The sequence below is a fragment of the Hydrogenophaga aromaticivorans genome (assembly GCF_013387465.1).
Classification (GTDB): domain Bacteria; phylum Pseudomonadota; class Gammaproteobacteria; order Burkholderiales; family Burkholderiaceae_C; genus Hydrogenophaga; species Hydrogenophaga aromaticivorans.
Genome location: NZ_VYGV01000020.1, coordinates 1 through 40474 on the forward strand (window position 1 = coordinate 1; position 40474 = coordinate 40474).

Genomic DNA, 40474 nt, shown 5'->3' on the forward strand with positions numbered 1-40474 from the left:
CATCAAGAAAGCGCGCGAAGGCAACACCCAGATGGGCAGCACCGAGCCCAAGCGTGGCCAGGGCGGCCTGGCCTGGCTGCTGCCCGCGAGCAACGACAAGGTGGAGATCAAGTTGACGGACCTGCCGAGCGCGCAGGCCAGCACCACCAGCCGCGTGGCGGGCAGGCCCACCAGCTGGGCCGCGCGCGGGTTGCCGCCGACCACGCGCACGGCAAAACCCGAGGGGGTGAGGCGCAGCCACAGGCCTGCGGCCAGGCACACCACCACGCCGATCACCAGGCCCCAGTGCACGTCGGAACCGGCGATGGTGCCGATGAGCAGGCCCTCGTCGAGCGCGGGTGTGGACGGCTTGTTCAGGCTGGCCGGGTCGCGCAGCGGCCCTTCCACCAGGTGCTTGAACAGGCCGATGGCCACATAGGCCAGCAGCAGGCTGCTGATGGTTTCGTTGATGCCACGGTACTGGCGCAGCCAGCCGGCCAGAGCCACCCACAACCCGCCGGCCACCGCCCCGGCCATGCAGATCGCCACCGTGCCGAACAGACTGGGCGGCAGCGGCACGGCGTGCGCCAGCGCCGCGCAGGCCAGGCCGCCCAGCACCAGCGCGCCTTCGCCACCGATCACGGTGAGGCCCGCGCGCGCCGGAATCGCCACACACAAGGCCGTCAGCATCAGCGGCGCGGCGCGCTGCAGCGTGTTCTGCCACGAGTACCAGTCGCCGAAGGCGCCCTTGAATAGCAGCACCCAGACCTCGACCGGACTCACCCCCGAGAACGAGACGATGAGACCGAACAGCAGCAGGGCCACCCCGATGGCGCCGACGGGAAGGAGGACGTTGCGCATGGCCTCGGTGCCTTCAGACGGAGCCGTTCACGCCTTCAACCAGGTAGTTCATCTTCTCGAGCTCCAGGTCGGTCTGCTTGAACGCCTTGCCGGCCGGAATGATGGTGGCGCCCTTGTTGTCCTTGAGCGGGCCTTTGAAGATGTCGAAGCTGCCGGCCATCATCTGCGCCTTCACGCCATCGGCCTGCTTCTTGGCCGTGTCGGTGACCGCGGGGCCGTAGGCCGACATCTTCACGAAGCCGTCCTTCAGCCCGCCGCGCACGAAGTTGGGGTGAGGCTTGCCGCTGCGCGCCGCCTCGATGAAGGTGGTGTAGGCGGTCAGCCAGTTCCACTCGGCGCCTGTGAGGTAGGCCTGGGGCGCGAGCTTGGCCTGGCTGGCGTGGTAGCCGCAGACCATCTTGCCGCGCTTGGCCGCGGTCTCCACGATCACTTTGGGGCCGTCCACGTGCATGGTGAACACGTCCACGCCCTGGTCGGCCAGGCTGTTGGTGGCCTCGGCCTCCTTGACCGGCATCGACCAGTCGCCGGTGAAGATCACGCTGCAGGTGATCTTCGGGTCGACCGAGCGCGCGCCCATGGTGAAGGCGTTGATGTTGCGCAGCACCTGCGGGATCGGCTTGGCGGCGATGAAGCCGATCTTCTTGCTCTTGCTCATGTGCCCGGCGATGACACCGTTGAGGTACTGGCACTCGTCGATGTAGCCGAAGAAGCTGGCCGTGTTCTTCGGGTGCTTGCCTTCGGTCCACATGCCGCCGCAATGGGCGAAGCGCACATCGGGGAACTTGGCGGCCACCGCCAGCATGTGCGGGTCGAAGTAGCCGAAGGACGTGGGGAAGACCAGGCTCGCCCCGTCCTGCGCGATCATGCCGGTCATGGTGCGCTGCACGGTGGCGGTCTCGGGCACGTTCTCTTCTTCCACCACCTTCACGCCCGGCATCTTCTTGAGCATGGCCGCGGCTTCGGCCTGGGCCTGGTTGTAGCCATAGTCGTCGCGCGGTCCGACGTAGATCACGCCCACGGTGATGGGCTTCTGCGCGAAAGCGAAGGGGCTGCTGGCCGCCGCGCCGAGCGCGGCCAGGGTCTTGATCGAATCGCGGCGGTTGGAGAAGAGGTGGCTCATGGGAACGCTCCTGGGGGTTGGTTGGAGGGGACGGGGTGAACGGATTCAGGCCAGCAGGCTGACGTGCGCGGCAACGACGCGCCAGCCCTCGGGCGTGCGAATCCAGGTCTGGCTCTGGCGACCGGTGCGGTCGCTGCCGGCGCGGAAGAACTCGGTGTTGGCGGTGGCGAAGTCGCGGCCGTAGGTGGTGATGACGGTCTTGCCCAGCGTGCGCGCCAGCCCGGCGGAGGGGCGGCCGGCGCGGAATTCGCGGATGGCGTCGTAGCCATACAGGTTTTCGGTGGCGCCATAGCGCAGCGTGTGCGGGCTGTTCCAGAACAGCTCGTCGAGCACGGCCACGTCGTTGCCCACCAGGGCCGCTTCGTAGCGCTCGAACACGGCCGTGACCTCGGCCAGCACTTCGGGGATGTTGATGATCACAGCGAACTCTCCTTCACTTGGGCCACACCCGACTGCGCGAGCGCCCAGCCGGCGCGAAGCGCCAGGTCTTCGCGCCAGGGCGCAGCAATCAGCTGCACGCCAATGGGCAGGCCACCGGTGCCGCCGGGCCACATCGGCGCGGTCACCACCGGGCAGCCGGAGAACGACACCGGTTGCGTGAGCAGCCCGATGGAGGGGCGGCAGGGGAGCTGCTGGCCATTGATGTCGACCCACTCGCTGCCGATGGCCGGCGCGGCCAACGGTGTGGCGGGTGCGATCAGCACATCCCAGTCGCGGAACAAGGCGTTGACCTGGTCGCGGTAGCGGCGACGGAAGCGCTGGGCGCGCACGTACCAGGCGGCCGGTTGCAGCGCGCCCGCGATGAGGCGGTCCACCGACAGCGGCTCGTGGTCGGCGGCCCGCGTGCGCAGGCTGTCCAGGTGCAGCTGACCGCCTTCGCTGGCGGTGACGATGAAGGCCGCAGCACGCGCGGCAGCGGCGTCGGGCCATTCGACGCCACGCTGCACGGTGGTGTGAGCGCCCAGCGCGTCGGCCGCCAGGGCCACGGCTTCGCGCGCCGCCGGTGTGGCCATCGCGTCGAAGTAGCCACCGAGCACGCCCACGCGCAGGCCCTCCACGCCCTGGGCGAGCGAGCCGGTGGTGGGCTCCACCGCGGTCGCGAAGCAGCCCGGGTCCTGCGGGTCGGGGCCCTGCAGCGCGTCGTAGGCCAGGGCCAGGCCGGGCAGGTCGTCGGCGAAGGGGCCGAGGTGGTCGATGCTGTGCACGAAGGGGAAACTGCCGCGCCGCGAGAGCCGCCCGAAGGTGGGCTTGAAGCCCCAGATGCCGCAGAACGACGAGGGCACGCGGATCGAGCCGTTGGTGTCCGACCCCAGCGTCAGCGGCACCTGGCCGGCGGCCACCGCCGCGCCCGAACCGCCCGAGGACCCGCCGGCCGTGCAGTCCAGGTTGTGCGGGTTGCGGGTGGGGCCGTAGTGCGTGTTTTCGGTGGTGAAGCCGTAGGCGAACTCGTCCATGTTGAGCGAGCCCACCAGCACCGCGCCCGCGGCCTGCAGGCGCTGCACCAGCACCGCGTCGGCGGTGGCGGGCGGGTGCGAGCGGTTCACCTTGGAGCCGGCCAGGGTCACCTCGCCCGCGATGTCGAACAGGTTCTTCACCGCGAACGGCACACCGGCCAGCGGTCCCAGGGGTTCGCCGCGCGCGCGTCGGGCGTCCACCTGCGCCGCCTGGGCGCGGGCGGCGTCGAAGCGCGTGCCGGTGAAGGCGTTCACGCGGGCGTCGGTGGTCTCGATGCGGGCGATGCAGGTCTCCAGCACCTCGGCGGCGCTGCGCTCGCCGCTGGCGATGGCCTGCACCGTTTGAGAAAGTGAAAGCGTGGGCATGGCGCGGCTCAACGGGACTGGTCGAAGGGCGCCGGGCAGAACAGCTCGGCCGGCTCGTCGTGCGGTGCCAGGGGAATGACTTCCAGCGTGGCCGCGAGGCCGGCCGTGCGCTGCAGGTGCACCGCCACGCGCGCGATCTGCGCCTCGTCCAGCGGCAGACCCACCACCACCGCGGCGGCCTTCACGTAGGCCAGGGTCTGCTCGTCGGTCATCGCCGCACCTCAGAAGGCGTGGCCATGGTGCGAGGGCCTTCGCAGCGGGGGTGGTGTGGCATGGCGAGACTCCTTCGGGTGGAAAAGAGGCCGGTGGACCGGGTTCAGGGGAAGGCGAGGCGTTCCGGCGCGGTGGCGGCCAGGTAGGCGCGCCAGCCGCCCAGGTGGGTGATGTCGGCCGCGCCCTGCAGCGCCAGGGGTTCGCACAGGAAACCCTGCACGCTGCTGCCGTCGGCCACCTGCAGGCTGCCGATGGACAGGGGCGCGGGCACCAGCGCGACAAAGCTGCCGTATTCGGAGAGCGGCATCTCCCAGACCTCGATCTCGATGCGCTCGCCTTCGCCGGGCGCCACGCGCAGCAGGCCGGGTTTGGGCGGCGTGGTGTTGGGCAGCGCGTAGAGGCGGTAGACGGGCGCGGTGTGGGTGCGGCTGATCAGCGTGGCACCGCGTTCGTTGAGCTGGCCGTTGAGCGGCATGCCGGAGAGGTGGGCCCCGACCACGGCCACGCGCACGCGCGGCGGTGCGGCGAGGGTCAGGCCGGTGATGGGCTGGGGCTCGGGCAGCGGCCGGCCGGTGGCGCCCTGGGTCAGGCCGGTGGCGTGGTGGTAGCGCTGGCCGAGTTCGGCGAGCTGCCAGTCGCTGCCGCAGCGGCCGATCAGCGTGATGCCGAATGGAAGACCGTCCGGACGGAAGCTGCTGGGCACCGACAGCGCGGCGTAGTCCAGCAGGTTGACGAAGTTGGTGTAGGCCCCGAGCTGGCGGTTCAGCACCACCGGGTCGGCGAGCATCGCTTCGATGGTGGGGTGCGTGGGCGCGGTGGGCACCACCATCAGGTCCAGGCCACGCCACAGCGGATCGGCCTGCTGGGCCAGGGCCGCCAGGCGGGTCTGCGCCGCCACCAGATCGGCCGCGCTGTAGGGGCGGCCGGCGCCGACGATGCTGCGCACCGGCTCGATCACCTCGGCCTCGTGCGCATCGAAGAAGCCGCGGATGGCTTCGTAGCGCTGGGCCACCAGCGCGCTGCCGTAGAGCATGTCGGCGCAGGCCGTGAACACGCTGAAGTCGATGGGGACGGCCTCGCCGCCGAGGTCTTTCAGGCGCTGAATCGCTTCGTCAAACGCTGCGCGCGCGGTCTCGTCGCCGAAGAACTCGGGTGTGGCGGGGAGGCCGAAGCGGAAGCGCGCGCCGAAGGGTGTGCTGGCCAGCGGCAGGCTGCGCGAGTACGGGTCCGCCGCGTCGTACCCCAGCGCGGTGGCCAGCACCTGGGCGGCGCGCGCCACCGTGGTGGTGAAGATGGACACGCAGTCCACCGCCTGCGCGGCGGGCACCACGCCCCGGGCACTGAGCAGCCCGCGCGAGGGCTTCAGGCCCACGATGTTGTTCAGGCCGGCCGGCACGCGGCCCGAGCCGGCGGTGTCGGTGCCGAGCGCGAATTCGACCTGGCCGGTGGCCACCACATAGGCCGAGCCCGAGCTGGAACCGCCCGACACATGCAGCGGGTTGATCGCGTTGGGCACGGAGCCATAGGGCGAGCGCGTGCCGTTCAGGCCGCAGGCGAACTGGTCCAGGTTGGTCTTGCCCTGCAGCGATGCACCAGCATCGAGCAGCTTCTGCACCACGGTGGCATGGGCGGTGGCGGTGTAAGCGAACGCGGGGCAGGCGGCGGTGGTGGGCCAGCCGGCCACGTCGATGTTGTCCTTGACCGCAAAACGCAGCCCCGAGAGCACGCCGGATCGGGTGCCTGCCAGCGGCTGGTCCGGCTGGTGCAGCCAAGCCTCCGGCGCCCAGGATGTGTCTGGCGGGATGGCGGCGGCCTGAGCGGGATGGGACTGATGCACCATGATTAAGCATTCCATCTTGTATCCAAGATTTGATGCAAGATCGGTGCCAGTTCGGACGAGCCGCGCCCGGGTGGTTTCGGTTTCGCCGGTTCGCTAGGAGGTGGCGGGGGCTCCCGGGTGTGCACAGACAAGCTGTAACCATGTCGTAACGGGTTTCACGGATAATTGAAACCAAATTACAGAGCCAACCGTTTCAGCAACCCATCAGGAGACTCCTTTCATGCCGCAACGCGCCACCAAGATCGTCGCCACCCTCGGGCCCGCTTCCAGCGATCCCGCCCTGCTGGAGGCGATGATCCGCGCCGGCGTCAACGTGGTGCGGCTGAACTTCTCGCACGGCACCGCGCAGGACCACATCGACCGCGCCACCCTGGTGCGCGAGGCGGCGCAGCGTGCGGGCCGCGAGGTCGGCATCATGGCCGACCTGCAGGGCCCGAAGATTCGCGTCGGCAAGTTCGCCGAGGGCAAGGTGATGCTGGAGCCGGGCCAGCCTTTTGTGCTCGATGCTTCGCGCACCGAGCCGGGTGACCTGGGCGGCGTGGGCCTGGATTACAAGGAACTGCCGCGCGACGTCAAGGCTGGCGACACGCTGCTGCTGAACGACGGCCTGATCGTGCTGACCATCGACAAGGTGGTCGGGCCGGCGGTGCACACCACCGTGAAGCTCGGCGGCGAGCTGTCCAACAACAAGGGCATCAACAAGCAGGGCGGCGGCCTGACCGCCCCCGCGCTGACCGCCAAGGACATGGACGACATCAAGACCGCCATGGGGCTGAAGGCCGACTACGTGGCGGTGAGTTTCCCCAAGAACGCCACCGACATGGAGCTGGCGCGCCAGCTCTGCAACGTGGCCGGTGCGTCCATCGGGCACAAGCCGGCGCTGATCGCCAAGATCGAACGCGCCGAGGCCATCCCCGAACTGGCCAACATCCTCAAGGTGTCCGACGGCATCATGGTGGCGCGCGGCGACCTGGCGGTGGAGGTGGGCAACGCGGCCGTGCCCGGTCTGCAGAAACACATGATCCGGCTCGCGCGCGAGATGGACAAGGTGGTGATCACCGCGACACAGATGATGGAGTCGATGATCGTCAACCCGGTGCCCACGCGCGCCGAGGTGAGCGACGTGGCCAACGCCGTGCTGGACGGCACCGACGCCGTGATGCTCAGCGCCGAAACCGCCGCCGGCAAGTACCCGCTGGAGACGGTCAAGGAGATGGCCAACATCTGCCAGGAAGCCGAAAAAGCCGAGTACAGCGAACTGGGCAACGACTTCCAGGGCAAAAAGTTCACGCGCATCGACCAGTCCATCGCCATGGGCGCGCTGTTCACGGCCCACCACCTCGGGGCCAAGGCCATCGTGGCGCTGACCGACTCGGGCTCCACCGCGTTGTGGATGAGTCGGCACAACGTGCGCATGCCGATCTACGCCGTCACGTCCAACCTGACCTCGCAGCGAAAGATGACCCTCTACCGCAACGTGCGCCCGCTGCTGATGGACACCAGTGCCGACCGCGATACGGCGCTGGCCGACGCCGAGGCGCACCTGAAGGCGCGCGGCATCGTGCAGAGCGGCGACGTCTACGCCATCACCGTGGGGGAGCCCATGGGGCAGCCCGGCGGCACCAACACCTTGAAGATCTGCAGAGCCCGTTGATCCCCCCTGCGCCGCTGCGCGGCCTCCCCCTGGGGACGCCGCTGGCGGCCTGGCAAAGCCAGTTCCGCGGCGGCCTTGGCTGGGGCACGGTCTCCGGAGCGCGGTTTGACTTGTTCCCTTTGCCCTGCGCGGGTTTGTCAACGGTGAGCCGGGCCCGCGGCGCTAAAATTCCCCGAGTTACCAACCGGTTACCAACTTGATTTAGGGGATTTTCATGGCTCTCGTTTCCATGCGCGAACTGCTCGACCACGCTGCGGCGAACGGTTACGGCATTCCGGCTTTCAACGTCAACAACCTCGAACAGGTGCAGGCCGTCATGGCCGCGGCCGACGAGGTCGGCGCTCCGGTCATCCTGCAGGCCTCGGCCGGTGCCCGCAAGTACGCGGGTGAAGCCTTCATCAAGCACCTGATCCAGGCCGCTGCCGAGATGTACCCACACATCCCGATGGTGATGCACCAGGACCATGGCACCAGCGTCAAGGTCTGCGAAGGCGCGATCGGCCTGGGCTTCGGCTCGGTCATGATGGACGGCTCGCTGAACGAAGACGGCAAGACGCCGTCGAGCTTCGAGTACAACGTGGACGTGACCCGCAAGGTCGTCGAGATGGCGCACAAGAGCGGCGTCACGGTGGAAGGTGAACTCGGCTGCCTGGGCAACCTGGAAACCGGTGACGCGGGCGAAGAAGACGGCATCGGCGCCGAGGGCAAGCTGGACCACAGCCAGATGCTGACCGACCCCGAAGAAGCCGCCACCTTCGTCAAGGCCACGCAGCTCGACGCGCTGGCCATCGCCATCGGCACCAGCCACGGCGCCTACAAGTTCAGCCGCCCGCCCACCGGCGACATCCTGGCGATCAGCCGCGTGAAGGAAATCCACGCCCGCATCCCCAACACCCACCTCGTGATGCACGGCTCGTCCAGCGTGCCGCAGGACCTGTTGGCGATCATCAACCAGTACGGCGGCCAGATGAAGCAGACCTGGGGCGTGCCGGTGAAAGAGATCCAGGAAGCCATCAAGCACGGCGTGCGCAAGATCAACATCGACACCGACATCCGCATGGCCATGACCGGCGCGGTGCGCAAGTTCATGGCCGAAAACCCCGAGAAGTTCGACGCCCGCGAATGGCTCAAGCCCGCCCGCGAAGCCGCCAAGGCGATCTGCAAGCAGCGCTATATCGAGTTCGGCTGCGAAGGCCAGGGCGCGAAGATCAAGGGCGACACGCTCAGCGTGATGGCCACGAAGTACGCCAAGGGCGAACTGGCGCAGAAGGTGGTCTGACGCCAGGTCGCCTCCGCTTCCCTGAAAGGCCACCCTTGCGGTGGCCTTTTTGCTTATTGCGGAATGTCGTTTTGTGGAAAACGACAGCGCCTCCCCTGTGATTGAGCCGTCGCTTGTGGCTGTCATGCCGGACGGTTACGACTTGAAACCATTGACCCTGAGCAAGCTTTCAAGAAACCGCCGGGCCAGCCGATGAACAACTTGTGACAAGGAGTTCCTGCTGCCTGTGGTGGCAGGGAAGGTCAATCAACCAGGGAAATCCCATGAAACACCTCCAGCATTCCAAATCGGTTCTGATCGCACTGGCTTTGACGGGGCTTGCGGCTTGTTCGACAACGGCGCCCCAGCTGTCCCAGCAGGTGCTCAATGCCCCGCAGGCGGTGCAGATCAAGCCCTTCAACCAGCCCGAAGTGGATGAGGCCGCGAGCGCCTATGTGGGCGCGTACGCCAGGACCGTGACCAGCAGCCTGCAGGCGGGCAAGTACATCGAGTCGCTGGCGTTTCGCCACCTGAACGCGGAATCCTGCCTGAGCAGCCGCGCCAGCCGCCTGCTGGGCAAGGAGCTCACGCCAGAAGACAAGGGCGGCCTGCTGTTGTCCGTGGTCTCCAGGGAGCAGATGCAGGCCTACCAGCAACTGTCCAACGGCCACCAGACACGGGGCAACAGTCTGGAAATGTTCTCCTGCGACCACGCCGGCTTGACGGTGGCGTCGAGCGCGAAGTACTGAACCCGGTCACCTGGGGCGCTGACCAGGCGTCCTTTCAGACACGTCGAATGTCCAGCGCGGGAACGATCAGGCGTGCCCGGCGCAAGGACCGACCAGCCCATGGTGCCTGAGGTGGAGCCCACGCCCGGCCGGTCACCCGACCTGCGATAATTCCCCGGAATGGTTCGGAGCCCGCTGACTGTTCGGTCACCGGGCTTTTTTCTTGGCTGTCACTTGTCCCTGCGCCCGATCATGACTTCCGCCCTCCACACCTCCGCCCTGAATTCCCTGCCCCTGCTCGCGCGCGGCAAGGTGCGCGACAACTACGCCGTGGGCAACGACCGCATCCTAATGGTGGCCTCCGACCGCATCAGCGCCTTCGACGTGATCATGGGAGAGCCGATTCCCGGCAAAGGCGCACTGCTGACCCAGCTTTCGCTGTTCTGGTTTGACCAGCTCGGCCCCAAGGGCCTGAACATCTGCCCGATCCACCTGACCGGCGAAGCGCCCGAGAGCGTGGTGAGCGAGGCTGAACGCGCCCAGGTCACGGGCCGCTCCATGCTGGTCCAGCGCCTGAAGCCGATTCCGGTTGAGGCCGTGGTGCGTGGTTACCTCGCCGGCAGCGGCTGGAAGGAATACCAGGAGAGCCGTTCGGTCTGTGGCGTGCCGCTGCCCGAGGGCCTGATGAACGCGAGCAAGCTGCCCGAGCCCATCTACACGCCCGCCGCCAAGGCCGAGATGGGCGAGCACGACGAGAACATCACGTTTGAGCAGACGGTGGCGATGGTCGGTGCCGACGTCGCCGCGCAGATCCGCGACAAGGCGATCGCGCTGTACAAGGCGGCGGCCGAGATCGCCCTCAAGAAGGGCATCATCATCGCGGACACCAAGTTCGAGTTCGGCCTGGACAAGGCCGGCACCGTGGTGCTGATGGACGAGGTGCTGACACCCGATTCTTCGCGCTACTGGCCGCTGGAAAGCTACGTGGTGGGCCAGAACCCGCCGAGCTACGACAAGCAGTTCCTGCGCGACTGGCTGGAGACCGCGCAGGTGAGCGGCAAGGCCTGGGACAAGACGGCGCCCGCGCCGCGCCTGCCCAAGGAAGTGATCGAAAAAACGGCGGCCAAGTACCAGGAAGCGCTCACGCGGCTGATGGGCTGAGGCCCTCGCGTCAAGTCGCCAGGCCTTCGGCAAACCCGGGCGCCAGGGCCCGACGCAGGAAATCCACAAACGCCGTCACCGCGCGCGGCACATGGGCCGAATACGGCCGGATGGCGTAAATCTGCTCGGCGAACGCGCCCACCGGCTGCCACTGCGGCAACACCATCACCAGCTTGCCCGCGAGCAGGCTGGCCTGGGCGCTGAAGTCGGGCAGCAGCGCGATGCCCAGCCCGCCGAGCGCGGCGTCGCGCAGGGCCTCGCTGTTGTTGGCGGCCAGCGAGCCCGACACCTGTACCGTCACCCGCTCTCTGCCCGCCGCGGGTTCCAAGGGCTCCAGCGTCCAGGCCGGCGTGTCCTGCGAGCGCGGGTAGTGCAGGCAGTTGTGGCGCGCCAGATCGGCGGGGGCTTCGGGCGTGCCGTGCCGGCGCAGGTAAGCGCGGCTGGCCACCAGCACCGAGCGTGTGGCACACAGCGTCCAGGCCACGTGGGTGTCGGGCGGGTGGGCGGTGTGCCGGATGGCGAGGTCGAAGCCCTCGGTGGCGAGCGACGACAGGCGGTCCGACATGTCCAGCTCCAGCCGCACTTCGGGGTACTGGCGCAGGAAATCGGGCAGGCGCGGCACCAGCTGCTGGCGCGCAAACGCCACCGGCGCCGTCACCCGCAGCAGGCCGCGCGGCGCGCCCGCCGCGTCGCGCACCTGCGCAAAACACTGGGCGATGTGTTCGAACGATGCCCGGGTGTCGTCCACCAGGCGCTGGCCGGCTTCGGTCAGGCGCACACTGCGCGTGGTGCGCTGCACCAGCGCCACGCCGGCCACACGCTCCAGTTCGGCCATGCGCTGGCTCACCGCGGCCTTGCTCACGCCCAGGCGTGCGGCGGCGGCTGTGTAGCTGCCTTGCTGGGCCAGCACGTTGAGCCAGTGGAAGTGGCCCCAGAGTTCGTGGACTTTCTGCTCATTCATGGATCCTATTGTTCACCATTTTGAACAATCATTTCAGGTTTATGGCCTTGTATCAGGCGGCCGTGCTTCCTACACTGCACCCACCATTGATCCCAAGAGACACACCATGACCACCGCCATCACACACTTCATCGCTGGCGCCCGCGCAGCCGGTTCCTCCACCCGCGCGCAGGACGTGTTCAACCCCGCCACCGGCGCCGTCACCGGCCGCGTGGCGCTGGCCAATGCAGCCGACGTGGAAACGGCCGTGGCCGCCGCGCAGGCGGCGTTCCCGGCCTGGTCCGACACGCCCCCGATCCGCCGCGCGCGCGTGATGTTCAAGTTCCTGGAGCTGGTGAACCTGCACAAGGACGAGCTGGCGCAGCTGATCACCGCCGAACACGGCAAGGTGTTCACCGACGCGCAAGGCGAGGTGGCGCGTGGCATCGACATCATCGAATTCGCCTGCGGCATCCCGCAGCTGCTCAAAGGCGATTTCACCGACCAGGTTTCCACCGGCATGGACAACTGGACCATCCGCCAGGCGCTGGGCGTGGTGGCCGGCATCACGCCGTTCAACTTCCCGGTCATGGTGCCCATGTGGATGTTCCCGGTGGCGATCGCCGCGGGCAACACCTTCGTCCTGAAGCCCAGCCCCATCGACCCCAGCGCCAGCCTGTTCATGGCCGAGCTGCTGAAGCAGGCCGGCCTGCCCGACGGCGTGTTCAACGTCGTCCAGGGCGACAAAGAAGCGGTGGGCGCACTGCTGGTGCACCCGGACGTGAAGGCGATTTCCTTCGTCGGCTCCACCCCGATTGCCAACTACATCTACGAGACCGGCGCCCACCACGGCAAGCGTGTGCAGGCCCTGGGTGGGGCGAAAAACCACATGGTGGTGATGCCCGACGCCGACCTCGACCAGGCGGTGGACGCGCTGATCGGCGCGGCCTACGGCTCGGCCGGCGAGCGCTGCATGGCGATCAGCGTGGCGGTGCTGGTGGGCGATGTGGCCGAGAAGATCATGCCCAAGCTGATCGAGCGCACCAAGGCGCTGAAGGTGCTCAACGGCACCAACCTCGCCGCCGAAATGGGCCCGATCGTGACCGCCGCCGCGCACCAGCGCATCACGGGTTACATCGAAGCGGGTGCGGCCGAAGGCGCCGAGCTGCTGGTGGATGGCCGGCGCTTCGACGCCAAGCAGACCGGCGAAGGCTGCGAGGGCGGTTTCTGGATGGGCGGCACGCTGTTCGACAACGTGACCACCGACATGAAAATCTACAAGGAAGAGATCTTCGGCCCGGTGCTGAGCTGCGTGCGCGTGCACGACTTCGCCGAAGCGGTGCAGATCATCAACGACCACGAGTTCGGCAACGGCACGAGCTGCTTCACGCGCGACGGCAACGTGGCGCGCGAGTTCGCACGGCGCATCCAGGTGGGCATGGTCGGCATCAACGTGCCGATCCCCGTGCCGATGGCCTGGCAGGGTTTCGGTGGCTGGAAGAAGAGCCTGTTCGGTGACATGCACGCCTATGGCGAAGAGGGCGTGCGCTTCTACACGAAGCAGAAGTCGATCATGCAGCGTTGGCCGGAGAGCATCGGCAAAGGCGCTGAATTTGTGATGCCCACGGCCAAATAAGCGCCCCCCTGCGCGCCCTCGGCGCTTCCCCCCAGGGGGACGCACGCTGGGGCCGGCGGAGCCGGGCCCTCGCGTGCCCTGGGTTGGCGCCCGCGCTCTGGCCACGGCGCCCACCACGATTCTTGATACCGTCTTGTGGGTTTTTTGCTGCTTTGGACGGCGCTGCGATTGGGGTGTACAACCCCATCGAAGGTTGGCTTTTTTGGGTGACAGGGAACAGCGAGAACGGAGTTGGTTCGAGTCACCGGACACATCGCCGATCAGGAAGGTTTGAGAGCTTGCATTGATTGCCACACCGCTGAGCGGAAGGAGGTCACCATGCGCAAGCGTATCTACTGGCTGCTGCCCAATGTGGCCAGCGCTCGCAGGACGATGGATGACATGTTGTTGGCTCGCATTGACGAGCGGCACATGCATTTTGTCGGCCGCGAAGACATCAAACTTTCCGGCCTGCGAGCGGCCAACATCCTGCAGACGTCTGATGTGGTGCGAGCCGCCCAGGTGGGTGCGCTCATCGGGGCGGTCCTGGGCTCTGCGGCGGGCATCGTGGTGTCCTGGTATCTGCCGGTCGCTGGCGAACCACCGCAAGGGGTCTGGGTCGTCGTGCTCGCGATGGTGGGGCTGGCCTTCGGCACCTGGGTCTCCAGCATGATCGGTGTGTCCACCCCCAGCCAGCGGCTCCGACGTTTCGAGCGGGCGATCCAACAAGGACAGATCCTGCTGATGGTGGACGTGCCGCAAGGGCGCGTTGAGGAAATCGAGTCGCGGTTGCAGACTTTGCATCCCGAGGCCCATCTGGAAGGCGTCGAACCCAACATTCCGGCCTTCCCCTGAGATCCCTGGTCGCGGCAACAAGTCGCTGGGGCGCTACCACCGGAGGGAACCATGGACATCGGGTCACATCGATCACGGGGGGTGTTGCGGCGCGAGCCATTCGCTTGCGCTGGCGCGCCCTGGACACCATGGCCATCGCCATCGCACTGCTGCTGATCGTCACCGGCACGGTGATCTTCCATTTGGTGACGCCCTGGTGGCTCACACCGCTGGCCTCGAACTGGAAGTCGATGGACGACACGCTGACGATCACCGTCGTCGTCACCGGGTTGTTTTTTGTCGTCATCAACCTGTTCGTCATCTACACCCTGTGGCGATTCCGTCACCGCCCGGGGGCAGGTGCGCGCGCGGCCTACGAGCCGAACAACCACCGCCTTGAGCGCTGGCTGGGCGGCATCACCACCGTCGGCATCGTGGCGCTACTGGCCCCGGGGCTGTGGGTGTACGCACGCTACGTCGACCCGCCGGCGGATGCGATGCAGCTCGAAATACTCGGCCAACAATGGCAATGGCGTTTTCGCATGCCGGGCGCGGACGGCCAGCTGGGCGTCACCGACCTGCGTTTCGTGGCGCCCGAAAACCCCTTCGGTCTGGACCCCGCCGATCCCGACGCGCAGGACGACGTGCTGATCGATGCCAACGAGGTTCACCTGCCGACGGACCGGTCGGTGAAAGTGATGACGCGCTCGCACGATGTGCTGCACGACTTCTTCGTGCCGCAATTCCGCGCACGCATGAACATCGTGCCGGGCCAGGTGAGCTGGTTCTGGTTCACCCCCACCCGGGCGGGGCGTTTCGAGTCCCTGTGTGCGCAGCTGTGCGGTGTCGGACACCCGGCCATGCGCGGCGTGGTCGTGGTGGAGGATGCTGCCGCCTGGTCGGCCTGGCTGCAACAGCAACCCACTTTCGCGGCGATGCGGGCCAAGGCCGACAGCGTGGCCGGCGCCGGTCTGCCCGACATGGCGGCGCAGGGCCGCGCCCTTGCGCAGGCCAAGGGCTGCGTGGCCTGCCACACGGTGGATGGCCAACCCGGCGTGGGTCCGACCTGGAAGGGCCTGTTCGGCAAGACCGAGTCCTTCACCGACGGTTCCACCGCGCGGGTCGACGAGGACTACCTGCGCGGCTTCATCCGCAACCCGAAGGCGCGCAACGTGAAGGGCTTTGCGCCGGTGATGCCGCAGATCGAACTGACCAACGACGAGCTCGACGCGCTGGTGGCCTACATCAAGACGCAGGGCGCCGAGCCCGCCCGGCCCTGACCTCCACAGGGAGTCCGCCATGGCCCTCATCGACACCAGCCACCACGATGACGCTCCGCGCAGCTTCATCACGCGCTACGTCTGGAGCCAGGACCACAAGGTGATCGCGGTGCAGTACGCCTGCACCGCCATCGCGGTCGGGCTGGTCGGCCTGCTGTTGTCCAACCTGATGCGGCTGCAGATCGGTTTCCCTGGCGTGTTCGAGTTCATCAACGCCGAACGCTACTACCAGTACGTGACCATGCACGGGATGATCATGGTGATCTACCTGCTCACGGCGCTGTTCCTCGGCGGCTTCGGCAACTACCTGATCCCGTTGATGGTGGGCGCGCGCGACATGGTGTTCCCGTACATGAACATGCTGAGCTTCTGGACCTACCTGCTCAGCGTGATCGTGCTGATGGCCAGTTTCTTCGTGCCGGGTGGTCCCACCGGCGCAGGCTGGACGCTGTACCCGCCGGCGGCCATCCTGCCAGGCACGCCAGGGTACGACTGGGGCATCATCCTCATGCTGGTGTCGCTGCTGATCTTCATTGTGGCCACCACGATGGGCGGCCTGAACTACGTCACCACGGTGCTGCAGGCGCGCTGCGAAGGTATGACGCTGCTGCGCATGCCGCTGTCGGTGTGGGGCATCTTCGTGGCCACCATCCTGGCACTGCTGGCGTTTCCGGCGCTGTTCGTGAGCGGCGTGATGATGCTGCTGGACAAGACCCTGGGCACCAGCTTCTTCATGCCCGCGCTGATCTCGATGGGGCAGGCCACCAGCACCAAGGGCGGCAGCCCCCTGCTGTTCCAGCACCTGTTCTGGTTCTTCGGCCACCCCGAGGTCTACATCGTCGCGCTGCCGGCCTTCGGCATCGTGTCCGACCTCATCAGCGTGCATGCGCGCAAGGCGATCTTCGGCTACCGGACCATGGTCTGGGCCATCGTGGTCATCGGGGGCCTGAGCTTCGTGGTCTGGGCGCACCACATGTTCGTGAGTGGCATGAACCCCTGGTTCGGTTTCTTCTTCGCCACCAGCACGCTGATCATCGCGGTGCCCACCGCGATCAAGGTCTACAACTGGGTGCTCACGCTGTGGCGCGGCGACATACACCTCACGCTGCCGATGCTGTTCACGCTGGCCTTCATCCTCACCTTCCTGGCCGGCGGGCTGACGGGGCTGTTCCTGGGCAACGTCAGCGTGGACATCCCGCTCTCGGGCACCTATTTCGTGGTCGCCCATTTCCACATGGTGATGGGCGTGGCGCCGCTGCTGGTGGTGTTCGGCGCCATCGTGCACTGGTACCCCATGGTCACCGGCCGCATGCTCGACGAACGCCTGGGGCGCATCCACTTCTGGATCACCTTCCTCGGCACTTACGCGATCTACTTCCCGATGCACTACCTGGGTGTGATGGGCATGCCGCGGCGCTACTACGAGTATGCGAACTACGCGTTCATTCCCGCCTCGGCCCACACGCTCAACGCCTTCATCACCGTGGTGGCCTTGATCGTGGGCGCGGCACAACTGCTGTTCGTCTACAACCTGCTGTGGAGCGCCTGGCGCGGGCGCCGTGCCGAGCCCAACCCCTGGCGCGCGGCCTCGCTGGAATGGGCCACGCCGCACACGCCGCCGCGCCACGGCAACTGGGGCCCGCAGCTGCCGGTGGTGCACCGCTGGGCCTACGCCTACAGCGTTCCGGGTGCGGCACAGGATTTCATTGCACAAAACGCGCCGGCGCAGGCCGGTGGCCAGGAACCCGAGGCGTCTGCGTTGCCGACCACGCCCCGTCACGGAGCCCGATCATGAACACCACCACATTGCGTGTCGGAGACCCGGCCGCCACCCGGGCGCGTGCCGCAGCGACCGGCCTGTGGCTGTTCATGGGCGTGGTCAGCGCGCTGTTCGGTTTGTTCATCGTCGCCTACGCGATGCGCATGGAGGCGGCCGACTGGTCGCCGATCGGCATGCCGCCCCAGCTGTGGCTGAGCAGCGGGTTGCTGCTGACCGGCGGCCTGCTGCTGCAGCGCGCGGCCACGGCGGCGCATGCACTGCGCCACGCCCAGGCGCGGCGTCTGCTGCTGGCCGGCGGCGTGGCTGCGATGGCTTTTCTGGGCTCGCAGCTGTGGGCCTGGCAAAGCCTGCTGGACGCCCGCGTGGTGCTCGCGGGCAACCCGGCGGCCAGCTTCTTCTATGTGCTTACCGCCTTGCATGGATTGCACGTGATCGGCGGCCTCGTGGCCTGGAGCGCCACCGTGCAGGCGGCCGGGCCGCCACCGGCCGAACCGCGGCGCCTGGCGCTGCACATCACGCTGTGTGCGCGCTACTGGCACTTCCTGTTCGCCGTGTGGGTGGTGCTGTTTGCCGCGCTCGGCTGGCTGACACCCGAAGTGGTGCGCTTCATCTGCGGCCGCGCCTGAAAGACCGCCATGAGCAGCCTCACCACCCGAGCCACCGCCCCGCTGAGCGCCGAAACCTCTGCACCGGTGCCGGGGCTGCGTGGGCTGGTGGCCGACTGGTCGTCCGACCGCCAGGCCTTCCACGTCGCCTGGGGCAAGGCGATGATGTGGTTCTTCCTGCTCAGCGACACCTTCGTCTTCGGCAGCTTCCTCACCGGCTACATGGCGGTGCGCATTTCCACCACCGTGCCGTGGCCGAACCCGAGCGAGGTCTTCGCGCTGCACGTCGGCGGTGCCGACGTGCCGCTGCTGCTGATCGCGGTGATGACCTTCGTGCTCATCACCAGCAGCGGCACCATGGCGATGGCCGTCAACTGCGCCTACCGCCGTGACCGTGTCAACGCGGCGCGGCTGATGTTCGTGACCGCGGCCTTCGGTGCCCTGTTCGTGGGCATGCAGGCCTTCGAGTGGACCAAGCTGATCGTGGACGAGGGCGTTCGCCCCTGGGGCAACCCGATGGGCGCGGCGCAGTTCGGCTCCAGCTTCTTCATGATCACCGGTTTTCACGGCCTGCACGTCTCGGCCGGGGTGATCTACCTGCTGGTGGTTGCGGTGCGCCTGCTGCGCGGACGCTACGAGAGTCGCGGGCACTACCAGATCGTCGAGATCACCGGCCTCTACTGGCATTTCGTCGACCTGGTGTGGGTCTTCATCTTTGCCTTGTTCTACCTGTGGTGAACGCCATGCAAACGACCCACGACGCCCTCCCCGGGCAGCAACAGCACCCGATCGGCCTGTACCTGAAAGTCTGGGCGCTGCTCTTTGTGCTGAGCATGATGTCTTACGCCGTGGACTATTACCACCTGCAGGGTTTGTGGCGCTGGAGCCTGATCCTGCTCTTCATGCTGCTGAAGGCAGGCCTGATCGTGGCCGTGTTCATGCACCTGGCCTGGGAGCGGCTGGCGTTGATCTGCGCCATCTTGCTGCCGCCGCTCGCCCTGATCACGCTGGTGTGGCTGATGGCTTCGGAGGCCGGCTACGTGCACCTGACGCGGCTGCTCTTCTTCCGCTAGCGAGCACACGAGGGCGAACGCCATGCCGAAACCTCCCACTGCACTGGTCGCGTCACTGCCGCGTGGCGGGATGACGTCCTGGCGCAGTTATGTCGAACTGGTGAAGCCACGCGTCATCGCGCTGATGATGTTCACGGTGGTCGTCGGCATGCTGCTGTCACAAGCGGGATGGCCCCACTGGACGGTGCTGGCCTTCGGCACGCTGGGCATCGGCCTGGTGGCCGCCGGCGCGGCCGCCGCCAACCACGTGATCGACCAGCGTATCGACGCGCTGATGGCGCGCACGCGCGGCCGGCCGCTGCCGCGCGGTGTGCTGGGCACAGCGCAGGCCATCGTCTTTGCCGCCACCCTGGTGACGTCCGGTCTGGCGTTGCTGCTGTGGGCGAGCAACCTGCTGTGCACCGCGCTCACGCTGGCATCGCTGCTGGGTTATGCCGTGGTCTACAGCCTGGTGCTCAAAAAACGCACGCCACAGAACATCGTCATCGGAGGCGCCGCCGGTGCAGCGCCTCCGCTGCTGGGGTGGGTGGCGGTGACGGGGCAGGTGGACGCGGGCGCACTGGTGCTGTTCCTCATCATCCTGATCTGGACGCCGCCGCATTTCTGGGCTCTGGCGATCCACCGCCGCGACGACTACGCCCGCGCCGGCATCCCGATGCTGCCGGTGGTGCGTGGCGTGTCGTACACCACGGCGCGCATCCTGTACTACAGCATCGCCCTGGGCGGGGTGTCGCTGCTGCCGGTGGCCATCGGCTTGAGCGGTCCGGTCTACCTGGTCGGCGCACTCGCGCTCGGCGCGCGCTTTATTGCCTTTGCCTGGCGCCTGCGCCGGGACAGCGCGCTGGCGATGCCCACCTTCCGCTATTCCATCGTCTACCTGTTCGCGCTGTTTGCGCTGCTGCTGGCCGACCACTGGCTGGCGGCCTCAGGCTGGCCCAGCTGATGGATCCAACCGAGTGCACCACCCAAGGACTGCATGACGGCACGGCGGCAGGCATGAGGCAGCACATTGAATCGGAGGTCGCCATGTCCGTTCCTGACCGCTTGTCATCTTTCCTGCTGGTGCACGACGCCGACTACGACTTCCAGCCCCATCGGCACTCCCGCGGCAGCTCGGACAGCGCCCATGCCGCCCATGTGCCACCGCACCAGCTGGCCAAAGCGGTGGTGCTGGAAGATGAAGCCGGCTGCGTGATGGCCGTGGTGCCGGCCGATCGCTACGTGCGGCTGGGCCGGGTTTCTCAGCTGTTGGCGCGCCAGCACCTGCGCCTGGCCGACGAGAATCGCATTGCCGCGCTGTTCCCGGATTGCGAACGCGGCGCCGTACCCGCGCTGGGCATGGCCTGGGGCCTGGAGACGGTGGTCGATGACGAACTCGAGAACCTGAGCGTGGTCTACATCGAATGCGGCGATCACGAGCGGCTGCTCAGGCTGGAGCACAGGCAATTCCATGCGCTGATGCGCCAGGCAAGACATGGGCAGTTCAGCGGACTGCGCATCCACTGAACCTGAACCACCGCCGCCAAGCCGCGGCGAAGTCGCCGGCCCTCATTCCACGAGGTCGCGGTAGGCGTGCCAGCTGGCATGTGCCAACCAGGGGAATATGACGATCATGCCCAGCATGAGGGTGGCGAAGCCGATCAGCACCAGGCCCGCGATCAGCGCGGCCCACACCGCCATGGCACCTGGGTTCACCAGGCAGCAGCGCATGCTCGTGATGGTGGCTGTCACCGCGTCAACCGGCCGGTCGAGCAGCAGCGGCGCACTCACCACCGACAGCGTGAACACCATGACCGCGAACGCAGCGCCAACACCAAAGAATGCCAGCAACAGTGGCCAGTACTCGCCCGAAAACAGCACGTTCTGGACCACCGCCGACAGGTCGGGCACGGTACCGCCGTAGGAGAGCGCGAAGATGATCGCAGCGACCCGCTCCCACAAGATCAGCGACAGCGTCAGCATGAGGCCGAACAACGCGATCGAACCGGTGTTGGGCCGCCAGGCGAACATGGCCCGCGCCATATCGATGCGTTCGTGGCGCTCGATTTGCGCCGACATGGCGTACAGCCCGATGGCCACGAACGGCGCCACCAGCAAGAAGCCACCGATAAAAGCCGGCACCAGGTAGGTGGCGCCCCAGCTGAGGGCCAACAGCATCACACCGAAAGCGGTGATGTACAGGCCGTAGGCCAGGCTGGATCGGCCCGATTGGGCGAGGTCCGCGTAGCCGTGGCGCAGCCACACGAGCGGCTGCATGGTTTCAACTCGGCGCACATGGGGGGTGTCCACGGCCGCGTGTCTTTCAAGGGCATGGTCCATGACGGTCTCCTGCTTGAAGGGGCCAACGCAGATCGGCCCGCCGCAGGCTGCGGTCATCGGTGGTGCGGCCAGCCAGCCACCCGCCCCTCGTCGGCGGCGCAGGGTGCCGACCACGCCAAGGGTCGACATGCACAGGCAATGCTAGACCTGTGCGGCGCGCTGCGGCTGATGTCTGCGACCCCAGCAGGGTTTTCTAGGTGAAAACCATTATCACCGGCGCCATGCTGCGGTTTCCTGTTTCAGTTGGGTCGGCAAACTGCCGATACGGGCCTGTGCCTGCGCAAAGCGGCTGGGTCGCGCCACCCTGTGTGCACCAGCCACCCATCCGTGAAAACCACTCAATTCCGGGGAGCCTTTCAACAATGAACTTCTTTTCTCAACGCCGTCTTGGGCAAAGGTTGGCCTGGGGCTTCGGGACCGTCCTGGCACTGCTGCTGGGTATCGCCGCCTTGTCCCTGATCGGCATGCAGAACCTGAACCGCACGCTGCAGGAGGTCGTGATCCAGGGGGGGCATCGCACAGCGGCGGTCGTTGGCATGGAGCGAAGCGCCTATCGATTCATGTCTTCGTTGCGCGACATTCGTGGCTCCGAACTGTCCGACAGCGAGGCGATGATGAAGCGCCTCAGACAGGACTGGGACACCTATCTGAGCAAGGAGAAAGCCGCCAAGGAGAGCCTTCCTGAGAACGATGCGAGCGTGGCAGCCCTGTTTGACCAGGTGGGTCAGCGGGCCCGGGCGGTTCATGAGGTGATCCCTTTGGGCGAGAAGGAGAGTGGCGGGCGAGGGGAGCCGGCCGTCTTCTTTGCCATCTCCCTCGCCCTTGGACAGGACGCGGCGGCATGGAACACCAAGTACCACCAGTGGTCAGAGGGGCTGGTGGCGCTGTCCGCCTGGGACGATCGCGCCAAGGAAGCTTCGGTGGCAGACGCCTCTGCCACGGCTGACGGGGCGCAAAAGGTGGTGGTCGCCGGCAGCCTCATCGCCCTGCTGTTCGGTGCCCTGACCGGATGGCGCATCACGCGCGATGTGACACGGGGGTTTTCCGCGACGGTGCAAGCCACCGAGCGCATGGCCCGGCACGATCTTTCGGTGCCGGTCGAGACGGGCTTCAACGGTGAGTTGGGCGTCCTGGCGCGTTCGCTCGAACTGATGCGCGTGGCACAGCACGAACTGGCGCAGGGCGTGCGCCAGGCCTGTGGGGGCATTGCCACGGCCAGCGCCGAGATCGCCCAGGGCAGCCAGGACCTGAGCGGGCGCGCCGAGATGGCCGCCACCAACATGCAAGGGGCCATCGGTGCCCTGACCCAGCTCAACGCGTCGGTCGATCAGTCGGCGCTGTCGGCGCAGTCGGCCAACGCGCTCGCCGCCGAGGCGCAAACGGCGGCCACGCGTGGTGACCATGTGGTGGGTCAGGCCGTGGCGACCATGAACGAGATCGACGCCGCCTCGCGCCAGATCGCGGACATCACCGCCATCATCGATGGCATCGCGTTCCAGACCAACATCCTGGCGCTCAACGCCGCCGTGGAAGCCGCCCGCGCCGGCGAACAGGGGCGGGGTTTTGCCGTGGTGGCGGCGGAAGTGCGCAGCCTGGCGCAGCGCAGCGCAACGGCCGCGCGCGAGATCAGAGGCCTGATCGAGGCGACGCTGGAAAAGGTGGCCTCGGGCAGCGAGCACGTCAAGCGGGCCGGTGGCGCCACCCATGAAATCATGACCTCGGTGCAACGGGTTTCCTCCACGATTGCCGCGATCACCGGCGAAACGGCGCAGCAGCGCCAAGGCATTGGTCAGGCCAGCGCCTCGGTCAGCGAGCTGGACCAGGGCGCACAGCAAAACGCGGCACTGGCCGAGCAGTCGGCCGCCGCGGCCCTGTCGTTGCAGGACCAGGCCCAGCGCCTGAAGACCCTGGTCGAACGCTTCAGACTGGAGCGTTCTCCGGCCTGACGACAGAGGCCCCTCGGTTGGGGCCGTCCCACCCTGAAGCCGAGAACCGCTCAGGGCTACTCAAGATGCGGGGCGTACAGCGGAAAATGAATGGGTAGAGTGGTGGTTTCATACCCCATGACCGCAGGAGGCCCACCATGTACACAGCAGCCGCCACGCGCTACGACAGCATGCCCTACCGCCTGTGCGGTCGCAGCGGTCTGCGCCTGCCCGCCATTTCGCTCGGTCTGTGGCACAACTTCGGTGACAGCTCGCACCTGGAAACCCAGCGCGCCATGCTGCGCGCCGCGTTTGACCTCGGCATCACCCACTTCGACCTCGCCAACAACTACGGCCCGCCCGCCGGCAGCGCCGAGACCAATTTCGGTGAACACCTGCGGCGCGACTTCCGGCCCTACCGCGACGAACTGCTGATCTCCACCAAGGCCGGCTGGGACATGTGGCGCGGGCCGTACGGGCAGGGCGGCGGCTCGCGCAAGTACGTGCTCGCCAGCCTCGACCAGAGCCTGAAGCGCATGGGTCTGGACTACGTCGACATCTTTTATTCGCACCGTTACGACCCGGACACGCCGCTCGAAGAAACCATGGGCGCGCTGGCCACCGCCGTGCAACAGGGCAAGGCGCTCTACGTCGGCATTTCCAGCTACTCGGCCGGCAAGACCCGCGAGGCCGCGGCCATCCTGCGGCAGATGGGCGTGCCGCTGTTGATCCACCAGCCGTCCTACAGCCTGCTCAACCGCTGGATCGAGGGCGAACTGCTCGATACCCTGCGGGACGAGGGCATCGGCTGCATCGCCTTCAGCCCGCTGGCCCAGGGCCTGCTGACCAACAAATACCTGGGCGGCATCCCGGAGGACTCGCGCATCAACCAGCCCGGCGGCGGCTCCTTCAAGATGGAGCACCTCAGCGAGCAGAACCTGAACCACGTGCGGGCGCTCAACGAGATCGCCTTCAACCGGGGCCAGAGCCTGGCGCAGATGGCGGTGGCCTGGGTGCTGCGCCAGCCCGGCATGACCTCTGCCCTGATCGGCGCCAGCCGCCTGGAGCAGATCGTGGATCTGGCGGGCGCGCTGGACAACCTCGCCTTCAGCGCCGAAGAGCTGGCCGCGATCGACCAGCACGCGGTGGAAGGCGGCATCAACCTCTGGAAGAAGCCGTCGACCGACCAGCGGCCTTGAAGCTTGCTGAACCTTGCTGTCACGGCTCGCCGATCAAGGTGCCCCAAGGTTCGTCGGTTTCGCCAATGAGGCGGGCCACCACCTTGGCCGCTGGCGTGAGGTGGCCTTGCTTGGGCAGGGCCAGGGTCACGTAGCGCCGCAGATCGGGGCTGACGATGCGGGCGGCCTGCAAGCCGCCCGCGCGCATTTCCTCCGCCACCGAAAACGGCCCCAGCACCGAGTACAGCCCTGGTGAATGGGCCACCAGCTCTTTCTGCACGCGCAACGAGTCGGCCTCCACCACCGCCTGCAGTGCAAAGCCCTTGCTGCGCGCGGTTTCGTCCAGCACGGCGCGCCAGTGTGAGGGTCGGCGCGGCAGCACCAGACGCAGGCCTTCCAACTGCATGAAGTCGACCGTGCCATCGCGCGTGAGCCGGTCGCCCGGTATCGACACCAGGTAGGTGCCGGCGGTGGCCAGCAGCTTTTCGTCCGCTCCGGTGGGTTTGCGGAAGCGGAACAGCACGGCCATGTCCACACTGCCGGTGTCCAGCAGCGTGTCGAGCTCGCCGCCCTGGCCTTCGCGAATATTCAGGCGGATCAGCGGGTACTCGGCCTGCAGGCGCAGGTAGAGCCGGGTGATCAGCGGGTGCGCGGCCGAGGGCAGGATGGCCAGCCGCACCTCGCCCATGGGCAGGCCGGCGTCGGCGCGGATGTCGGCCAAGAGCTGGTCGGTGTCGCGCACCCATCCGCGCACCCGGGTCTGCACCCGCTGACCGAGTTCGGTCAGAGCCACCCCGCGCCCGGTTCGGCGGAACAGCGGGCCGCCACAAGCCGCTTCCAGATCGCTGATCTGGCGGCTGATGTGCGATTGCACCGTGTGGCGCTGGGCCGCTGCCTTGGTGAAGCTGCCGAGCTCGGCCACTTCCAGAAACAGACGGAAGCTGTTGGGGTTGGTGGGTTGGCGTGGCGTCATTGATATGCCTTTTGAGAGATGTCTGAAATCTCCGTTTCCATTCTATTCAGATGGCTCATTGATTCCTAGACTCTGGCCCATCCCTTCCACATCCGTCATTTGAAGAATCAGGAGACACACCGCCATGAAGATCGCCAGTTTTGAAGCAGAAGGTCGCGCCACGTACGGTGTCGTCGACGCCGCCGGGTTGTACCACCCGGTATCCGCAACCTTTCAGCAACGTTTTGCCGACCTGAAGTCGGTCATCGCCGCGGGCGAACTGGCCAACCTTCCGGCCGCTACTGACGCAGGCCTGCGCGCCGACCAGGTGCGTCTGTTGCCCGTGATCCCCAATCCAGGCAAGCTGATCTGCGTCGGCCTGAACTACAAAAGCCACGTGGCCGAAACCAAGCGCGCCGACAGCGACTACCCCTCGCTGTTCCTGCGCTTCAACGACAGCCTGGCCGCGCACGAAGACGTGGTGCTGCGTCCCGCGTTCTCGGAGCGCTTCGACTGGGAGGGCGAGCTCGCTTTCGTCATCGGCAAAGGCGGCCGCCACATTGCCAAAGAAAACGCCTTTGAGCACATTGCCGGCTACGCCTGCTTCAACGACGTGAGCGTGCGCGACTGGCAGAAGCACACCCACCAGTTCACCCCCGGCAAGAACTTCCCCGGCACCGCGCCCTTCGGCCCGGTGCTGGTGACCCGCGACGAGGTGCCCGACGTGACCGCGCTCACGCTGGAGACGCGCGTCAACGGTCAGGTGATGCAGCACGCCAGCCTGGGCGACCTGATCTTCGACATCCCGACCATCGTGGCCTATGTGTCGCGCTTCACACCGCTCGCGCCCGGCGACGTGATCGCCACCGGCACCCCGGGTGGCGTGGGCGACCGCCGCGAACCGCCGCTGTACATGAAGGAAGGCGATGTGGCCGAGGTCGAGATCACTGGTCTGGGCGTGCTGCGCAACCGCATCGGCACCGACCATTCCGCAGCCTGAACCCGAGACAACCCCCCATGAGCACCCAACCCCAACTGCGCGTCGCCGTCGACATCGGCGGCACCTTCACCGACATGGCGGCTTTTGACGAAGCCACCGGCAAGCTGCTGTTCGGCAAGGCCCTGTCCACGCACGGCCAGCTGGTCAACGGCATCCAGGCCACGCTGGACAGTGCGAAGATCGACCTGAAGGACGGCAACCTGTTCCTGCACGGCTCGACCATCGCCATCAACACCCTGCTGGAGCGCAACGGCGCCAACACCGCGCTGCTGATCACCGAAGGCTTTCGCGACATCTACGAGATCGGCCGCGTCAATCGGCCCGACGCCTACAACCTCTTCTTCAACAAGCACCAGCCGCTGGTGAAACGCTCGCTGCGCTTCGAGGTGGCCGAGCGCCTGCGCGCCGACGGCAGCATCCACAAGCCGCTGGACGAGGGTGCCGTGCGCGCACTCGCCAAGGAACTGCGTGGCCAGGGTATCGAGGCGGTGGCCGTGCTGCTGCTGCACTCGTACCGCAACCCGGCGCACGAACAGCGCGTCAAGCAGATCCTGCAGGAAGAGCTGCCCGGCGCCTTCGTCTGCGCCTCGCACGAGTTGAGCCAGGAATACCGCGAATTCGAACGCGTCTCCACCGCCGTGGCCAACGCCTATGTGGGCCCGCGCGTCTCGGCCTACTTGGGCGAGCTGGAGCGGCACCTGAGCGCGAAGGGATTTGAAGGCGACTTCTACGTCGTGCAGTCCACCGGCGGCCTGTTCCCCAGCGCCCACGCCCGGCGCGACTGCGTGCGCATGCTCGAATCCGGCCCCGCGGCGGGGGTGATCGGCGCGCAGGCCATCTGCGCCCAGCTCGGCATGGGCGACGCCATCGCCTTCGACATGGGCGGCACCACGGCCAAGGCCGGTGTGATCAGCGAAGGCCGGCCATTGACGACGGGCTCGGCCCTGATCGGTGGTTACGAACGCGCGCTGCCGATCCAGATCCCGATGATGGACATCCACGAGGTGGGCACCGGTGGTGGCTCCATTGCCCGCATCGAAACCGGCAACGCGCTGCGCGTGGGCCCGCAGAGCGCGGGCTCCATTCCCGGTCCGGTGGCCTATGGCCGCGGCGGCACCGAACCCACCGTGACCGACGCCAACCTGCTGCTCGGCCGCCTGGACGCGGAGCACTTTCTCGGCGGCGAGCTCAAGCTTGATCTGGCCGGTTGCCAGCGCCAGATGCAGGAGCGCATCGCCGGCCCGCTGGAGCTGGACCCGACCGCCGCGGCCGACGGCATCCTGCGCATCGCGGTGACGCAGATGTCGCACGCGGTGAAGGCGGTGACCACCGAGCGCGGCCTGGACGCTGGCAGCTTCACCATGGTGGTGTACGGCGGCGCCGGCCCGCTGCACGCCTCAGCCATTGCCCGCGAACTCGGTATCCGCAAGGTGCTGATCCCGTACGCGCCGGGTTATTTCTCGGCCTACGGCATGCTGTTCTCCGACCGCCGCTACGACTACGTGCGCTCGGTGTTCCGCAAGCTCGACGATGTGTCGTTTGACGAGATCGAAGCGCTCTACCAATCGATGGAAGACGAAGGCCGTGCGGCGCTGACGCAATCGGGCACCAAAGCCGAGGACGTGGTGATCGAACGCGCCGCCGACATGCGCTACGTGGGCCAGGAACACGCGGTCACGGTGGACCTGCCCGGCGCCTTCTTCGTCGACAAGGACCGCTCGGCCATCAAGCGCCAGTTCGACGACCTGCACAAGGTGCGCTACGGCACCTCGGCGCCCAAGGAGCCGGCCGACCTGGTGAGCCTGCGCGTGACGGTGCTGGGCACCATGAAGAAGCCGCCCAAGCACAGCGTGGACGTGGGCGTGGCCGCACCCGAGAAGGCGTCGCTGCGCGGCATCAAGCCGGTGTATTTCCGCCAGGGCGGCTGGGCCGAAACGCCGGTCTACAAGCGCGACCTGCTGCGCGCCGGCAACCAGATCGCGGGCCCGGCGCTGATCGAGGAACACGCCTCCACCACGGTGGTGCAGCCAGGCGACTCGCTGCTTGTGGACGAACTCGGCAACCTGCAAATCAACATCGGAGATGACCGGTCATGAACACACGAGACATCCAGAATCCGGCCGTCGATCCGGTCACCGTCGAGATCATCCGCAACGGCCTCTACGCCGTGACGGAGGAGATGAAGACCAACCTCACGCGCACCGCCTACAACCTCATCATTTACGAAGCACTCGACTTCACGGTCGGCCTGTTCACCAAGGAGGGCGACACGGTCTCCATCGGCCTGGGCCTGCCGATGTTCATCCGCGGCATGTCCGAAACCGTGAAGGCGAAGATCCGCCATTTCGGGGTCGACAACATCCTGCCCGGCGACATCCTGGTCACCAACGACGCCTACACCACCGGCAGCCACCTGAACCACTTCACGTTCACGATGCCGATCTTCTTTGAGGGCCGGCTTGAAGGTTTCACCTGCTGCATGGCGCACTGGCTGGACGTGGGCGGCACGCTGGGCAACGTGACCACCGACATCTTCAGCGAAGGCATCCAGATCCCGATCCTGAAGTACCAGCGCGAAGGCGTGGTGAACCAGGACCTGATCGACATCATCGCCATGAACGTGCGCCTGGCCGAGCGCGCGCTGGGTGACCTGCGCGCACAGATCACCGCCATCACCACCGGCGAGCGCCGCTACGTGGAGCTGCTGCAGCGCTACGGTGCCGACGCGGTGAACGCGTCGATCCGCCAGATTATGGATTCCAGCGAGGCCGTGGCGCGCAAGAACACGCTGTCGATTCCAGATGGCGTGTACGAGGCCGAGTCCTACATGGACGACGACGGGCTGGAGATCGGCAAGCGCATCCCGATCCGCGTGAAGGTGACGGTGACCGGCGACGAGATGACGGTCGATCTGTCGGACGTGAGCAAGCAGGTGCGCGGTTTCTACAACTCCGGCTTCACCACCGGCATCGCCTGCGCGCAGGTGGCCTACAAGTGCCTCACCACACCGACCGATTACCCGGTCAACGACGGTTCGTTCCGCCCGCTCAAGGTCATCATGCCCATGGGCACGGTGATCAGCGCCGAGCGCCCGTACCCGATGCGGGTGTGGATGACTTTCCCGATGACGGTGATCGACACCATCTTCAAGGCGCTGGCGCCAGCCATCCCGCACCGCTCCATCGCCGGTCACCACGCCGACCTGGTGTTCCCCAACATCCACGGCATCAGCCCGGAAGACGGTCGTTTGTTCATCGTCGGCATCGGCCCGCTGGGCGGCGGCTGGGGCGCCAAGAGCACCGAAGACGGCGTGTCCGTCACGGTCTGCATCAACGACGGCGACACCCACAACAGCCCGACCGAGCAGCTCGAAGCCAAGTACCCGGTGCTGGTCGAGAAGTATCAAATCCGCAAGGACAGCGCCGGTGCCGGCCGCTACCGCGGCGGCCTCGGGGCCGAGATGGTGGTGCAGGCGCTCAGCCCGTTCACGGTGACCACCCGCATCGACCGCGTGCATTGCAAGCCCTGGGGCCTGGAAGGCGGCGGCGACGCCATGGGCAACGGCCTCGCGGTGCGCCACAAGGGCGAGTGGAAGACCGACCACCTGAACGCCAAGATCTTCAACGTGCGGCTGGAGCGCGGCGACGCCTACAAGATGCTCTCGGGCGGCGGTGGCGGCTTCGGCAGCCCGCTGGACCGCGAACTGGAGCTGGTGGCCGAGGATGTGCGCGAAGGCTATGTGAGCGCCCAGGTGGCGCGCGAGGTCTACAAGGTGGCGCTGGATGGACATGGCCAGGTGGACCATGCCGCGACGCAGGCCCTGCGCAGCGGCCATGCCCCGGCCGCGGCAGAAGACCTGGCCTGGGACGGCCAGTGAGCACCGCCGTGGCCGACCCGCGCGCCGAACGCCTCGCCCACCTGTGGAGCCGGCTCTCGGCCCAGCACGTGACGCTGGGCGCCGGCTGTGGCTGCATGGTGGGCGGGGTCAGCGTCTCGCTGGAAGACTTTGAACTCGACATCGCCGACTACCTGTGGGCCGAGGGCGAGCGCCTGGGCGAGACCGTGGTGGTGGCCTTCCTGCTGCAGCCGGGCCCAATCGACCAGCAGCAGAAGCCGGTGGCGACCCTGCTGGCCCGGCTGGAAGAGGGCGAGGCCGACGAGGTCGTAGCCGACTGGCTGCTCAGTCGCCTGGCCCGCACGCTTGACTCGTTCGCCAAGCTGCACGGCCCTTCGTCGGTTTGACTTGGAAGCCCCCTACCATGGCCTTCATCCTGCCCACTCTGAACGACGACACCGCCGGCCCGGCCGTGCGCGTGCCCATCACCGTGCTCACCGGTTTTCTAGGCAGCGGCAAGACCACGCTGCTCAACCGCCTGCTGCGCGAGCCGAATATGCACGGCACGGCGGTGGTCATCAACGAGTTCGGCTCGGTGGGGCTGGACCACGACCTGGTGGACCACACGCAGGAAAACATGGTGCTGCTCGCCAACGGATGCATCTGCTGCACCGTGCGCGGCGATCTGGTTGAGGCCTTCGAGCGCCTGGCGCAGAGCACCGAGGCGCAGCGCGGCGAGCTGCGCCATGTGGTGGTGGAGACCACCGGCCTGGCCGACCCGGCGCCCATCCTGCACACCCTCATGGGCGACCCGCGTCTGGCGCGCCACTGGCGGCTGGCCGGCGTGGCCTGCACGGTGGACGCCTTCAACGCCATGGCCACGCTGGACCAGCACCCCGAGGCCGTGAAGCAGGCCGCGGTGGCCGACCGCCTGCTGTTGACCAAGACCGATCTGGTGCCGCCCGGGCAGCTCGCGCCGCTGTGCGAGCGGCTGCGCGCCATCAACCCGCTGGCGGCCCTGAGCACCGAACCGGATGGCGCCCTGCAGGCGCTGCTCGGCCTGCTGGACCGGCCCAGCGCTGCGCTGGTGCCAGTGCCGCTGCCGACCGACCCCGGCGCCACGCGCTCGTTCTTCTTCCCGGTGAGCGCGCCGGGCCAGCACGACCCGAACCGGCACGACGACCACATCCGCTCGCACGTGATCCTGCGCGAAGAGCCGCTCTCGCGCGAAGGCTTCATGGCCTGGCTGGACATGATCGCCGCCATGCGCGGCGATGACCTGCTGCGTGTCAAAGGCATCGTGCAGCTCGCCGACGACCCGGAGCACCCGATGGTGATCCACGGCGTGCAGCACCTTTTCCACCCGCCCGAGACCCTGCCGCGCTGGCCCAGTGGCGACCGGCGTACCCGCATCGTGTTCATCACCCGCGACATCGATGCCGAGGACATCGAGGCGACCTTGCGCATTTTTGAAAGACGCCGCACCCGCGGGCCCCGTCCTGCCCAACCTGTTTGAATGTCAGAAGGAGACAAAACCATGACGATGATGAAGCAACTGATCGCCAGCGCCGTGCTCGGCCTGTGCAGCCTCTCGCCCGTGCTGGCGCAAGGCAAATTCCCCGACGGCACGGTCCGGCTGGTGGTGCCATTCGCCGCCGGCGGCGGGGTGGACCAGGCCGCGCGCCTGCTCGGTCGCCAGCTGCAGACCGACCTGGGCGTGACGGTGATTGTGGAAAACAAGGCCGGCGCCAGCGGCACCATCGGCGGCAAGGCCGTGCAGATGGCCGCCCCCGATGGCATGACCCTGCTGTTCTCGGCCGCCACCCACGTGCTGGCCCAGCAGGTGCTGGCCAACCCGCCCTACAACCCGCAGACCGACTTTGCACCGGTGGCGCGTGTGGGCGAAGCACCCCTGCTGCTGGTGATACCGCCCAATGCACCGCAGAAGACGCTGAAGGACGTGTTGGAAGCGGCCCGCGCGCAGCCCGACAAGTGGACCGCGGCCCTGCCAGCGCTGGGCGCACCCAGCCATCTGGCCACGTTGTTGCTGGCCAAGCAGGGCAACCTCAAGCTCACCATGACGCCGTACCGTGGCACCGCGCCCGCGCTTGCCGACGTGGCCGGCGGGCATGTGCAGCTGCTCATGGATTCCATCATTTCACTGCAGGGCATGGCCAAGAGCGGCAAGGTCAAGCCCATCGTCACCACCTCCGCCAAGCGCAGCGGCGTGGCGCCCGACGTGCCGACCGCGGTGGAAAGTGGTTACCCGGGTCTGGTCTACAACTCCTGGTACGGGGTGTGGGCCCCCAAGGGCACGCCCGCTGACCGGGTGCAGCTTCTGAACAAAGCCATCAACAAGGCGGTCGCCGGACTGGCCCGAACCGGATCGTTCACGGCGCTGGGCATCCTGCCGGTGCTGGAGACCACCGACCAGTTCCGCCAGTTCGTTGCGGCCGATGTGGGCCGCAGCGCCGAACTGCTCAAGGAAGCGGGCTTCAAGCCGGAATGAACGGCTGTCCCCCAAGTAAAAAGTAAAAAGGGCCGCTGGATGCGGCCCTTTTCATGGGTGTGCGGCGATCAGCTCAGCACCACGCTGGACAAGCGCCGGCGGTAGGTGGCCACGGTCGGGTCTTCCGGCGGCACCTGGCCTTCGGCCACCTTGGGCTTGGGCGGTTCGATGATGTCGAGGATGGCGATGAAGGTCTTGCGCGCCAGCTCTTCGCTCCAGGCCTTGTCGCGCATCAGGATCTCCAGCAGCTCGTCCATGGCCGGCACGAACTGGTTGTGCGCCATCAGCAACTGGGCGAGGGCGAAGCGGCTGTCGAAGTCGCGCTTGTTGGTGGCGATCTTGGCCTGCAGCTCGGCGGCGCGGGCTTCGGGGTCGGCCACACCGTCCTGCGCATCGCGCGCCTTCATCCAGCGGTTGAGCGAGTCGAGCCGGCGCACGGCCACGGACTTGGCGATCACCGGGGCGAAGGCCACCTTGGCTTCGTCGTCGCGTTCCAGCTCCAGCAGCAGCTTCACGAGGTCGAAACGCGCGTCGTCGTTGTTGGGGTCGGTCTGCACCGCCTGCTGCAGTTTGGCCAGAGCGCCTTCCACGTCGCCGTCGGCCAGGGCGTCCAGCGCCGCGGCTTCTTCGGCGGCAGCTTCCACTTCTTCGGCCGCGGGCAGGTGCTTGTCGAGGAACTCCTTGATCTGGCCTTCGGGCAAGGCGCCCATGAAGCCGTCGACCGGCTGGCCGTTCATGAGCAGCACGCAGGTGGGGATGCTGCGGATGCCGAAAGCCTGGGCCAGCTGCTGTTCCTCGTCGGAGTCGATCTTCACCAGCTTGAAGCGCCCGGCGTAGTCGGTCTCGATTTTTTCCAGCAGCGGGCCGATGACCTTGCAGGGGCCGCACCAGGGTGCCCAGAAATCGACCAGCACGGGCGTTTGCATCGAAGCTTCGATGACTTCGGTTTCAAAGTTGGCGACGGTGACGTTGATCATGGGGAAGGCTCTGGAAATGGGCGCACATCGCCGACGGCGGGGCGCGAAACGTAAAATCGACACTTTACCGGAGCGGGGCCGATTTCCCGAACCGGTCCCCCACGCCGGCCCTCCGGGCGCCCGGCAGAAAGCCCCTCCATGAGTTCCATCCAGGTGGGCGTGGTCATGGGTTCCAGCAGCGACTGGGACACCATGCAGCACGCCGTGCAGATCCTCAAAGACTTCGGCATCCCGCACGAGGCGCGCGTGGTCTCGGCGCACCGCATGCCCGACGACATGTTTGCCTACGCCGAGGCTGCCGTCGGCCGCGGCCTCAAGGCCATCATCGCCGGCGCCGGTGGCGCGGCGCACCTGCCCGGCATGATCGCGGCCAAGACCGTGGTGCCGGTGCTGGGTGTGCCAGTGATGTCGAAAGCACTGTCGGGTGTCGATTCGCTGCACTCCATCGTTCAGATGCCCAAGGGCGTGCCGGTGGCGACGTTCGCGATCGGTGCCGCCGGTGCGGCCAACGCGGCGCTGTTTGCTGTGGCCCTGCTGGCCAACGAAGATCCGACCCTGCGCGAAAAGCTGGAAGCCTTCCGCGCGGCGCAGACGGAAGCCGCCCGCAACATGACACTGCCGACAACATGAGCCGCAAACCCCTCTTGCCCGGCGCCTTGTCCGACCGTGGCCAGCAGATGACCCTGGGCGTCATGGGCGGTGGCCAGCTCGGCCGCATGTTCGTGCAGGCCGCTCAGGCCATGGGCTACTTCACGGCGGTGCTGGACCCGGACCCGGCCAGCCCGGCCGGGCAGATCAGCCACTACCACATCGAAACGCCGTACGACGACGAGCAGGGCCTGGCGCAGCTGATGCAGCGCTGCGACGCCATCACGACCGAGTTCGAAAACGTGCCCGCCCCCGCGCTGCTCACGCTGGGCGCACACCGGCCGGTCGCGCCGTCTTCGGCCTGCGTGGCCGTGGCGCAGGACCGCATCCAGGAGAAGGCGCACTTCGTGGCCTGCGGTCCGATCAGCGGCGTCTACCCCGCGCCCTACGCCGCCATCGAGTCGAGCGAGCTGCTGGCGGCGGTGCCGGCCGATCTGCTGCCCGGCATCGTGAAAACCGCGCGGCTGGGGTACGACGGCAAGGGCCAGATCCGCGTCAAGACCCGCGAAGAACTTGCCGCCGCCTGGGACCAGCTGGGCCGCGTGCCCTGCGTGCTGGAAAAGCTGATGCCGCTGCAGAGCGAGTGTTCGGTGCTGGTGGCGCGCGGCGCCGACGGCAGCGTGGTCAGCTTCCCGGTGCAGGCGAACACGCACCACGACGGCATCCTCGCCATCACCGAGGTGTTTGAGGGCGCCGTGCCCGCCGATCTGGCGGCGCGCGCGCAGGCCAGCACGGTGGCGATCGCGAACCACCTGAACTATGTCGGCGTGCTCTGTGTCGAGTACTTCGTGGTGGACAACGGCGCGGGTGGTTCCGACCTGATCGTCAACGAAATGGCGCCGCGCCCGCACAACAGCGGCCACTACACGCAGAACGCCTGCGACATCTCGCAGTTCGAGGCGCAGGTACGCGCACTCGCCGGCCTGCCGCTGCCCACCCCGCGCCAGCACAGCCCGGCCATCATGGTCAACCTGCTGGGCGACCTCTGGTTCAACGCCAATGGTGTGCGCCCTCAGGCCAGCGAACGGCCGGTGTCGCCGCCCTGGGCGCAGGTGCTGGCGCTGCCCGGCACCCACCTGCACCTGTACGGCAAGCTCAGCGCGCGCCCGGGTCGCAAGATGGGCCACCTGAACATCACCGGCAGCTCGGTGGCGCAGGTGCGCGAGACGGCCGCGAAGGTGCTGGCTTTGCTCGGCCTGCCCGCGCTGGCCTGATCCACCGATGCCGCTCTGCCTGAACGCCAGCGACCCGGCGGCCGTCGAAGCCGCCGCCCAGCGCCTGGCCGCGGGTTCGCTGGTCGGCATGCCGACCGAAACCGTCTATGGCCTGGCGGCCGACGCGGGCAACGCCAGCGCGGTGCAGCGCATCTTCGAAGCCAAGGGCCGGCCGAGCGACCACCCGCTGATCGTGCACATTCCGCCCGCCGAACAGGGCGACTGGCGCGCCGCAGCGGCGCCGTTCGCGCGCGAAGTGCCGGTGTTTGCCGCCGCGCTGATGCAGGCTTTCTGGCCCGGTCCGCTGACGCTGATCCTGCCGCGCCGGCCCGAGGTGGCGGCGGTGGCCGCGGGCGGGCAGGATTCGGTGGGCCTGCGCTGCCCCTCGCACCCGGTGGCGCAGGCGCTGCTGCTCGCGGCGCGCGCGCACGGTGTGCACGGCGTGGCCGCGCCCAGTGCCAACCGTTTCGGCCGCGTCAGCCCCACCACCGCCGCGCACGTGGCCGAAGAGTTCGCCGAACTGCCGGACGAGGCGCTGCTGATCCTGGACGGCGGTGCCTGCCCGGTGGGCATCGAGTCCACCATCGTGGACTGCTCGCGCGGCGCCCCGGTGCTGTTGCGCCCCGGCGTGATCACGCCAGCGCAGATCGAAGCCGTGTGTGGACAGCCGCTGCGCGCGCGCGACGAGGCCGCGCCGCGCGCCTCCGGCACGCTGGAATCGCATTACGCGCCGCGTGCCAAGGTGCGGCTGATGGCGGCGGCGCAGCTGAAGGCGGCTCTCGACGTGCTGGGCCCGGACGCGAAACACATCGCGGTCTATGCCCGTTCGCCCTTGAAAACCGCGCGTGGCGTGGCCCTGCGCCGCATGCCCGACGACGCAGCCCAGGCCGCGCAGGCGCTCTTTGCCGTGTTGCGCGAACTCGATGCCACGGGCGTCAATCTCATCTGGGTGGAAACGCCGCCCGAAGGCGCCGACTGGGATGGTGTGCGCGACCGCCTGCAACGCGCGTCGGCCTGAACGAAACACCCCCTGCGCCGCTTCACGTCACCCCCCCTCAAGGGGGGCGGCACCAGCCGTCCGGCAAAGCCGGCCCGGCGGTGCCCTGGGCTGGACCGTTGCATGCGTCGAGGTGGCATTCAGGAGCGCCCGAAGCGCAGCTTCATGCCCAGGATGGCCAGTGCCAGCAGCAGCGTGATGGCGTTGGCCACGACCACTGGCCAGGCGCCCAGCATCAGGCCGTAGGCCAGCCACATCGCAATGCCCAGCGTGAAGCTGCTGTACATGCCCAGAGAAATGCCACTCACGTCCCGCGTCTGGAACGTGTGCCAGACCTGGGGCACAAAACTGAAAGTGGTCAAGAAAGCGGCGAAGTAGCCGATAAGGTCGTCAGGGCGCATAGCCACGCATGATAGGAGTGGCGGTGGCTTGTTGCTCGCCACCTCATTGATACACACGATATTTCAACGCCAGCCGAGTACCGCCGTGAAATCTTCTCTCTTGACCCAACGAAGCTCCGCTGACGACAGCCTGGCCATCAACAGCGAGACCCTGCACCAGTACTACTGCACGGTGCAGTCGGAGGTGCATCCCGAGACGCTGGTGGATGAGGCCATGAACCGCCGTCAGGCGAATGCCCTGATGGCGCGTCGCAAGCGCAGCCGCCTGTCGGGCTGGGCCGTATTCGCGGTGCTGGCCCTGGCGATGGGCGGTTTGGTCTGGCTGCTGGGATAAGAAATACTTCAAGCGCCTCCCAGGCGCTCAGTCCGGCTGCGCAGCGGTCCATTCCACCAGCGCTTCCAGCGCCGGCCGCGCGGCGCTGGCGTTCGGGTGGTTGATGAACCCCACGACCGCGTAGCGTGTGCCGTTCACCGCATTCACATAACCGGCCACGCCGGTCACGTCGCGCAGCGTGCCGGTCTTGAGCCAGGCATTGCCCCGTGCGGCGCTGCGCGGCGAGCGCGCCATGCGCGCGGCCGTGCCGCTGACGCCCGCCACCGACAGCGACTGCACGAACTGCGCGCCCTTGGGATGGGCTGCCGCGTGGCGCAGCAGGCCGGCCAGCGCGTCGGCGGTGATGCGTTCGTCGCGCGAGAGCCCCGAGCCGTTGTCCATGACCGGGGGTGCATGGCGGATGCCGAAGGTGGTTGTCCACCAACGGGCCACCACGTCGCGTGAGCGTTCGAACCGCCCCGCACGCAGCGGCGTGAAGTGTTCACGCGGCACGGTGCGCGCCTCCTGCCGCACCGGGTTGAGCCGGCCCAGCGTGAGGAACACCTGCTGCGCCATCACGTTGTTGCTCCACTGGTTGACGTCGGTGATGATGTCCGAGAGCGGCAGCGAATGGGCTTCGTGCAACAGGGTGGCGCCGGGCGGGGTGAGCCCGTTGCGCACCTGCCCGGTGATCGCGCCGCCGCTGGCGCGCCACAGGCCTTCGAGGGCACGCGCGGCGTAGCTGGCCGGGTCCTGGTAGGCCACGGGCCAGACGCGTTCGCCGCAAGCCAGCGGGTACTGGCCCTCGAAACGGATGGCATTGGCGTCGTCAAACCGCGCCTGCAAGGCGCCACGCCAGTCGCCGCACCCTTTGCGCGAGAGCGGCACGGTGGTGTCGATGATCAGCCCCGCCATGGGTGGCTCGCTCAACACATGGGCGACGCCGAGGGCGCTGTCGGGCTGGAACTTCAGGACCACCGACTTGAAGTTCACCAGCAGCGCGTCGGGGCTGGCGTTGTAGGGCCGCAGCGCCTCGCCGTCGAAGGCGCCGGGGTCGCGCGCGGGCACTTCGAAGGCGCTGTGGTCCAGCACCAGATCGCCCAGCACCACCTGCACGCCCCGGTCCTGCAGGGCGAAGAAAGCGGTCTGAATGCGCTCCAGCACCAGTTTGGGGTCGCCACCGCCCTGGATGTACAGGTTGCCGCGCAGGGCCCCTTTGTCCACCACACCGTCGGTGTAGAAGCGCGTGCGCCAGGTGAAGTCGGGCCCCAGCAGGTCGATCGCGGCGTAGGTGGTCACCAGCTTCATGACCGAGGCCGGGTTGATGGGCTGCCCGGCGCGGTGGCGCAGGCGCTCGCCGCGGTCGCCGGAGACCGGCACCACCAGAGCCGACACGGCGCTGGCGGGTACCGCGGCACGCCGCAGCGCGGCCTGCACCGTGGGGGGCAGGGCGTCATCGGCCAGCGCCGCGAGCGGGAGCGCCAGGGCGCCGAGCAGGCCCGCACCCAGCGCTCGCCACCAGGCGGCCCCGGCGGTGGGGCGCGGGCGCAGGGGGCGTTCGGTCGGCGTGGTGGTCAACATGGCAGGGATTATGGAACCCGGGGGGCGCATCAACGGCCCCGCCCGGCGGCCGCATCGCGCAAATGCGCCATTGCGCACGCCCTGGTGGATGCCCCGACGAACGCGGCCACGGATGCCGCTCGCCGATAATGGCCGGATGCCTTCTGCCGCTTCCCCTGCCTCTCCCCCGCTGCGCCTGCTGGCCATCGAAACCAGCACCGACACCCTCTCGGTGGCGGTGGGCGGTGGCGCGCAGGGCGATGCGCCTTGGCAGCACACGGGTCCGGGCGCCGCGCAGGCCTCGGCGACGCTGTTGCCGGTGGTGCAGTCGCTGCTGGCACAGGCCGGGTGGGCGCTGCGGGAACTGGACGCGCTGGTGTTTGCGCGCGGGCCGGGGTCGTTCACCGGCTTGCGCACCGCGTGCGCCGTCGCCCAGGGGCTCGCCTACGGCGCCCAGGGGGCGGGGTGCGAAGGCGGTGTGCCGGTCCTGCCGGTCGATACCTTGCTGGCGCTGGCCGAAGAAGCGCGCCACCAGCGGGCGTTGGCGGGTCTGGAGCCGCCCCGCGTGATCGCGGCCCTGCTCGATGCGCGCATGGACGAGATGTACGTGGCGCTCTACGCTTGTGGCCCGTTGGGGCTGGATCCGGTACCGCTGCAGCCGCCGCGCCTGTGTGCGCCGGCCGATCTGGGGGAATGGCTGCAGCAAGGCTTGCCGCAGGCGCTGACGCCGGGCGACTGCCTGCTGGCCGGCAACGTGTTTCCCAGCTACGGCGCGCAGTTCAGCGACCTGGCCGGCGAGCGCCAGACCGCCCTGCCCACGGCTGCGGCCCTGCTGCGGCTGGCGCCTGCCTTGCTGGCTGCGGGGCAGGCGGTGGCGGCGCACGAGGCGCTGCCGCTCTACGTGCGCGACAAGGTGGCGCAGACCACGGCCGAGCGCGAACGCCTGCGGCGGGAGCAGCTGGTGCGCCTGTCCGCGTCCGTGTCGGCGGTGACGCCGCTGGACGCCTGAGAGGCCAACCCATGGCGAACACGAACCGGTCTGTCGAGGCTTCTTCCGTCAGCGCGCCGAAGGTGCCGGTGTGGTCTGCGGGCGACTGGCCGCAGGCCGGTGCCAGCGCGCGTCCCGCACCGGCGGCGGAGCGGCGCATCGCCTTCGAGCCGGTGTCCGTGGCCGACCTGGACGCGGTGTGTGAGGTGGAAAAAGCCGCCTACACCCACCCCTGGACACACAAACACTTTGCCGATTCGCTGGCCTCGGGTTATCCGGCGGTGATGCTGCTCGGCGAAGCCCTGCCGGGCGAGGCGGTGCACCCCCGGCGGGCCGACGGCCGCGTGCTGCTCGGCTACCTGGTGGCGATGCCCGGCGTGGACGAGGTGCACCTGCTCAACATCACCGTGGCCCCGGCGCACCAGCGCCAGGGCTGGGCGCGCTTCATGCTCGACGCGCTGGCGCTGTGGTCGCGCAGCCAGGGGGCGCAGTGGCTGTGGCTCGAAGTGCGCGCCAGCAACGCACCGGCACGCGCCCTGTACGAAGGCTATGGTTTTCAGCAGGTGGGCATGCGCCGCGGCTATTACCCGGCCAGCCATTTCCAGCGCGAAGACGCGGTGGTCATGAGCCTGAGCCTGGTGGCGCTGGCGAGTGGCGGGGCAGCAGCATGAACGATTCCACAACACAGGACCCGCCCGACCGGCCCGACACCTCGTTCGTGCCGCAGCTGGATGCGCGCCAGCGCGCCATGCTGGCCGAGATGGGGGGTGGCTCTTTTTTAAATCTAGAAGTGTATAAGAAAAAGAAGCGGGTGTTCTTTTTTATCGTCTCCGTCAAGAATGGAAGAGAGGCGGGGAGGGGAAGAGGGGAGGTGTCGGGGGGGGGGGGGGTGTAAAA

40 protein-coding genes are annotated in these 40474 nt (G+C 67.7%); 28 read left to right on the top strand and 12 right to left on the bottom strand.

Going from position 1 to position 40474, the window contains the following annotated elements; genetic code table 11:
• The 6 genes from F3K02_RS21150 to atzF form a co-directional block, all read right to left on the bottom strand.
• A partial coding sequence (locus F3K02_RS21150; protein WP_177137615.1) for an ABC transporter permease occupies window positions 1-840 on the bottom strand: 840 nt, incomplete at its 3' end.
• A 13-nt stretch (window positions 841-853) separates the two neighbouring features.
• Window positions 854-1960: a BMP family ABC transporter substrate-binding protein gene (locus F3K02_RS21155; protein WP_177137616.1), complete on the bottom strand. Its 1107-nt coding sequence runs from the start codon at window positions 1958-1960 to the stop codon at window positions 854-856.
• Window positions 1961-2005: 45 nt separating this feature from the next.
• Window positions 2006-2380: an oxalurate catabolism protein HpxZ gene (gene hpxZ / locus F3K02_RS21160; RefSeq protein WP_177137617.1), complete on the bottom strand. Its 375-nt coding sequence runs from the start codon at window positions 2378-2380 to the stop codon at window positions 2006-2008.
• Window positions 2377-3780, bottom strand: a complete 1404-nt coding sequence (locus F3K02_RS21165) for an AtzE family amidohydrolase (protein ID WP_177137618.1) — start codon at window positions 3778-3780, stop codon at window positions 2377-2379. The genes hpxZ and F3K02_RS21165 overlap by 4 nt, the downstream gene beginning before the upstream one ends.
• 8 nt (window positions 3781-3788) lie before the next feature.
• Window positions 3789-3992: an AtzG-like protein gene (locus F3K02_RS21170; RefSeq protein WP_177137619.1), complete on the bottom strand. Its 204-nt coding sequence runs from the start codon at window positions 3990-3992 to the stop codon at window positions 3789-3791.
• Between the two features lie 104 nt (window positions 3993-4096).
• Complete coding sequence (gene atzF / locus F3K02_RS21175) at window positions 4097-5833, bottom strand: allophanate hydrolase (protein WP_177137620.1); 1737 nt, start codon at window positions 5831-5833, stop codon at window positions 4097-4099.
• A gap of 220 nt (window positions 5834-6053) precedes the next feature.
• Here atzF and pyk point away from each other — a divergent pair, with 220 nt between their 5' ends.
• The 4 genes from pyk (at window position 6054) to F3K02_RS21195 (ending at window position 10634) form a co-directional block, all read left to right on the top strand.
• The gene (pyk, locus tag F3K02_RS21180) at window positions 6054-7487 is read left to right on the top strand and encodes a pyruvate kinase (protein WP_177137621.1); all 1434 of its coding nucleotides are present in this window, start codon (window positions 6054-6056) and stop codon (window positions 7485-7487) included.
• Window positions 7488-7701: 214 nt separating this feature from the next.
• The gene (gene fba / locus F3K02_RS21185) at window positions 7702-8766 is read left to right on the top strand and encodes a class II fructose-bisphosphate aldolase (RefSeq protein WP_177137622.1); all 1065 of its coding nucleotides are present in this window, start codon (window positions 7702-7704) and stop codon (window positions 8764-8766) included.
• Window positions 8767-9029: 263 nt separating this feature from the next.
• Window positions 9030-9494, top strand: coding sequence for a hypothetical protein (locus tag F3K02_RS21190; RefSeq protein ID WP_177137623.1), 465 nt, complete (start codon window positions 9030-9032; stop codon window positions 9492-9494).
• A 231-nt stretch (window positions 9495-9725) separates the two neighbouring features.
• On the top strand, window positions 9726-10634 hold the full coding sequence (locus F3K02_RS21195) for a phosphoribosylaminoimidazolesuccinocarboxamide synthase (protein WP_177137624.1): 909 nt from the start codon (window positions 9726-9728) through the stop codon (window positions 10632-10634).
• 10 nt (window positions 10635-10644) lie between these two features.
• Here F3K02_RS21195 and F3K02_RS21200 read toward each other — a convergent pair whose 3' ends face one another.
• Complete coding sequence (locus tag F3K02_RS21200) at window positions 10645-11595, bottom strand: LysR family transcriptional regulator (RefSeq protein ID WP_177137625.1); 951 nt, start codon at window positions 11593-11595, stop codon at window positions 10645-10647.
• A 106-nt stretch (window positions 11596-11701) separates the two neighbouring features.
• Between F3K02_RS21200 and F3K02_RS21205 the strand changes: the two genes are divergently transcribed.
• From F3K02_RS21205 to F3K02_RS21245, 9 genes are all read left to right on the top strand, one after another.
• The gene (locus tag F3K02_RS21205) at window positions 11702-13210 is read left to right on the top strand and encodes a CoA-acylating methylmalonate-semialdehyde dehydrogenase (protein WP_177137626.1); all 1509 of its coding nucleotides are present in this window, start codon (window positions 11702-11704) and stop codon (window positions 13208-13210) included.
• Between the two features lie 318 nt (window positions 13211-13528).
• A complete protein-coding gene (locus F3K02_RS21210; protein ID WP_177137627.1) occupies window positions 13529-14044 on the top strand; it encodes a DUF1269 domain-containing protein in 516 nt (171 codons plus the stop codon).
• A gap of 128 nt (window positions 14045-14172) precedes the next feature.
• A complete protein-coding gene (locus tag F3K02_RS21215) occupies window positions 14173-15303 on the top strand; it encodes a cytochrome c oxidase subunit II (protein WP_177137653.1) in 1131 nt (376 codons plus the stop codon).
• 19 nt (window positions 15304-15322) lie between these two features.
• Window positions 15323-17098 carry a cytochrome c oxidase subunit I gene (locus F3K02_RS21220; RefSeq protein WP_177137628.1) on the top strand — a complete coding sequence of 592 codons (1776 nt, stop codon included), beginning with the start codon at window positions 15323-15325 and terminating at the stop codon, window positions 17096-17098.
• A complete protein-coding gene (locus F3K02_RS21225) occupies window positions 17095-17709 on the top strand; it encodes a cytochrome c oxidase subunit 3 (protein WP_177137629.1) in 615 nt (204 codons plus the stop codon). The genes F3K02_RS21220 and F3K02_RS21225 overlap by 4 nt, the downstream gene beginning before the upstream one ends.
• A 9-nt stretch (window positions 17710-17718) precedes the next feature.
• Entirely contained in the window at window positions 17719-18426 is a 708-nt protein-coding gene (locus F3K02_RS21230; protein ID WP_177137630.1) for a heme-copper oxidase subunit III family protein, read from the top strand.
• 5 nt (window positions 18427-18431) lie between these two features.
• Complete coding sequence (locus F3K02_RS21235) at window positions 18432-18761, top strand: cytochrome C oxidase subunit IV family protein (protein WP_177137631.1); 330 nt, start codon at window positions 18432-18434, stop codon at window positions 18759-18761.
• Window positions 18762-18831: 70 nt separating this feature from the next.
• Window positions 18832-19704, top strand: coding sequence for a heme o synthase (gene cyoE, locus F3K02_RS21240; RefSeq protein WP_218179538.1), 873 nt, complete (start codon window positions 18832-18834; stop codon window positions 19702-19704).
• An 83-nt stretch (window positions 19705-19787) separates the two neighbouring features.
• A complete protein-coding gene (locus tag F3K02_RS21245) occupies window positions 19788-20267 on the top strand; it encodes an aminoacyl-tRNA deacylase (protein WP_177137633.1) in 480 nt (159 codons plus the stop codon).
• A gap of 42 nt (window positions 20268-20309) precedes the next feature.
• On the opposite strand, the gene F3K02_RS21250 is transcribed toward F3K02_RS21245, so the two are convergent.
• Window positions 20310-21209 (bottom strand): DUF2189 domain-containing protein, encoded by a 900-nt coding sequence (locus tag F3K02_RS21250; protein ID WP_177137634.1) that lies wholly within the window; start codon window positions 21207-21209, stop codon window positions 20310-20312.
• A gap of 233 nt (window positions 21210-21442) precedes the next feature.
• Between F3K02_RS21250 and F3K02_RS21255 the strand changes: the two genes are divergently transcribed.
• Complete coding sequence (locus F3K02_RS21255) at window positions 21443-23026, top strand: methyl-accepting chemotaxis protein (RefSeq protein ID WP_177137635.1); 1584 nt, start codon at window positions 21443-21445, stop codon at window positions 23024-23026.
• A gap of 137 nt (window positions 23027-23163) precedes the next feature.
• The gene (gene mgrA / locus F3K02_RS21260; RefSeq protein WP_177137636.1) at window positions 23164-24204 is read left to right on the top strand and encodes an L-glyceraldehyde 3-phosphate reductase; all 1041 of its coding nucleotides are present in this window, start codon (window positions 23164-23166) and stop codon (window positions 24202-24204) included.
• A gap of 19 nt (window positions 24205-24223) precedes the next feature.
• Here the strand turns inward: mgrA and F3K02_RS21265 are convergent, their stop codons facing one another.
• Window positions 24224-25156 (bottom strand): LysR family transcriptional regulator, encoded by a 933-nt coding sequence (locus F3K02_RS21265; RefSeq protein WP_177137637.1) that lies wholly within the window; start codon window positions 25154-25156, stop codon window positions 24224-24226.
• 124 nt (window positions 25157-25280) lie between these two features.
• On the opposite strand from F3K02_RS21265, the gene F3K02_RS21270 reads away from it, so the two are divergent.
• From F3K02_RS21270 to F3K02_RS21295, 6 genes are read left to right on the top strand one after another with little or no spacing between them, the layout of a single operon-like run.
• Window positions 25281-26135, top strand: a complete 855-nt coding sequence (locus F3K02_RS21270; protein ID WP_177137638.1) for a fumarylacetoacetate hydrolase family protein — start codon at window positions 25281-25283, stop codon at window positions 26133-26135.
• Between the two features lie 17 nt (window positions 26136-26152).
• Window positions 26153-28231 carry a hydantoinase/oxoprolinase family protein gene (locus tag F3K02_RS21275; RefSeq protein WP_177137639.1) on the top strand — a complete coding sequence of 693 codons (2079 nt, stop codon included), beginning with the start codon at window positions 26153-26155 and terminating at the stop codon, window positions 28229-28231.
• Entirely contained in the window at window positions 28228-30012 is a 1785-nt protein-coding gene (locus tag F3K02_RS21280; RefSeq protein ID WP_177137640.1) for a hydantoinase B/oxoprolinase family protein, read from the top strand. The genes F3K02_RS21275 and F3K02_RS21280 overlap by 4 nt, the downstream gene beginning before the upstream one ends.
• Entirely contained in the window at window positions 30009-30377 is a 369-nt protein-coding gene (locus tag F3K02_RS21285) for a hypothetical protein (protein ID WP_177137641.1), read from the top strand. The genes F3K02_RS21280 and F3K02_RS21285 overlap by 4 nt, the downstream gene beginning before the upstream one ends.
• 17 nt (window positions 30378-30394) lie before the next feature.
• Window positions 30395-31486 (top strand): CobW family GTP-binding protein, encoded by a 1092-nt coding sequence (locus tag F3K02_RS21290; protein WP_177137642.1) that lies wholly within the window; start codon window positions 30395-30397, stop codon window positions 31484-31486.
• 30 nt (window positions 31487-31516) lie between these two features.
• Complete coding sequence (locus F3K02_RS21295; protein ID WP_425485629.1) at window positions 31517-32479, top strand: Bug family tripartite tricarboxylate transporter substrate binding protein; 963 nt, start codon at window positions 31517-31519, stop codon at window positions 32477-32479.
• A gap of 68 nt (window positions 32480-32547) precedes the next feature.
• On the opposite strand, the gene trxA is transcribed toward F3K02_RS21295, so the two are convergent.
• Window positions 32548-33456: a thioredoxin gene (gene trxA, locus F3K02_RS21300; protein ID WP_177137644.1), complete on the bottom strand. Its 909-nt coding sequence runs from the start codon at window positions 33454-33456 to the stop codon at window positions 32548-32550.
• Between the two features lie 138 nt (window positions 33457-33594).
• Here trxA and purE point away from each other — a divergent pair, with 138 nt between their 5' ends.
• From purE to F3K02_RS21315, 3 genes are read left to right on the top strand one after another with little or no spacing between them, the layout of a single operon-like run.
• Complete coding sequence (gene purE / locus F3K02_RS21305) at window positions 33595-34086, top strand: 5-(carboxyamino)imidazole ribonucleotide mutase (protein ID WP_177137645.1); 492 nt, start codon at window positions 33595-33597, stop codon at window positions 34084-34086.
• Window positions 34083-35318 (top strand): 5-(carboxyamino)imidazole ribonucleotide synthase, encoded by a 1236-nt coding sequence (locus F3K02_RS21310; RefSeq protein ID WP_177137646.1) that lies wholly within the window; start codon window positions 34083-34085, stop codon window positions 35316-35318. The genes purE and F3K02_RS21310 overlap by 4 nt, the downstream gene beginning before the upstream one ends.
• 7 nt (window positions 35319-35325) lie before the next feature.
• Window positions 35326-36336, top strand: coding sequence for an L-threonylcarbamoyladenylate synthase (locus tag F3K02_RS21315; RefSeq protein WP_177137647.1), 1011 nt, complete (start codon window positions 35326-35328; stop codon window positions 36334-36336).
• A gap of 119 nt (window positions 36337-36455) precedes the next feature.
• Here F3K02_RS21315 and F3K02_RS21320 read toward each other — a convergent pair whose 3' ends face one another.
• Window positions 36456-36716: a SemiSWEET transporter gene (locus F3K02_RS21320; RefSeq protein ID WP_177137648.1), complete on the bottom strand. Its 261-nt coding sequence runs from the start codon at window positions 36714-36716 to the stop codon at window positions 36456-36458.
• 85 nt (window positions 36717-36801) lie between these two features.
• Here F3K02_RS21320 and F3K02_RS21325 point away from each other — a divergent pair, with 85 nt between their 5' ends.
• A complete protein-coding gene (locus F3K02_RS21325; protein ID WP_177137649.1) occupies window positions 36802-37050 on the top strand; it encodes a hypothetical protein in 249 nt (82 codons plus the stop codon).
• Window positions 37051-37077: 27 nt separating this feature from the next.
• On the opposite strand, the gene dacB is transcribed toward F3K02_RS21325, so the two are convergent.
• Window positions 37078-38610 carry a D-alanyl-D-alanine carboxypeptidase/D-alanyl-D-alanine endopeptidase gene (gene dacB, locus F3K02_RS21330; protein ID WP_177137650.1) on the bottom strand — a complete coding sequence of 511 codons (1533 nt, stop codon included), beginning with the start codon at window positions 38608-38610 and terminating at the stop codon, window positions 37078-37080.
• A 136-nt stretch (window positions 38611-38746) separates the two neighbouring features.
• On the opposite strand from dacB, the gene tsaB reads away from it, so the two are divergent.
• Genes tsaB through F3K02_RS21345 form a run of 3 tightly spaced genes read left to right on the top strand, consistent with a single transcriptional unit; the run spans window position 38747 to window position 40472 of the window.
• Window positions 38747-39598 (top strand): tRNA (adenosine(37)-N6)-threonylcarbamoyltransferase complex dimerization subunit type 1 TsaB, encoded by an 852-nt coding sequence (gene tsaB / locus F3K02_RS21335; RefSeq protein WP_246309688.1) that lies wholly within the window; start codon window positions 38747-38749, stop codon window positions 39596-39598.
• A gap of 11 nt (window positions 39599-39609) precedes the next feature.
• Window positions 39610-40248 (top strand): ribosomal protein S18-alanine N-acetyltransferase, encoded by a 639-nt coding sequence (rimI, locus tag F3K02_RS21340; RefSeq protein WP_177137651.1) that lies wholly within the window; start codon window positions 39610-39612, stop codon window positions 40246-40248.
• A complete protein-coding gene (locus F3K02_RS21345) occupies window positions 40245-40472 on the top strand; it encodes a hypothetical protein (protein ID WP_177137652.1) in 228 nt (75 codons plus the stop codon). The genes rimI and F3K02_RS21345 overlap by 4 nt, the downstream gene beginning before the upstream one ends.
• The last annotated feature ends 2 nt before the right edge of the window (window positions 40473-40474 follow it).

What these genes read in the sequence shown, in the direction of transcription:
- tsaB (WP_246309688.1), top strand. Translation starts at nt 38,747, where the DNA reads ATGCCTTCTGCCGCTTCCCCTGCCTCTCCCCCGCTGCGCCTGCTGGCC.
- purE (WP_177137645.1), top strand. Translation starts at nt 33,595, where the DNA reads ATGAGTTCCATCCAGGTGGGCGTGGTCATGGGTTCCAGCAGCGACTGG.
- F3K02_RS21190 (WP_177137623.1), top strand. Translation starts at nt 9,030, where the DNA reads ATGAAACACCTCCAGCATTCCAAATCGGTTCTGATCGCACTGGCTTTG.
- F3K02_RS21245 (WP_177137633.1), top strand. Translation starts at nt 19,788, where the DNA reads ATGTCCGTTCCTGACCGCTTGTCATCTTTCCTGCTGGTGCACGACGCC.
- F3K02_RS21170 (WP_177137619.1), bottom strand. Translation starts at nt 3,992, where the DNA reads ATGACCGACGAGCAGACCCTGGCCTACGTGAAGGCCGCCGCGGTGGTG.
- F3K02_RS21255 (WP_177137635.1), top strand. Translation starts at nt 21,443, where the DNA reads ATGAACTTCTTTTCTCAACGCCGTCTTGGGCAAAGGTTGGCCTGGGGC.
- F3K02_RS21320 (WP_177137648.1), bottom strand. Translation starts at nt 36,716, where the DNA reads ATGCGCCCTGACGACCTTATCGGCTACTTCGCCGCTTTCTTGACCACT.
- F3K02_RS21155 (WP_177137616.1), bottom strand. Translation starts at nt 1,960, where the DNA reads ATGAGCCACCTCTTCTCCAACCGCCGCGATTCGATCAAGACCCTGGCC.
- fba (WP_177137622.1), top strand. Translation starts at nt 7,702, where the DNA reads ATGGCTCTCGTTTCCATGCGCGAACTGCTCGACCACGCTGCGGCGAAC.
- F3K02_RS21220 (WP_177137628.1), top strand. Translation starts at nt 15,323, where the DNA reads ATGGCCCTCATCGACACCAGCCACCACGATGACGCTCCGCGCAGCTTC.
- F3K02_RS21250 (WP_177137634.1), bottom strand. Translation starts at nt 21,209, where the DNA reads ATGTCGACCCTTGGCGTGGTCGGCACCCTGCGCCGCCGACGAGGGGCG.
- trxA (WP_177137644.1), bottom strand. Translation starts at nt 33,456, where the DNA reads ATGATCAACGTCACCGTCGCCAACTTTGAAACCGAAGTCATCGAAGCT.
- F3K02_RS21200 (WP_177137625.1), bottom strand. Translation starts at nt 11,595, where the DNA reads ATGAATGAGCAGAAAGTCCACGAACTCTGGGGCCACTTCCACTGGCTC.
- mgrA (WP_177137636.1), top strand. Translation starts at nt 23,164, where the DNA reads ATGTACACAGCAGCCGCCACGCGCTACGACAGCATGCCCTACCGCCTG.
- F3K02_RS21195 (WP_177137624.1), top strand. Translation starts at nt 9,726, where the DNA reads ATGACTTCCGCCCTCCACACCTCCGCCCTGAATTCCCTGCCCCTGCTC.
- pyk (WP_177137621.1), top strand. Translation starts at nt 6,054, where the DNA reads ATGCCGCAACGCGCCACCAAGATCGTCGCCACCCTCGGGCCCGCTTCC.
- F3K02_RS21290 (WP_177137642.1), top strand. Translation starts at nt 30,395, where the DNA reads ATGGCCTTCATCCTGCCCACTCTGAACGACGACACCGCCGGCCCGGCC.
- F3K02_RS21165 (WP_177137618.1), bottom strand. Translation starts at nt 3,780, where the DNA reads ATGCCCACGCTTTCACTTTCTCAAACGGTGCAGGCCATCGCCAGCGGC.
- F3K02_RS21270 (WP_177137638.1), top strand. Translation starts at nt 25,281, where the DNA reads ATGAAGATCGCCAGTTTTGAAGCAGAAGGTCGCGCCACGTACGGTGTC.
- F3K02_RS21310 (WP_177137646.1), top strand. Translation starts at nt 34,083, where the DNA reads ATGAGCCGCAAACCCCTCTTGCCCGGCGCCTTGTCCGACCGTGGCCAG.
- rimI (WP_177137651.1), top strand. Translation starts at nt 39,610, where the DNA reads ATGGCGAACACGAACCGGTCTGTCGAGGCTTCTTCCGTCAGCGCGCCG.
- F3K02_RS21345 (WP_177137652.1), top strand. Translation starts at nt 40,245, where the DNA reads ATGAACGATTCCACAACACAGGACCCGCCCGACCGGCCCGACACCTCG.
- cyoE (WP_218179538.1), top strand. Translation starts at nt 18,832, where the DNA reads ATGACGTCCTGGCGCAGTTATGTCGAACTGGTGAAGCCACGCGTCATC.
- F3K02_RS21280 (WP_177137640.1), top strand. Translation starts at nt 28,228, where the DNA reads ATGAACACACGAGACATCCAGAATCCGGCCGTCGATCCGGTCACCGTC.
- atzF (WP_177137620.1), bottom strand. Translation starts at nt 5,833, where the DNA reads ATGGTGCATCAGTCCCATCCCGCTCAGGCCGCCGCCATCCCGCCAGAC.
- F3K02_RS21315 (WP_177137647.1), top strand. Translation starts at nt 35,326, where the DNA reads ATGCCGCTCTGCCTGAACGCCAGCGACCCGGCGGCCGTCGAAGCCGCC.
- F3K02_RS21230 (WP_177137630.1), top strand. Translation starts at nt 17,719, where the DNA reads ATGAGCAGCCTCACCACCCGAGCCACCGCCCCGCTGAGCGCCGAAACC.
- dacB (WP_177137650.1), bottom strand. Translation starts at nt 38,610, where the DNA reads ATGTTGACCACCACGCCGACCGAACGCCCCCTGCGCCCGCGCCCCACC.
- F3K02_RS21205 (WP_177137626.1), top strand. Translation starts at nt 11,702, where the DNA reads ATGACCACCGCCATCACACACTTCATCGCTGGCGCCCGCGCAGCCGGT.
- F3K02_RS21215 (WP_177137653.1), top strand. Translation starts at nt 14,173, where the DNA reads ATGGCCATCGCCATCGCACTGCTGCTGATCGTCACCGGCACGGTGATC.
- F3K02_RS21225 (WP_177137629.1), top strand. Translation starts at nt 17,095, where the DNA reads ATGAACACCACCACATTGCGTGTCGGAGACCCGGCCGCCACCCGGGCG.
- F3K02_RS21275 (WP_177137639.1), top strand. Translation starts at nt 26,153, where the DNA reads ATGAGCACCCAACCCCAACTGCGCGTCGCCGTCGACATCGGCGGCACC.
- F3K02_RS21265 (WP_177137637.1), bottom strand. Translation starts at nt 25,156, where the DNA reads ATGACGCCACGCCAACCCACCAACCCCAACAGCTTCCGTCTGTTTCTG.
- F3K02_RS21295 (WP_425485629.1), top strand. Translation starts at nt 31,517, where the DNA reads ATGAAGCAACTGATCGCCAGCGCCGTGCTCGGCCTGTGCAGCCTCTCG.
- F3K02_RS21210 (WP_177137627.1), top strand. Translation starts at nt 13,529, where the DNA reads ATGCGCAAGCGTATCTACTGGCTGCTGCCCAATGTGGCCAGCGCTCGC.
- F3K02_RS21235 (WP_177137631.1), top strand. Translation starts at nt 18,432, where the DNA reads ATGCAAACGACCCACGACGCCCTCCCCGGGCAGCAACAGCACCCGATC.